The organism is Pseudomonas sp. 34 E 7 (assembly GCF_900005715.1).
Taxonomy (GTDB): Bacteria; Pseudomonadota; Gammaproteobacteria; order Pseudomonadales; family Pseudomonadaceae; genus Aquipseudomonas; species Aquipseudomonas orientalis_A.
In genome coordinates this window covers 134316-184938 of the sequence record NZ_CVTX01000169.1, presented here as the reverse complement: position 1 = coordinate 184938, position 50623 = coordinate 134316, and the positions used below count along the sequence as shown (strand labels likewise).

Genomic DNA, 50623 nt, shown 5'->3' with positions numbered 1-50623 from the left:
CGGCTAACCCGGCGTCCTGCCGGGTTGCCCACGGATTCAAGCCTGCGTTCGGCCAGCGTGGTTTAACGGGGCGCCTAAGATCAAGATCAAAAGCCAGATCAAGGGCGACTCGCTTCGCATCGTGGTTAGCGTTGGGTGCTACCGCGTTGTGTCGATACCTATGGCTGTCAGGTGCCCGCGGGGGCATCCGGCACGTGCGGCAGCGGCGTACCCTTGGGCCATAGCATCCAGATCTGTCCCTGCTGCTTCATGTTCCCCGCCAACTCGCCTGCTGCTTCGCCTGTGCCCCAGAACAAATCTGCGCGTACTTCTCCGGTGATGGCGCCGCCGGTGTCTTGGGCTGCGACGGGTCTGGCGATCGGTGAGCCGTCGGGTTTGGTGGTGGACAGCCACAACAGGCTCCCCAGCGGAATCACCTTGCGGTCAACCGCTACGCTGTATCCCGCCGTCAAGGGCACGTTCAGCGAGCCGCGCGGCCCTTCATTGCTGTCGGGGCGGGCGCTGAAGAACACGTAGCTGGGGTTGCTCGCCAGCAGTTCGGGGATGCGTTGCGGGTGCGCCTTGGCCCAGGCGCTGATGGCGGCCATGCTCACGTCTTCCTTTTTCAGCTCGCCCTGCTCGACCAGCCAGCGACCGATAGGGCGATAGGGATAGCCGTTCTGGTCGGCATAACCCACGCGCAGTTGACGACCATCGGCCAGTTGAATACGCCCGGAGCCCTGGATCTGCAGGAACTGCAGGTCCATCGGGTCGGTCAGCCAGGCGATCGGCTTGGCGCTCGAGCCTTGGCCGTTGAGGGTGCCGGCATCGTCATATGGCTTGAGCACGCGGCCCTCCAGGCGACCGCGCAGGCGTTTGCCCTTGAGTTCCGGGTAGATGGCTTCCAGGTTGACGATAATCAGGTCGTCCGGCACGCCATACACCGGCACATGGGCGGTGGCGGTTTCGGTGAGGCTGCCGGGGTAGACCGGCTCGTAGTAGCCGGTGATCAGGCCGTTCGGCGTGTTGTCGGCTGAACGCAGGCCAAATACATCCAGGCGCTCCTTGAGGAACCCGCGAACCGCCACGGCATCGCCCGGCACGCCGGCTGCGGCTGCGCAAGTCGCCCCCCAGACCGGGTCGGCCTTGAGGCGCTGGCAGGCACTGCGCCAGGATTCGAAACCTGCCAGCAGATCGCTGTCGGAAACGGACGGCAGCGCCTCCCACGGTGCGCTCACGTAAGTGGCGACGGCATGGGGTTTGGCGGCTTCTTCTTTGGCGGGTTCTTTGCCCGCGTCCTTGCCCAGGTCGCAGCCGGCCAGCAGCGCGATCATCGGCAGAGCCCACGCCAGGCGGCTCCAGGGTTTCCAATTGTCATTCATGCACGTAATTCCTGAAGCGATTGCCCGGGCTTTATCGCGTTGGGCAACCCTTATTATTAATAGGGCTATTGGTCTTTGCGGACGAGGCGGGGATACTGGCCGCCGTTTTCCGTGAGCCTGAGCCACCATGACTTTTAAACATATGACGGTTGTAGTGCTGGCCTGCCTGGCCTTGTCCGCCTGCGGCGGTGTTGACCCCAATTCGCCCCTGGGCCAGCGCAAGGCGATCTTCAAGCAGATGCTCAAGACCAGCGAAGACCTGGGTGGCATGTTGCGCGGGCGTATCCCGTTCGACGGCGCCCGGTTTGCCGACGGCGCGGTCAAGTTGGACGTGTTGGCCCATGAACCCTGGCAGCATTTCCCGAGCGTACGTGAAGACGACCACACCAGTGCCAGGGACGAAGTGTGGCAAAAGCAGGCGCAATTCCAGCAACTGGCTCGTGACCTTGAAGCGGCCACCGGTGAATTGGTGACCGCAAGCCAGGTCCAGCCCTATAAGGCCGGCAGCCTTCAACCTGCGGTGCAGAAAGTCGAAGATGCCTGCAGCGCTTGCCATAAGCAGTTCCGGGACCATTGACCGGTTTTACTGGTCGAGTTCTTCCACCGCATCCTGCAACTCTTTGCGCGATTCGGCGAGCTTGTCCTTGCGCTTGTTGATCTTGTCCGCATCGCCTTTTTTCATGGCCTTGTCGAGGTCGGCTTGACGGCGGCTGACTTCGTGCTTGGCATCGAGCACCTTGTTTTCGCGCTCTTTCTTCAGCGATGCGTCAGTGCAGTTGGCGGTGACCTCGCTCAGGGCTTTTTCCAGCCCGGCCTGTTGGGCGCTGTTGCCATGGGCCTTGGCCTGTTCGATCTGGGTACTGATGGCTTGGCGCTTGGCGGCGCAGCCTGTCAGTTGGGGGGCTTCGTCGGCGGCCAGCAGCGGCGTGGTCGTGAAGCTTGCAAAGGTGAGTAACGCAAGAGGGGCAAGAAATTTCATATAAGGGCTCCAAGGTAGCAATCAGAGGGCCGGGCCGGTTTCAAAAACCGTCTATGCCGGCGCCATGTAATATTTCAGCCAATGCCTGTACCTGCGGGTCGCGGAAAAAAGCGCTCAGTTGCGCTGCGCGTCCCGGGCCGATGCCGTCAGAGGCCAGCCAGGCTTGGGTGTCTTTGGCGACCAGCGTATGCCAGTCGCCCTGCAGGTTGTTGCGCGCCGCGGGCGGCACCCCCAATGCTTTGAGCCATTGTGCAAAAGGCCGTTTGCGGGCGCTGTGAATACTGTCGAGCACCCGCGTACGGGTGCGTTCGCCGAAGCCATCAATGTTAGCAAGCTCTGCCGCATCCAGGGTCAACCAATCGAGAAAGCCTGCGATTAGACCGGCCTGGATCAATACGTTCCAGGTCTCACGCCCCATATGGGGCAAGGCCAGGCCCTGGTTGCTGCTCAGCCAGGTGAGGCGCGAGAGCAGTTGCTCCTCGCAACCAGGGTCCAGTTGCCAGCAACTCAAGGCATGAAAGTCGCGAGTATCGGGCACCGGCACTTCCACCCGGGTCTTGTTGCGCAGGACCACCTCGTCGAGCCGGGGAATGACCTGGCCGGCCAGGCTGATGGACACCTGGTCGCCGGGACGGATGTCCAGGTTCTGCCAGTTTTTCAGCGAGCCTGCGCTGACCCGCCTGATTTGCCGATCATCCAGCCACACGGGGTCCAGTTCGAGAATCGGTGTGATACGCCCGGTACGCCCGATCCTGAACTGCACCTTGCGCACCAGCGCCAACGCCTTGCTCACCGGGTACTTCCAGGCCACGGCCCAGTAGGGTGCGCTGGCTTTCCAGCGTTTGGCCGGCGCGCGCGCCGCCTGATGCAACACCACGCCATCGCTGGCGAACGGCAGCGGATGGTTGTACCAATGCAGACGCCAACGCGCGGCATCGCTGATGCTGGCGATGGACTGGCTATACCGCTGGCTGTCGGTAAACCCCCACCGCGCCAGCGTGGCCAGGCGCTCGGTGAAGCTGGCCGGGCCCTCGGGCCAGGCCCACACGAACAGCCCGATCCCGCCTGCCTCGGTGTCGCTCAATTGCCGTCGGTTCATCAAGCCAGCCACTTTACTGCGCGCGTTGAGCCCGCCCTGTGCGGACTGTACGTGGTCGTCGAGGCGCCAGTAGAGCTCGCCTTGCAGTACCGCATCGACCGGCTCCGACAGTTGCTGGACGATACCCGGGATTCTGCGGGCGCCAGCTGACCAATCGTGACCGAGCAGGCCGTCGCCGCGGCTGATGAGTTGGTGCAAGCGGCCTTTGCGATACACCAGGGTCACGGCGACGCCGTCGACCTTGGGTTGAATCCAGACGTCCTGTCGGGTGCTGAGCCAATCACCCACTTCGGATGCGTCCAACAACTTCTCCAGACCGGTATGGGCGACCGGGTGGCGGACTGTGCCACGAGCGCTTGCCAGCGGATTGTCAGCCCTGGGTGTGGGTTGCAGCGCGCATTTGCGCCAATGGGCCAGGCGACGCCGGGCCTGGTCGTACAGTTCATCGCTGATGGGGGATTGACCCTGTCGGTGGTAGGCGTCATCCCATTGGCTGACCTGCCTGGCCAACGTGTCGATTTGCGCTCGGACATCATCGGGGCAGTCTTCGGCCCAGGCCCGGCACGCTAGAAAGCTGATCAGGAAAATCATCAACAGACGCATCGTGAGCATCCTTGCTCGGAAAGGGTGCTCAGCCTAAGTGATCGGCACGGCCACAAAAAAGCCCCGACCGAGCGGGGCTTTTTACCGGGTGTTTCTGCTTGGGTGAACAGGCCGCCCCACGCGTGCGGCGCGTCGTTGTTATCCGTCTCGGCGCCGCGCTTTTGCTGGCCCGCGTCGACTTCGGCCGTGGTTTCAACGATTTTGTTGCAACCTTTGAGAAACAAAAAAGCCCCGCCGGTCGAACCCGGCGGGGCTTTGGCGGCCGCGAGCGATTACAGGCCGGCAGCGGTCCGCAGGTCGTTGGCGCGGTCGGTTTTTTCCCAGGTGAAGGTGGTGAAGGTGTCGTCGCCGACCGTCTTCTGCGCAGGGGTACGGCCGAAGTGGCCGTAGGCTGCGGTTTCCTTGTACATCGGGTGCAGCAGGTCGAGCATGGTGGTGATCGCGTAAGGGCGCAGGTCGAAAATCTCACGCACCAACTTGACGATCTTGTCATCGCTGATCTTGCCGGTACCGAAGGTATTCAGCGAGATAGACGTCGGCTGGGCTACGCCAATGGCGTAGGACACCTGGATCTCGCAACGCTCGGCCAGGCCTGCGGCGACGATGTTCTTGGCCACGTAGCGACCGGCGTAGGCGGCGGAACGGTCAACCTTGGACGGGTCTTTGCCCGAAAACGCGCCACCGCCGTGGCGGGCCATGCCGCCGTAGCTGTCGACGATGATCTTGCGACCGGTCAGGCCGCAGTCGCCCACCGGGCCACCAATGATGAACTGGCCGGTCGGGTTGATATGGAACTGGGTGTCCTTGGTGAGCAGTTCGGCCGGCAGCACGTGCTTGACGATCAGCTCCATCACGCCTTCGCGCAGGTCTTTGTAGGAAACGTCCGGGTTGTGCTGGGTGGACAGTACGACGGCGTCGATACCGACCACTTTGCCGCCGTCGTAGCGGCAGGTGACCTGGGACTTGGCGTCCGGGCGCAGCCATGGCAACAGCCCGGATTTGCGCGCTTCGGCCTGGCGCTGCACCAACTGGTGGGAGAAGGTGATAGGCGCAGGCATCAGCACGTCGGTTTCATTGCTGGCGTAGCCGAACATCAGGCCCTGGTCGCCGGCGCCCTGATCTTCAGGCTTGGCGCGGTCGACGCCCTGGTTGATGTCGGGGGACTGCTTGCCGATGATGTTCATCACGCCGCAGGTCGCGCCGTCAAAGCCCACATCGGAGCTGGTGTAGCCGATGTCGGTGATCACGTCTCGCACGATCTGTTCCAGGTCGACCCAGGCCGTAGTGGTGACTTCGCCGGCGATGATCGCCACGCCCGTTTTCACCAGAGTCTCGCACGCCACACGGGCGAACTTGTCTTCAGCAATGATGGCGTCCAGCACCGCGTCAGAAATCTGGTCGGCGATTTTGTCCGGATGCCCTTCAGACACGGACTCGGAGGTGAAAAGGGAGTATTCGCTCATCTCGATGTTTTCCTGATATTTACCGATGGTGAGTGTCGCCAGCCGGTCGCTGAAAATGGCGGACCTGAATCTGGAAACCATTACGTAAACCTACATAGAGGCTTTCCCCGGGAACGAGTCCCGCAGCGGTGGCCCAACGGGCCAGATCGTCCTGTTCAAAACCCAGCCAGAGATCACCGCAGGCCTCCTTGGCCCAATTCTGGTTGTGGCTGCATAAATCCGTCACCAGCAGGCTACCGCCGGGGTGCAACAGCCCGGCCATTTGCCTGAGCGCATCGGCCGGGGCGGCGAAATGGTGCAAGACCATGTTCAGCACCACGCAATCGGCCTGCAGGCGGGTGTCACTCAGGGCATCGGCCAGTTGCAGGCTGACATTGGCCAACGCTTCGCGCTCACACAACTGGCGGGCCAGTTCGAGCATCGCCGGGCTGTTGTCCAGTGCCGTCACCTGCCCGAAGCGTCGCGCCAGGTCCGGCAGAAAACCGCCGTCGCCAGGGCCCACTTCCAAGGCCGTGGCCTTATCACTGAAGCTCAGCTTGTCCAACAGCGCCAGTACGCTTTCGCGGTACTGGGGCAAGCCGGCGATCAGGTCCTGCTGGGCGCGAAACTTGTCGGCGACCCGGGAGAAAAAGTCCTGGCTGGCGGCAGCACGTTGCCCATGCACCTGGGCGATCCGCGCTTGCACAGCGCCGGGCAGGCCCAGGTTGTCGACTTCTTCGAGCAGCGCCGCGTGCAATTTGCCGCCGAGCAACTCGGTGTGGGGCAGGGCGCGGCGGTAAAAAATCGCATTGCCTTCGCGGCGAGTGGCCACCAGGTCGGCCTGGGCCAGTACCTTCAAATGATGGCTCATGCCGGACTGGCCGATGGCGAAGATCTGCGCCAGTTCCAGTACCCCGAATGAATCATTGGCCAGTGCGCGCAATACGTTCAAGCGCAACGGATCACCCGCAGCCTTGCAAAGAGCTGCCAGTTCATCGCTGTCGGCGGGAAGCAGGGAGGGCACGGGTAGGTTCATAAGGCCAGCAGTCTAGAGACGGGTGGTACTCGCCGCAAGGCCAATATCAAAAAGTTTTGATATTGATCGATAAGTGGCGGTTATAAGCAGCCGCTATTGCCTTTAGACGAACCCGCAGCGCAATTGTGCAAGGGATCGGCGCGCAAACCGCGGGAAAAACCTGCTCAAGTGACTATCTGTCATTGCCCGCAGGCGGTGGCTGAGGGAAAATGCCGGTCCTTTTTTCCGTTTCCTTATTCAAGCCCCCAGGAGATCAGCGATGCCCAGCCGTCGTGAGCGTGCCAACGCCATTCGTGCCCTCAGCATGGATGCCGTGCAAAAAGCCAACAGCGGCCATCCCGGTGCCCCGATGGGCATGGCGGATATCGCCGAGGTACTTTGGCGTGACTACCTGAAACACAACCCGAGCAACCCGTCGTTCGCCGACCGTGACCGCTTCGTGCTGTCCAACGGCCACGGCTCGATGTTGATCTATTCGCTGCTGCACCTGACCGGCTATGACGTCACCATCGACGACTTGAAAAGCTTCCGTCAACTGCACAGCCGCACCCCCGGCCACCCGGAATTCGGCTACACCCCAGGCGTCGAGACCACCACCGGTCCCCTGGGCCAGGGCCTGGCCAACGCTGTCGGCTTCGCGCTGGCGGAAAAAGTCCTGGGCGCGCAGTTCAACCGCCCCGGCCATGACATCGTCGACCACCACACCTATGTGTTCCTGGGTGATGGCTGCATGATGGAAGGCATTTCCCACGAAGTCGCCTCCCTGGCCGGCACGCTGGGCCTGGGCAAGCTGATTGCCTTCTACGATGACAACGGCATCTCCATCGACGGCGAAGTCGAAGGCTGGTTCACCGATGACACCCCCAAGCGTTTCGAAGCCTACAACTGGCAGGTAATCCGCAACGTCGACGGCCACGATCCGGAAGAAATCAAGATCGCCATCGACACCGCCCGCAAGAGCGCGCAGCCGACCCTGATCTGCTGCAAGACCACCATCGGTTTCGGTTCGCCGAACAAGCAAGGCAAGGAAGACTGCCACGGCGCCCCACTGGGTGACGCGGAAATCGCCCTGACCCGTGAAGCGCTGAAGTGGACCCACGGCCCGTTTGAAATCCCGGCTGATATCTACGCCGAATGGGATGCCAAAGAAAAAGGCCTGGCCGCCGAAGCCGAGTGGGACCAGCGTTTCGCTGCCTACTCCGCCGAATTCCCGGAGCTGGCCAATGAACTGGTACGCCGCCTGGCCGGTGACCTGCCTGCCGACTTCTCGGAAAAAGCCTCGGCCTACATCGCCGAAGTCGCGGCCAAGGGCGAGACCATCGCCAGCCGTAAAGCCAGCCAGAACACCCTGAACGCCTTCGGTCCGTTGCTGCCGGAGTTCCTTGGCGGTTCGGCCGACCTGGCCGGCTCTAACCTGACCCTGTGGAAAGGCTGCAAAGGCGTGTCGGCTGAAGACGCCAGCGGTAACTACATGTACTACGGCGTGCGTGAGTTCGGCATGAGCGCCATCATGAACGGCGTGTCCCTGCACGGTGGCCTGGTGCCTTACGGCGCGACCTTCCTGATGTTCATGGAATACGCGCGTAACGCCGTACGCATGGCCGCGCTGATGAAGAAGCGTGTGATCCATGTGTACACCCACGACTCCATCGGCCTGGGTGAAGACGGCCCGACGCACCAGCCGGTCGAGCAACTGACCAGCCTGCGCACCACGCCGAACCTGGATTGCTGGCGCCCCGCCGACGCGGTGGAATCCGCCGTGGCCTGGAAGCACGCCATCGAGCGCAAGGACGGCCCTTCGGCGCTGATCTTCTCGCGTCAGAACCTGCAGCACCAGGTGCGGACCGACGCGCAGATCGCCGACATCAGCCGTGGTGGTTATGTGCTCAAGGACTGCATCGGCGAGCCGGAACTGATCCTGATCTCCACCGGTTCCGAAGTGGGCCTGACCGTCCAGGCCTACGACAAGCTGACCGCGCAAGGTCGCAACGTTCGCGTTGTGTCCATGCCGTGCACCAGCGTGTTCGAAGCCCAGGACGCCGGCTACAAGCAATCGGTACTGCCGTTGCAGGTCAGCGCGCGTATCGCTGTCGAAGCGGCCCACGCTGACTACTGGTACAAGTACGTGGGCCTGGAAGGCCGCGTGATCGGCATGACCACCTACGGTGAGTCGGCGCCGGCGCCAGCCTTGTTCGAAGAGTTCGGTTTCACCCTGGAAAACATTCTGGGTCAGGCTGAAGAACTGCTGGAAGACTAAGGCGCTAACGCGGTGGCCCACTGGCCACCGCCTCTACTGTAGGAGCGAGCTTGCTCGCGAAGATCGTCAACGATAACGCAGCGTTTCTGGTTTAACGCGGCGCTCTCAAGTTCTTCGCGAGCAAGCTCGCTCCTACAGTTTGTGTCGCCCACAATGCGAGAACCCCATGCCCCAACCGCGTCCCTACAAAGTTGCACTCAACGGCTACGGCCGCATTGGTCGTTGCGTCTTGCGTGCGCTGTTCGAACGAGGGGCGGCGGCCGGGTTTGAAATTGTCGCGATCAACGATCTGGCCGACATGGCCAGCATCGAATACTTGACACGCTTTGACTCCACCCACGGCCGTTTCCCCGGCGAAGTGCGGATCGAAGGTGATTGTCTGCATATTAATGGCAGCTGCGTGCAGGTCTTGCGCAGCGCCACCCCTGAAGGCATCGACTGGAAAGCACTGGGCGTCGACCTGGTGCTGGAATGTTCCGGTGTCTATAACACCCGTGCCGACGGCCAGCGTTTTCTCGACGCCGGCGCACCGCGCGTGCTGTTTTCCCAGCCGATGGCCAGCGAGGCCGACGTGGACGCCACCATCGTCTACGGCATCAACCAGGATTGCCTGACCGGCGCTGAGCTGCTGGTGTCCAATGCCTCGTGCACCACCAACTGCAGCGTGCCGTTGTTGCGCCTGCTGGATCAGGCGATCGGCATCGATTACGTGTCGATCACCACGATTCACTCGGCGATGAACGACCAGCCGGTGATCGACGCCTATCATCATGAAGACCTGCGCCGCACGCGCTCGGCATTCCAGTCGGTGATTCCGGTGTCCACCGGCCTGGCCCGCGGCATCGAGCGACTGTTGCCGGAACTTGCCGGACGAATCCAGGCCAAAGCCGTACGGGTGCCGACGGTGAATGTGTCTTGCCTGGACATCACCCTGCAAACCGTCAGCGACACCGATGCGACGGAGGTCAACCGGATCCTGCGCGACGCCGCCACCCGCGGCCCGCTCAAAGGCCTGCTGGCCTACACCGAGTTGCCGCACGCCAGTTGTGATTTCAACCATGACCCGCATTCGGCCATTGTCGATGCCAGCCAGACCCGCGTTTCCGGCCCGAGGCTGGTGAACATCCTGGCCTGGTTCGACAACGAATGGGGCTTTGCCAACCGCATGCTTGATGTGGCAGAACACTATCTGCACATCGCCGCTAAACAACCTCAACAGTAACTCAGGAACTGCGACCCATGACCGTGTTGAAGATGACCGACCTCGATCTGCAAGGTAAGCGCGTACTGATTCGCGAAGACCTCAACGTCCCAGTCAAGGACGGTGTTGTCACCAGCGATGCGCGAATCCTGGCCTCGCTGCCGACCATCAAGCTGGCCCTGGAAAAAGGCGCGGCCGTGATGGTCTGCTCCCACCTGGGCCGTCCGACCGAAGGCGAGTTTTCCGCCGAAAACAGCCTCAAGCCGGTCGCCGAGTACCTGAGCAAGGCCCTGGGCCGTGACGTGCCGTTGGTCGCAGATTACCTGGGTGGCGTGGACGTGAAAGCCGGCGACATCGTGCTGTTCGAAAACGTGCGCTTCAACAAGGGCGAGAAAAAGAACAGCGACGAACTGGCCCAGCAGTACGCAGCATTGTGCGACGTGTTCGTGATGGACGCCTTTGGCACCGCCCACCGCGCCGAAGGTTCGACCCACGGCGTGGCCAAGTTCGCCAAGGTCGCCGCGGCCGGCCCGCTGCTGGCGGCTGAGCTGGATGCGTTGGGCAAGGCCCTGGGCGCTCCGGCACAACCGATGGCCGCCATCGTCGCGGGTTCCAAGGTCTCCACCAAGCTGGACGTGCTCAACAGCCTCAGCCAGATCTGCAACCAGTTGATCGTCGGCGGCGGCATCGCCAACACCTTCCTGGCTGCAGCGGGTCACCCGGTGGGCAAGTCCCTGTACGAGCCGGACCTGCTGGACACCGCCCGCGCCATCGCCGCCAAAGTCAGCGTGCCGCTGCCGGTGGACGTGGTGGTCGCCAAGGAATTCGCTGAAAGCGCCGAAGCGACCGTCAAGCTGATCGCTGACGTGGCCGACGACGACATGATCCTGGACATCGGCCCGCAAACCGCAGCCAACTTCGCTGAACTGTTGAAAGCTTCCCAGACCATCCTGTGGAATGGCCCGGTCGGCGTCTTCGAATTCGACCAATTCGGCAATGGCACCAAAGTATTGGCCAAAGCCATTGCTGAAAGCTCCGCATTTTCCATCGCCGGCGGCGGTGACACCCTGGCGGCCATCGATAAATATGGCGTTGCTGATCAGATCTCCTACATTTCTACTGGTGGCGGTGCGTTCCTTGAATTCGTCGAGGGCAAGGTACTGCCGGCCGTGGAAGTGCTGGAAACCCGGGCCAAGGGTTAAGGCGCGCGTGATCAGGAAAAGGAGCGTTCCCATGATCAAGTCGTTGGCACTGGTGATCGCAGCGGGCCTGTTGGCCGGCTGCGGCAGCACGCCGAGTGCGGCGCCCGAGGCGGAAAAGGCCTCGGCACCGCTTAAAAAAAGCTGCTACCAGGCTGACTGGCAAGCCGAGACCATGCCGGTGATCAACAAGCGCATCGGCAACGAACGGCTGGAGAAATACGACTCCGCGCCCAACGGTCAGGAACAGGGTTGCCCATGACGGGTCTGATCCACTAACCCACAGCAACGGCGGCCTCTGGTCGCCCTGCGAGGATTGGCAATGAAAGGCGTTTTCGCCCTGGCAACCCTGGCCTTGTTGGCCGGTTGCAGCAGCATGAGCATGTTCGACAAGGCAGAGCCTGTAGACAAGTGGACCACCTGGACTTGCGACAGCAAGGCTGAGGTCAACTGGCGCTTTGTCAATCAGGACCGCAGCGAGGTGGATGTACGTCTCGGTGGTTCGGATCAGGTTTACCGCCTCAAGCAGGACGTGGCGGCATCGGGCGCGCTGTACAGCGACGGCCAGCTGGCCTTTCACACCAAGGGTGAGGAAGGCCTGGTGTATTGGGTGGCCACGGATGATTTGATTGGGCGCGGCTGCAAGGCCAACTGAGATCTGTCATGAGATGAGATCCAAATGTGGGAGGGGGCTTGCCCCCGATTGCGGTGTGTCAGTCAGCACTTGGGTGTCAGACTGACCGCTATCGGGAGCAAGCCCCCTCCCACATTGATTCGGTTTCAACTTGGAATTTGAGTCGGCTACACCAGCAATAACGATTCAGCAGCTCAAGCTCAACCCCTTGATCTGCAATAACTTGAATAGCAGCCGCCGCTACGGCAGGCTTGCACGATTAACGACCCTCGATCGGGAGAGACAACACAATGGCACTTATCAGCATGCGTCAAATGCTGGACCACGCAGCCGAGTTCGGCTACGGCGTTCCAGCCTTTAACGTCAACAACCTTGAGCAGATGCGCGCCATCATGGAAGCCGCTGACAAGACCGACTCCCCCGTGATCGTCCAGGCTTCGGCCGGTGCCCGCAAATACGCCGGCGCGCCGTTCCTGCGCCACCTGATCCTTGCCGCCATTGAAGAATTCCCGCACATCCCGGTGTGCATGCACCAGGACCACGGCACCAGCCCTGACGTGTGCCAGCGCTCCATCCAACTGGGCTTCAGCTCGGTGATGATGGACGGCTCCCTGGGCGAGGACGGCAAGACCCCGACCGATTACGAGTACAACGTACGCGTGACCCAGCAAACCGTGGCCATGGCTCATGCCTGCGGCGTGTCGGTAGAAGGCGAACTGGGCTGCCTGGGCTCCCTGGAAACCGGCATGGCCGGTGAAGAAGACGGCATCGGCGCCGAAGGCGTGCTCGATCACAGCCAGATGCTGACCGACCCGGAAGAGGCTGCGGACTTCGTCAAGAAGACCCAGGTCGACGCCCTGGCCATCGCCATCGGCACCAGCCACGGCGCCTACAAGTTCACCAAGCCACCGACCGGCGACGTACTGGCCATCGACCGCATCAAGGAAATCCACAAACGCATCCCCAACACCCACCTTGTGATGCACGGCTCTTCCTCGGTACCGCAAGAGTGGCTGGCGATCATCAACCAGTACGGCGGCGACATCAAGGAAACCTACGGCGTACCGGTTGAAGAAATCGTCGAAGGCATCAAGTACGGCGTGCGCAAGGTCAACATCGACACCGACCTGCGCCTGGCCTCCACCGGTGCGATGCGTCGCCTGATGGCCACCAACCCGAGCGAATTCGACCCGCGTAAATTCTTCGGTGCGACCGTGACCGCGATGCGTGATGTGTGTATCGCGCGTTATGAAGCATTTGGTACCGCCGGTAATGCTTCGAAGATCAAGCCGATTTCTTTGGAGGCTATGTATCAGCGGTATTTGAAGGGTGAGTTGAACGCTAAGGTGAACTGAGTCTTAAGCGTTTAACTAAGGAAGCCCGCAGCGATGCGGGCTTTTTTTTGCCTTGGGTTTGATCAGGCGGCGTGGGGCGTATCGAAGCCACGCTGTTCAATCACGCGGAACACATCACTGACATCCTGCAACAGAATGCGCGCCGTATTGGCCACATGGTTCAGGTCGCGCTCGGCGAAGTCCGGCAGGCTGGAGCAAGCCATGAGGTTGAGGTGTTCGAGGGCGGCGTTGAGGCGTTCGCGCAGGCAGGCGTGGAGGTCCAGCAGTGGGGCGTTGCTGTCTATCAAGAGAACGGGCGAATCGGTCGCGGACTCAGTGCAGGGATAAAAACGGCGGGGCGGAAGTTGGTTGTTCATGGCAAATCCTTAACTCGAAAGAAGAATAGCCACCGTTTGCTGCGAAACAAATTGGGTGGCAGCTGTACGCGGGTTCGCAGACCGAGGAGTTAAGACCCGGCAGACCCGAAGGTCTCCCACGCACAGCCGCCATAACAAAGACGACCTTCGGCTGGGAGCCTGGGCTGTTTTGACGGATGCGGAATTAACTCTGTAGGGCTGCGAAACCCTGTCGCCGATCAATGCCAGCGACGGAGCGAACTATAAGCGGCCATCTGTCTGGCCGCAACGGTACTGTAGGACGAACACCGGCCTCTCAGGCCAGGCAGGACAACTGTGGGAGGGGGCTTGCCCCCGATTGCGGAGTGTCAGCATGCACAGTCGGCGGCTGGCCCACCGCTATCGGGGGCAAGCCCCCTCCCACAGGGTATTCAAGCGTCTGGACTTATCCTCGCGCTCATCGGACATGGCCTACTCGCATTGAGGCCAATCCGTTACTCGTGAGCAGACGCTCGTCGGCAATTGCATCAGACGTATGGTGATTGAAATGTCCGTTATAACGGACATAATCAGATTAATTTCATTAAAAGTTCTGTATAGGTGACATTTTGCTCATCACTACTCCCCCGGCTTTTGGCGAGCGGATCAGGCAATTGCGCCGGGCGAAGCACTACAGTCAGCAGCAACTCGCGGAAAAAGCGCGGTGCAGCCGTAAAACCATCATCGACCTGGAAGCAGGGGAAAACGTTGCCATGTACACCGCCTTCAGGGTGATTATGGCGTTGGGAATGGCATTGGAAGTGGTTGACCGGCGAATCGATCTCAAATCCCTTGCCGAGCTGGTAGAGCACGATGAGTAAAATCAAGCGGCTTAACATTGCCACACCTCAAGGCAATGCGGGTGAACTGTCCAAGGGGTCGCAGTTTTCCTTCGCCTATGCGTCGGCCGAGGCGTCTCGTGAGGTGTCATTGGTCATGCCTTACGACCCGACGCCTACGGTCAGTAATGTTCTGCATCCAATTTTCGATATGAATGTGCCCGAAGGTTTTCTGGCTGATCAAATCAAGCGCCGCATGGCCAAGCATATGCAGGTGGACGAAATGCGCCTGCTGTCGATCATTGGAGGTAACCAGATTGGTCGGCTGAGTTATGAGAATCCTGTAGAAGCATCGGTCCCTGTTAAAGCTCAGGTGGGATTGCAGGAGATATTGTCAGCACAGGGCTCGCAGGGTGTGTTCGATTTCCTGGTAGACACCTATTTTGAATCAGGTATTTCGGGAGTGCAGCCCAAGGTGCTGGTGCCTGATCTGGACAAGCTCAAAAGCAACCGCAAAACCATGCTCAGCTCTGACCTGATTGTAAAATCCGGCGCAGATGAATATGCCCACCTGGCGCAAAACGAATTCCTCTGTTTAGAAGCAGCTCGCCTTTGCGGCTTGGAAACGCCGCGTTTCTGGCTCTCCGACAGTGGTGATCTTTTTGTCATGGAGCGCTTTGATCTGACACCGTCCGGCAGGTTGGGCTTTGAGGACATGGCTGTATTGCTGGGATTGAACAAGGATCCTCACGACAACTACAAATATTCCCAAAGTTACGAAACGCTCGCCGCGGTGATCCGCGAGGTTTGCGGCCAGGGCGATGTGTTGCGTGAGCTCGAACGTTTTTTCTCTATGATTTGCCTGTCGGTCATGGTGCGCAACGGCGATGCCCATCTGAAAAATTTCGGCGTGCTCTATACCCATCCGGGCTCCCCCGAAACCGCGCAGTTGGCGCCTGTGTTCGATGTCACAACCACCACGGCCTATGAACACTACAATCCGAAATCCGGCCAGGCATTGGTTGATCGCACGTTGGCAATCAAGATGAACAAAACCAAGGCGTACCCTGACCGTCAGCAACTGATTGAGTTTGGTCGCAAGCACTGCGGTGTAGCAGCCCCAGGCGTGATCATCGAGCGTATTGCAGACGCGATGTCCGAGGCGCTTGGCGCCCATCAGACGCGAGTTGATGTTGAGCTTTTTTCCACAATGCGCAAGGAGTGGGACGCGGGCCGTGCGATGGCGTTACACGACTCGGTGGCATCGGGTATGCGACGCAAGCCGGTGGTAAAGCCTTTGCATTAAGGCTTGTGGAAAACCCGCACGATTGCGGTGTGTCAGCAAACGGAGTGGGTGACTGGCCCACCGCCATCGGGGGCAAGCCCCCTCCCACAGGTGGACTGCAGTGGCTTCAAGGCCTGGGAACGGTCCCTGGGTTTATCGGACCTTGCCTGCATACGCTGGGCCGATCCGTTTTACTCGTGATCAATATCCAACTTGGCAAACGTCACCCGTGCGCCTTCCTTGCTGTCCCCACTGTTGTCCTGCACATACACCCCCGCCTTGAAGTACAGCGGCTTGTCGCCCCAGGCCGCGCCGATGCGATCATTCCACTCGCTGTCGGCCGCGTTCACGCTGAGCAATCCGGCCTTGTTGAGGTTGATCACATAGGTAAAGCTCTTCTCCAGGGGCACGTTGGAGGCGACCGTGATGACCCTGCTTTCGGATTCATCCGGGCGCATGCGCACTTTGGCGACGATGTTGCCGGTCTGGGTTTTTTCCTTGAATTGGTACTCCAGCTTGATCAGGGGTTTCTGGCTGTCATAGGCATGGATCTGGCCGATCACGACCTTGCCGCTGGACGGCACCTGGTTGACGGTGAGCGTGGCGCGCAGGAAGTTGTCGGCCTCGGGGTAGGTCCAGTTGCGCAGGCGCCCGTCGGCGTAGGTTTCGCGCAGTTCGCTGCGCGGGTAGATGGCGTTTTCGGTGCGGGTGCCGGTGACGGGCGTCCAGAACTGCACATCGCTGCCTTCGGCCTGGAAGTACTGGTCATTGAAGCCGCTGAGCAGCTTCGGGGTTTCGATGGTCGTGGGCGGGGAGCCGACCGGAATGCTCAGGTTCCAGGTGGAAAGGTCGATCATGGTGTTGGCCTTTTGACGAGGGGTGAACGCTTTAGCCCGAGGGCTGCACAGGTTCTTTATAGGTGGTGTTAACCCACTTGTTAAACGCTGGCTGGCAATTTATTGGCGTCAGAGGAATGCCAAAAAGCCATGTTGCCCATGGTACGCGGGCTGCAGCGCCTTACCGTTAGTCGGCTTCCCGGGGTTTGGCGCGATGATGGCACCGACGTTACTTCTGCTTTTATATTCCCGGGGCTAGAGTGAGGCCTCATTATTTGTCCGGTTTTGAATACCCGAAGTGACCGGTGCAGTTCCTTAAGGAAGAGACGTAGCATGGATTGCGCTTCAAACCTCGGCGACGGTAGTTCAGTTCTCCTGGTGGTCGATGACTACCCGGAAAATCTCGTCAGCATGCGTGCCGTGTTACAGCGTGAAGACTGGCAAGTGATTACCGCGACTTCCGGTTTGCAGGCCCTGGAATTGCTGCTGGTGCATGACGTCGACCTGGTGTTGCTGGACGTGCGGATGCCCGGTATGGATGGCTTCGAGGTGGCCCGTCTGATGCGCGGCAGCCAGCGCACGAGCATGACGCCGATCATCTTTCTCTCGGCCAATGCCCAGTCCCCCGACGCGGTGCTCCAGGGCTACGCCAGCGGTGCGATCGACTACCTGTTCAAACCCTTCGACCCACATATTCTCAAGCCCAAGGTACAGGCACTGCTGGAACATCAGCGTAATCGCCGTGAGCTGCAGCGGTTGAGCCATGACCTGGAGGCCGCCCGCGCCTTCAATGCCTCGGTATTGGACAACGCCGCCGAAGGGATTCTGGTGGTGGGCGAGGGCAGCGTGATCCAGTACGCCAACCCGGCTATCTCCAGGCTGCTCAATGCCACGATGGCCGAGTTGCAGGGCGAGAGTTTCCTGAGTTTCCTGCAAAAGCCCCATGTGCCGGCCTGGCTGGGGTTCCCGATGTACGAGGCGTATTGCAAAGGCGAAACGTGGCGCTTGCACGACGCTATTTTGCGCACCAGTCGCGGTCAACAGGTGCCGGTGGCGTTGTCCTGCGCACCCTTGCCCGCAGAGCAGAAGGCAATGGTGGTGACGGTGCTGGACATGTCCGAGGTGCGCCACCTGCACCAGCAGTTGGAGTTCCAGGCGGTGACCGACCCGTTGACCGGGCTGCTCAATCGTCGGGGCTTCCACCAGACGGTGGAGAGCATGTTGTCGCGCAGCGAGCGCAATGAGCAGTCGCTGGTGCTGCTGTACCTGGACCTGGATGGCTTCAAGCGCGTCAACGACACCCTGGGCCACGACGCCGGCGATCGCGTGCTGCGCTGGGTGTCCGAGCAGATGCAGGCGTGCCTGCGCTCCTACGACATTCTTGGGCGCATGGGCGGGGATGAGTTCACGGCATTGCTGGAGCTGGAATTCCCGGAGCAGGCGGCGAAGATTGCGGAAAAACTGATCGAGCGGGTGTCGGTGTGCCAGCAGGTCGACGGTTTGGAGGTGATGCTCGGCGTCAGCATCGGTATCGCGACCTTCCCGGACTGCGGCTCGGACCTGAGCGGCCTGCTGCGCGCGGCGGACATCGCCATGTACGAAGCCAAGCGCGCCGGCCGTCAGCAATATCGCTATTACGACCATGAAATGAACGGTCGAGCCCGCTCGCGCCTGATGCTTGAAGACAGTGTGCGCACCGCGATTCAAAACAAGGATTTCGTCCTGGTGTACCAGCCCCAGGTGTCGCTGGTGGATGGGCGCTTGCGGGGTGTCGAGGCGTTGCTGCGCTGGCAGCACCCGAGTGTCGGTGACGTGCCGCCGGGGTTGTTCCTGCCGCTGCTGGAAGAGGCGCGGCTGATCAGCCAGTTGAGCAGCTGGATTTACCAGCAGGTCGCTGCCCAGCGCCAGGTCTGGCAAGCGTCTTTCGATGATGAGCTGGTGTTGAGCGTGAGCCTGAGCAGCAGTCAGTTCAATACGCCCAACCTGGTCGGCCAACTGCGGCAGGTCCTCGAACGGCACGGTTTGCAGGGGCGGCAACTGGAGGTGGAAATCAGTGAAGACTGCCTGATGAGCAACCTTGAGGAATCGACCAAGCAGCTCACCTTGTTGCGTGAGCTGGGGGTGCGTATCGCCCTGGATGACTTTGGCGCGGGTCGCTGTTCCCTGGCCCACCTGCGCGACCTGGCGTTCGACACCCTCAAGCTTGACCCGCAATTGGTGGCCCGATTGCCAGGCTCCGCGCGGGATGCCGCAATGGCGCGCAGCATCATCGAGCTGTGCGGGCATTTTGAGGTGCTGGTGATCGCTGAAGGCGTGCAGACCCTCGAACAGGCGCAGTGGCTCAAGGCCAACGGGTGTTCATTGATCCAGGGCACCTGGGCGGCGGCACCGCTGATGGCCGAGGACGTCGTCGGTTGGTCGCACCCTCACGCGCTGTGAATTCGCTACACTGGCGGCCGTCCGAATCACATTGCAGCCCCCATGACCGCGTTGAAATACCTTCAGGCCTATCCCGCCGCCCTTCAGGAACAAGTGCGCCAATTGATCGCCAAGGACCAGTTGGGCGCCTACCTGGAGCAGCGTTACCCCGAGCGCCACGCCGTGCAGAGCGACAAGGCCCTGTACAGCTACGCCCTGGCCTTGAAGCAGGAACACCTGCGCAATGCACCGTCGATCGACAAGGTGCTGTTCGATAACCGCCTGGACCTGACCCACCGCGCCCTGGGTTTGCACACCACGATTTCCCGGGTGCAGGGCGGCAATCTCAAGTCCAAGAAAGAGATCCGCATCGCCTCGCTGTTCAAGGAGGCGGCCCCCGAGTTTCTGCGCATGATCGTGGTGCACGAACTGGCGCACTTCAAGGAGTCGGACCACAACAAGGCGTTCTATAAACTCTGTGAACACATGATGCCGGGCTACCATCAGGTGGAATTCGACCTGCGGGTGTACCTCACCTGGCGCGATTTGCAGGGCAAGCCCTAATTACAAGGCGATTGACCATGGATGTGAGCAAGACCAAGAGCAGCTTTTACCGTCGCCTGTATGTGGCGTACCTGATCGACAGCGGGCTGGCCAGCAGCGTCCCGGCGCTGACTGAAGTGACCGGTATGCCGCGGCGCACGGCGCAGGACACGATTGCGGCGTTGGCCGACCTGGATATCGTGTGTGAGTTCGAGCAGGAAGAGGGTGCGCGCAATCACGCCGGGGGTTATCGGATTCGTGAGTGGGGGGCGATTGATCGGGGGTGGATCGAGGCCAATCTTGCGGCGGTCAAGCGGGTGTTGGGTTATCCCTGAGTGATGCGGTGTCTGGGCTGGCGCTATCGGGGGCAAGCCCCCTCCCACATTTGAATGTATTCACACATCAAGTGTGGGAGGGGGCTTGCCCCCGATGAGGCCCTCAAGCCCGGCGCATACCAATATGTGGAATATCGTCCTCCAGATATTCCTCACCCTCCACCACAAACCCATACCGCCCGTAATACCCCTGCAAATGCGCCTGGGCGGACAGGAAGATCGGTGTCTCGGGCCAGATCTCCTCGATCTGCTTGAGGGTCTCTTCCATCATCAAATGCCCCAGCCCGGTGCCCCGCGCCGACGGCGCGACGATCACCCGGCCAATCACCACATCGCCGCCCTGTGACTCCGGGTCGAGCAGCCGCAGGTAGGCCACCAGCTCATCCGCTTTCCAGGCCATCAGGTGGTGGGTATCGCCGGACAGGTCCTGCCCGTCGATGTCCTGGTAAACACACTGTTGCTCAACCACGAACACTTCGCCGCGCAGGCGCAGGATGGCGTACAGCTGTTCCTTGCCCAGATCGTCGTGATGTCTGCAGATCCAATCGACCGTCATGAGGTGCGCTCTTGTCAAAGGCTTGGCAGGGATAGTAAGTGCGACTGGCGCTGCTGTCCAAAGCCGGTCATTTTTGTGAATGGCGTCAATTTGCCATCATTCAGTGCATGCGTGCCTGACTTCTTTGTGCAATAACCAATGCAGGCTCATTGATGAGCTACTGTTATCAGGCCATCGCCTGCCCGCCAAGGATTTTAAGCATGCCGCGATTGTCTCGTGCCGTTGCTTTGATTGCAGTGTTGTTGCTGGCTCAACCGGTATTGGCGCAGCGTTTGCGCCTGGTGGCGGACGGTTGGCCGCCGTTTACCGATGTCACCCTGATCAACGGCGGGCTGGCTACGGATATTGTCAGCACCGCGCTGGCTCGGGCCGGGTACGCGAGTGATTTTGAGCAGGTGCCTTGGGCGCGCGCGCTCAAGGGCATAGGCGATGGGCGCTACGATGTGCTGATCAACGCCTGGTACAACGATGAGCGCACGCAGTTGGGTGAGTTTTCCGCGCAATATCTGGTCAACCGCGTGCGCTTTATCAAGCGCCGCGACGACCCTGTCGATTATCAGGACCTGCAACAGTTGCACGGCGAAAGCATCGCCGTGGTGCGTGGTTATGCCTATTCGGCGGCGTTCGACCAGGATGCGCTGCTACAGAAAGTGCCGGTGCATAACTTTGCCATGGCCGTGCGGATGCTGGCGGCAAAACGTGTGCGCCTGACCCTGGAGGATGAGTTCGTGGCGCGTTACTACCTGGCGCGCGAGTCGCCCAGGGTGCGCAGCGCCGTGGAGTTCGTGGGCGAGCCGCTGAGCGAGAACAGCCTGCATATCCTGGTCAGCCTGAAGAACCCCGAGCATGCGCAGATCGTTGCCGGCTTTGATCGGGAGATCGCCAGGATGAAGGCGGATGGCAGTTATGCGAAGTTGATGAAGGCCCATGGGATGTAGCGTCTGTGCAGGCCTCATCGGGGGCAAGCCCCCTCCCACACTTTTGATTTGTGAACACCGTCAAATGTGGGAGGGGGCTTGCCCCCGATAGCGGCCTAAGCCGCGCTGGTATCCTTGATCAAGTGCGCCGCCAACGTACGCAACGGCCCCAACTGCCGACAAATCAACGCCAACTGCGTCTGCACCAGCCGCTGGCCCTCATCGATCTCATCCGGCATCTGCTCAAGCTGCGCGGCCAGTGCTTCCTCATCATCGCTCTGGATCGCAATCGGCTGTTTGTTCGCCAGCCCCGTGGCGATCTCATCAATGCTCGCTGCCAGGCTGTTGCCCGCGCCTGCGATCAACTGTTCGCGCACGTCGGCCGGCAGTTGGGTATCGCGGTGCGCGCCAAGGCCCGACAAATAGCTGAGCAGCGTGTGCGAGAGCACCAGGAAGCGGAAGCCGACGTCGGCCTCCTTACGAAAGTGCCCAGGCTCCATCAGCATATTCGCCAGGGTGGTGGACAGCGCCGCATCGGCGTTGTGCGCGTTGCGACGGGCCAGGCGGTAAGCCAGGTCGTCGCTCTTGCCGGCGGCGTACTGCTGCATGATCTGGCGCAGGTAAATGCTGTTGCAGGTCAGGGTGTTGGCCAGCACTTTGTTCAGGCGCCTGCCTTGCCAGTCCGGCAGGAACAGGAACACCGCCAGGCCCGCGATCAGGCTGCCGAGCAAGGTATCGAACAGGCGTGGCAGGAACAGTCCGTAGCCATCGCCCACCTGGTTGAAACAGAACAGCACCATCAGGGTGATCGCCGCCGTGGCCAGGGTGTAGCGCGTGGTGCGGTTGATAAAGAACACCAGGCCGGCGGCGATGGCGAACATCGATTGCACCACCGGGTTTGGGAACAGGTCGAACAGCGCCCAGGCCACGGTCAGGCCGATGGCGGTGCCGATGATCCGCTGGCCGAGCTTGCGGCGCGTCGCCCCGTAGTTCGGTTGGCAAACAAACAGCGTGGTGAGGATGATCCAGTAACCCTGGGAGGCATGGATGGCATGCAGGGTGGCGTAGCCGACGGTCAATGCCAGGGACAGGCGCAAGGCGTGGCGAAACAGCAGCGAGGTGGGCGTGAGCTGGGTGCGCAGGCGCGTCCACATTTCCTTGAGGTTGCGTGGGGCACGGTCCAGCAGGTTGCTGTCGGTGGCGTCGGCCAGGGCGTCGGGGTTGCTTGCGTCGCCGAGCAGGCGGTCGAGGGTCGACAGGTTGGCGGCCAGGGCGCGCAACGAGCGCAGCAAACCGCGCCAGGCCGGGTTGCTCTGGATGCGCAGGTGTTCCAGGGAGGCATTCAAATCGCCCAGGGCTTCGGCAAAGCTGTCGTCATAAATGAACGGCTGGCGCAGTTGGATCGACTCGGCCAGGGCCTGGCAGGCCTTGCCCTGCTGGCGCAGCAGGCGTTGGCAGCGGAACAACACGTCACTGTGGAAGAACGCGTCGGCCAGTGCGTTATACGGGTAGTGGGACGAACTGGCACGCTCGTGGATGTCCTGGGCCAGAAAGTACAGCTTCAGGTAGCGGCTGACCTTCGAGCCCGGCCGGCCATTGCCGACGCGGTGCAGGATGATTTCCTTGGCCGCGTTCAACGCCGCGACCACGCGGCCATTCTGCTGGGCCAGTTCCAGGCGGCGTGCTTCCACATCCAGTTGGCGGATCGGCTCGAACAACGCAGATTTGAGCTTCAGGTAACGTCCCAGCTCGCGGAACAACCGCGCCAGGCTCTGCTGCACCGGCTGGTTGGAAAACAGCGCCTGCCACAGCACCGACAGCACGCCGTACCAGGCCGCGCCCGCCACCAGCAGCAGCGGCTCGTGCCAGAAATCACTGACGGCACCGCCGCGCTGGTCCACGCCGATCATGGTGTAGACCGACAGGATCAACGTGGCCGAGGCAATCGCGCCATAGCGTTCGCCGAGCGCGCCGAGCATGGTCAGGCCGAACGTGGCCAGGGCCAGGGAGGCCGCGAAAATCCAGGGGTAGGGAAACAGCAGCTCCACCGACAGCGCGGCGATGCTGAAACACACCAGCGTCACCGCCAGGGCGTTGAGACGGCCTTGCCAACTGTCATCGGTCTCGGCCAGGGCGCTGGCGATAATCCCCAGGAACAGCGGGATCAGCAGCGTCATTTCATCCTGATACCAGCACAGCGCCATGCTGCCGGTCAGGGCGATGAATACCCGAATGCTGTAGCTGAATTTATCCAGTGCCCACAGGCGTCGCAGGGACTGCTTGAACGAGGTCGATGACATGAAGTCTGGAGTCTTCCGGGACGTTGTCGCTAAATTGAGCTATCAAGGACGCCACGGCAAGGGTGGTGATCACATCCAACAGAAAATTATTCCCGCACACCCATTCTCAATGTGGAATGCAGTCAATGTGGGAGGGGGCTTGCCCCCGATAGCAGTGTGTCAGCCACTGCATGTGCAAACTCATACACCGCCATCGGGGGCAAGCCCCCTCCCACATTTGACCGAGTACACCCTTCAGGCATATTGCGCGGCTGCGTAGCCCGAAGCCCAGGCCCACTGGAAATTGAACCCGCCCAGGTGACCGGTCACATCCAGCACTTCACCGATGAAGTACAACCCGGGGCTTTTCAGGGATTCCATGGTCTTGGACGACACTTCCCGCGTATCCACCCCGCCCAGCGTCACCTCGGCCGTGCGATAGCCCTCGGTGCCCGCCGGTACCAGTTGCCAGTTGCCGAGCTTCTCGGCGATGTCGGCGATTTCGGCATGGGTGTACTGCTTCATCGGCTTGGACGCGAACCAGGTGTCCGCCAGCAGGTTGGCCATCTTCTTGGTGAAAATCTCGCCCAGCAGTGTCTTCAACTCGCTGTTGGGACGCTCGGCCTGTTGCTGTTGCAGCCACGCGTGGGCGTCGTGGTCGGGCAGCAGATTGATCTCCACGGTGTCACCGGGTTCCCAGTAGGAGGAAATCTGCAAAATCGCCGGCCCGCTCAGGCCGCGATGGGTAAACAGCAGGTTCTCGCGAAAGCTCTGGCCGTTGCAACTGACCAGGCAATCCACCGAAGTGCCGGACAGCTCGCCGCACAGGTCCTTGAGCTGGTCGGTGATGGTGAACGGCACCAATCCCGCGCGGGTCGGCAGCAGTTCATGGCCGAACTGTCTGGCCACTTGATAGCCGAAACCGGTGGCGCCCAGGGTCGGTATCGACAAGCCGCCGGTGGCAATCACCAGGGACTCGCAGTGCAGCTCGCCCAAGGTGGTGTGCAACTGATAGCCGCTGTCGAGCCTGGCGATTTGCTGGACGGAGGTGTCCAGGTGCAGGCTCACGCCGGTCTGGATGCATTCATCGAGCAGCATGCCGAGGATATCGCTGGACTTGTTGTCGCAGAACAGCTGGCCGAGTTTCTTTTCGTGGTACGGCACGCCGTGCTTGGCCACCAAGCCGATGAAATCCCACTGGGTGTAGCGCGCCAGCGCCGACTTGCAGAAGTGCGCGTTGTGCGAGAGGAAGTTGGCCGGCTCGGTGTACAGATTGGTGAAGTTGCAGCGGCCACCACCGGACATCAGGATCTTTTTGCCGGCCTTGTTCGCATGGTCGATCAGCATCACCTTGCGCCCGCGCCCGGCGGCGGTCAGTGCGCACATCAAGCCTGCGGCGCCGGCGCCAATGATCACAACTTCGGTCGAGCGCACAGCCATGTCCTCATACAAATATTCATCTGAAATGTAATCAAAACTGTGGGAGGGGGCTTGCCCCCGATAGCGGTGTATCAGTAACAGATGGACTGACTGACACACCGCCATCGGGGGCAAGCCCCCTCCCACATTGGATCTTCATTGGATCAACGGTCGTGTTACAGGATCCGCACGCGCAACGAACGGCCTTTGATCTTGCCGTCGTTCAAGCGCTGCAGCGCCTGCTTGGCGATGCCGCGTTCCACGGCCACGAAGGCCTGGAAGTCAAAGATTGCGATTTTGCCGACCTGGGCACCCGGGATGCCGGCGTCACCCGTCAGGGCGCCCAGAATGTCGCCTGGGCGCACCTTGTCCTTGCGACCGGCGGCGATGCACAGCGTGCTCATCACCGGCAGCAGCGGGCCACCGCTCTGCGGCTTGAGGTTGTCCAGTTGATCCCAGTTCAGCGGCGACTTCTGCAGTTGCTCGATGGCCTGGGCGCGGTGCGCTTCGGACGGCGCCACCAGGCTGATGGCGAGGCCGGTCTCGCCCGCGCGACCGGTACGGCCAACACGGTGAATGTGGATTTCCGAGTCGCGGGCCAGTTCGACGTTGATCACCATGTCCAGCGAGTCGATGTCCAGGCCACGGGCGGCGACGTCGGTGGCCACCAGCACCGAGGTGCTGCGGTTGGCGAACATGGCCAGTACCTGGTCACGGTCGCGTTGCTCCAGGTCACCGTGCAGGCCGACGGCGGAAATGCCCTTGGACGTCAGGTGATCCACGGTTTCCTGCACTTGCTGCTTGGTAAAGCAGAACGCCACGCACGACGCCGGGCGGAAATGCGCCAGCACCTTGGTCACGGCGTCCATGCGTTCTTCCGGCGAGATCTCGTAGAACCGCTGTTCGATCTGATCGTCGGAGTGGAACGCTTCGGCCTTCACTTGCTGCGGCGCGCGCATGAACTTGGAGGCCAGTTGCTTGATGCTCACCGGGTAGGTGGCCGAGAACAGCAGGGTCTGGCGGCGTGCCGGGGTCTTGCTGATGATGTCTTCGATGGCGTCGTAGAAACCCATGTCGAGCATGCGGTCGGCTTCGTCGAGGATCAGCGTGTTCAAGCCGTCCAGTACCAGCGAACCTTTGCGCAGGTGCTGCTGGATGCGGCCCGGGGTGCCGACGATCACGTGGGCACCGTGCTCAAGGGAGGCGATCTGCGGGCCGAGGGACACGCCGCCGCACAGGGTCAGCACCTTGATGTTGTCTTCGGCGCGGGCCAGGCGACGGATTTCCTTGGCCACCTGGTCGGCCAGCTCGCGGGTCGGGCACATCACCAGGGCCTGGCACCCGAAATAGCGCGGGTTGATCGGGTTCAGCAGGCCGATACCGAAGGCGGCGGTCTTGCCGCTGCCGGTCTTGGCCTGGGCAATCAGGTCCAGCCCCTTGAGGATCACCGGCAAGCTCTGCGCCTGGATCTGCGTCATCTCGACATAACCCAGCGAGTCGAGGTTAGCCAGCATGGCGGCGGACAGGGGCAAAGTATTAAAAGCGGTGGCGATGGTGGTCACGGGACTGGCTCTGCAAAACAAAATGTCGCGCAGTGTACCAGTCTCGTGGGAATTTCCCCGCAAGTTCTAGACGAGACGCCGGTCAGTGCTCGATATCATGCTCGCGGCTGACCACGCGTTTGCCGTCTTTTGGCGACAATTGCAGGAAGATCGCCGCCGCCAGCATCGCCATGATGCCCACGGTGAGGAAGGTCAGCTGGAACGCGCCGAGCACCGTGTTCACCCCATCGTTGCCGGTCTCCAGGGTGAACCCGCCGAGCAGGGCACCGGCGCAGGCCACGCCCAGGCTCAGGGACAGTTGTGCCACCACCGAGAGCAAACTGTTGCCGCTGCTGGCCTGGGCGTCGTCGAGGTCGATCAGGGTCACGGTGTTCATCGCCGTGAATTGCAGCGAGTTGATGGCGCCGAGCACCGCCAGCATCGCCAGCAGCAGCGGGTAAGGGGTTTGTTCGCTGACCAGGCCCATGCTTGCGAGCATGGCGCCCAGGGCCAGGGTGTTGCCGGTGAGCACCACGCGATAACCCAGGCGCTCGATCAACGGCCGGGCGATGGACTTGGCGAACATTGCCGCCGCCGCCAGCGGCAGCATGCTCATGCCGGCCTGTGACGGCGAGTAACCCAGCGCCACCTGCAACAGCAACGGCACTAGGAACGGCAGCGCACCGCTGCCCAGGCGTGCGAACAGGTTACCGAGGATGCCCACGGCAAAGGTGCGAGTCTTGAACAGCACCGGCGAGAACAGGGCGTTGTCGATATGCCCGGCGCGCAGCCAATACGCCGCCAGGCACGCCAGCCCGCCGAACAGCAGCAACATCACCCGCAGGTGCGGCAGGTGCAGTTCGCCCAGGCCCTCCATGGCGATGGTGATCAGCACCATGGCCGCGCCGAACAGCAGGAAGCCGAGGCTATCGAAACGCGTGCGCTCGCTGCCGCGCAGGTCGGGGATGAACTTCCACACCGCGTAGCAGCCGATCATGCCCACCGGCAAGTTGATCAGGAAGATCCAGTGCCAGGTCAGGTATTGCACCATCCAGCCGCCCAGGGTCGGGCCGAGCAATGGGCCGAGCAGGCCGGGGATGGTAATGAAGCCCATGATCCGCACCAGTTCGGAACGGGGATAGGCGCGCAGGACCACCAGGCGCCCGACCGGCAGCATCAGCGCGCCGCCCAGGCCCTGGATCACCCGCGCCCCCACCAGCATGCTCAAGCTGCTGGACAAGGCGCACAACAGTGACCCGATGCTGAACAGCAGGATGGCGCCAAAGAAGATTTTCTTGGTGCCGAAGCGGTCGGCGATCCAGCCCGACGCGGGGATCAGCAAGGCGACGGTGAGCATGTAGGCAATGACCACGCCCTGCATGCGCAGCGGGTTTTCCGCCAGGTCCCGGGCCATGGCCGGCAGCGCCGTGTTGAGGATCGTCCCGTCCAGCGACTGCATGAAGAAGGCAATCGCGACCACCCAGGGGAGCCAGCGGGCGGTCTTGGCGTCGAGAGGGGCACGATTCGGCATGGGAACCCTTTTGTTAGCAGGCTATGTGTCGGCGATTATGCGCCATTCGTCGCTGTTTTTCCCACTAGCGGTTCGTCTATAGCCGACAACGCGGCGTGCTCGCCCAGCAGAAAATCCAGCAAGGCACGATGCACCGCCAGCGCCGCCTCGCGTGATTCCAGGTCGAGCAAATGGCCGGTGTGTTCGGCCACGGCGAAACTGCTGCGCCCTACGTAATCGCCGAACAACCGGGCTTCGGCGGCAGGGGTGTATTCGTCCAGCGTACCGTTGAGGAAGTGCACCGGTGTTGCAATGTGCCGCAGCGCCGGCAAGTAGTTGCCATCGCCCAGCGCCAACACCTGGTGGATATGAAAACGCGCCTGGCGATATTCGGTGGTGGCCATGTTCGACAGGTGGCGGTGGTTGTTGCGCTTGAGGCGCGGCGACAGGTATTTGCCGACTGTCTCGTTGAGCAGGTGGCCCACGGCGGATTTGTCATCGGCCTCGATCAGCACACGCACGCGCTCCACGTACGCAAGCATGGCCGGGTTGAGGTTGGGGGCGAGGGCCATCACCACCGAGCTTTCGATGGACGGCGGGTTGTGCGCCAGGGTCAGCAGCGTGGAGATACCGCCCCAGGAGGCCGATACCAGGTGGTTGACCTCGAAGCGCTCCACCAGGGCGCGGAGCATCTGCACTTCGTCGTCCTTGGTCACCAGGTCCAGTTCGGTGTTGTATTCACGCGAGTAGCCGGAGAAGGGCAGGTCGAACAGCACCACATTGAAATGCCCGGCCAGGCACTTGCTGGTGCGCGCAAAGGCACGCGTGGTGGACAGTGCACCGTTGACCAGCAACACGGTTTTTCTGCGCGGGTCGTTGCCCAGTTGCTCCACGTGGACGTTGTAGTGCTTGTACAGCTTCTCTATGACAAAACTTCCCTGGGTCATCGCAACACTCCCTGTTGTGTGGCGGTATGCCACTAGCTCTTATAACGAGGTTTTTTGCAGGCGACAACAGGCCTGCCCGCGAAGAGCACGAAGAAGGGAATTGGCGGTAGGAAGGGTTGAAACCGAGCTGTCTGAAATCAACTCAGGACAATGTGGGAGGGGGCTTGCTCCCGATAGCAGTGTGTCAGTCAGTACATGTGTCACTGATACACCGTCATCGGGAGCAAGCCCCCTCCCACAGGGGGTTTGTATTTACAACGTCAGGGTCAGGCGTTTGACCAGGGCGCCCGGCAGCAGATTGGACGCGGTGTTGCGCTGGCTGTAGGTACTGGCCGACAGCAGCAGTTCCCGTTCAATCGTCAACGCTTCCAGCTGTGAGCCAAGCAGGCTGTACACACTGTCATCAAAGCGCATGGTGCTGACCGGGGCCTTGATCTCGCCGTCTTCCACCCAGAACGTGGCGAAGCGGGTCATGCCGGTCAGGCGCGCCGCCGGCAGGTCGGAGTAGTTCAGGTACCACAGGTTGCTGATGTACAGCCCGGTGCCCAATTGCTTGAGGATATCGGCCTGGGCCAGGTTGCCGGCGGCCATCTGCAGGGCGCTGGGGGACTCGTCGCCGCCGGCGCCGTTGGCACTTAGGCCATATTCGGCGGCGCTGCGCGAGTTGACCAGTTGCCCGTCGGCGCGGCCTGCATCGATCAACCTGACATCGCTGCGCGGGTAGCCTTCCGGGGAAAAGGCCTGGCTCAGTGAACCGCTGATCTGCTCGCTGACGGTCACCAGCGGGCTCAGGTGCTGTTCGCCGGCATACAGGCGTTGCAACGAGCTGCCTTTGCTGGCGATGGCCTGGGCGGAAAAGCCGCCCCAGGTCACGATGCTGATGATCTCTTCGAGTGCCGCCGGAGCGAGGTAGGCGCGGTACTGTCCGGGCGCCAGCGGGTGCAGCGGTCGGCCCAGGAAGTGGAGCTGGTCGCGCGCCTGTTGGACGCGCCGGGCGAACTCGGCACTGTCCCAGGTGTGCCCGGCGTAGCTGGCCTTGACCGCTTCGCCATTGGCGTGGAACAGGCTGAAGTCGAAGTTGAAGCTATTGGCCTGGTGCCAGCCGAACGCGCCGTCGGAGCTGGCAAAGCCACGGCTGATGGGACCGGCGGCATAGAAGCCGACCAGGTCCACGTCTTCTGCAGCCTGGCTGATGTCTTGCAGCACCTGGGCCAGCTTCGGCAGGGGGCGTAGCTGTTCGTTGTGGCTGTGCCAGGCGTCGTGGTTCAGCAACAGGTACGGGTCCGCCGGCAGTAACGGCAAGGTTTCGCGCAGTTGTTGCAGGCCATCGGCCAGACGCTGGCGATCCAGCGCCGGCTCGCCGGACAGGGTGATGCCCAGGTCGGCGTGGCGGCCGTCGTTGATCAGCTTGAGGTTCAGGCTCGATTGTTGCACCTGGCCGGCCTGGCGTACCTGCGCGTGGTTGAACCGCACGAACTCCGACGATTCATCCGCGTAGCCGAGGTGAAATTGCTCTTTATCGGTGATGGCCTGCTTGAGCCAGTCCACCAGTGCCTTGAAGTTATTCATCAGGCGTCTCCCCCGAATACATCGACGTTGCTGAACACACAGGCCGGCGACGCATGGCCGACGCGGATCACCTGGTTGGGTTCACCCTTGCCGCAGTTCGGCGTGCCCAACACCTTGAAGGTGCTGGCATCGCCGACCGCGCTGAGGTTGCGCCAGAACTGCGCGGAAATGGCGCGGTAGTTGGGGTTCTTCACCACACCCTTGAGTTCGCCGTTTTCGATCAACTGGCCCCACTCACACCCGAACTGGAACTTGTTGCGCGCATCGTCGATGGACCACGAACGATTGGTCGACATCAGGATGCCGTGTTCAATACCGCCCACCAGTTGCGCGAGGTTTTTATCGCCGGGCTCGATATTCAAGTTGGCCATGCGATCGATGGGCGGGCGATTCCAGCCGCAGGCGCGGCTGTTGGCGACGCCTGGCAGGTTGGCGCGAAATTGCGACAACGCGCCGCCCAACGGCTTGAGCAGCAGCCCTTCGCGGATCAGGAACTGCTTGCTGGCGCGGGTGCCGTCATCGTCATGGCTGTAGCTGGCAAGCTGCTCGGGGATGTCCGGGTCGAAGGTCACGTTGAGCAGCGCTGAACCGTATTGCAGGTGGCCGAAGTCGCTGGCCTTCACAAAGCTGGTGCCGGCGTAGTTGCGCTCGTCGCCGAGGATGCGGTCCAGCTCCAGCGGATGGCCGATGGACTCGTGGATCTGCAGGATCATCTGGTCGGGCATCAGCAGCAGGTCACGCGGACCCTGGGGCGTGTTCGGTGCCAGCAACAGTTGCAGGGCCTCGTCGGCCACGCGCGGCGCGGCGCCGATCAGGCCGAAGCGGCTGATCACGTCAAACCCGCCTTGCTGGCCGAAGTTGCTGCCGCCGAGGGTGCGGGTCTGGCTGTCGTTACCGTCGAAGGCCGTGACATTGACGCCGGGGAACACAAAGCGCTGGGCCTGGCGCAATTGGGCGCCGGCGGTGTTGAGGTAGATCTGTTCGACGGTGGTCTGGCCCAGACTCACGTCCCAGCTGACCAGGCGCTCATCCCTGGGCACGGCAGCCGACTCATCGCCGAGCAGTTGGTAGCAGTCGCTCAGGGTGGGGAAGGGCTGGTCGAAGTCGGGCGACAGGTAGTCGGCAACGTCACTGGACACCGCTTGCTCGCGCAGGTCGAGCAGGGCGTGGGGCAGGATCTGCCGGGCCTGCTGCTCGGCGCGCTCGAGGGCGGCTTGCAGGCCGGCCAGGGAAATATCGTTGGTCGCGGAGTAGGCTTCCACGCCGTTGAGGCGCACGGTGAGCATGGCGCCTTCGTCGTGGCTCAGGTGGGGCGGTTCGGCGACGTTCTTGCGTACCGACAGGTATCGGCCGGATTCGCGGACATAGCGCAGGGAGAAGAATTGGGCGTTGGTGCGCAGGGCACTGAAGTGTTTCTTGAGCGTGGCGTGGTGTTCGAACATGGGGCCTTCCTTGTGGGCGGCTCAGCGCGGGCAGGCCAACAGAGTAGGCCGGGGTTGGGAGCTGATCAAGGAAAGTGTAGGTGGGAGGTTTTGCAGTGTCTGGCAGGGCCTCATCGGGGGCAAGCCCCCTCCCACATTCGACCGTGTTCACAAATCAAAGTGTGGGAGGGGGCTTGCCCCCGATGGGAGCGCCGCAGTGTTTCAGTTACTGCGCAATTTCACGCATCGGCTTGCCACGCACCGGCGCATCGCCGGCCACGTAGTAGTCGGCGGTGCTGCGCGGCAGTGGCTTGCGGCCACGGATCTTGTCGGCGATTTTCTCGGCGATCATGATCGTCGGCGCGTTCAGGTTACCGGTGGTGATGATCGGCATGATCGACGCATCCACCACACGCAAACCCTGCATGCCGTGCACGCGGCCTTCGCCGTCGACCACCGCCATCTCGTCGGTGCCCATCTTGCACGAGCAGGACGGGTGGAACGCGGTCTCGGCGTGCTCGCGGATGAACTTGTCCAGCTGCTCATCGGATTGCACGTCGATACCCGGGCTGATTTCGCGGCCACGGTAAGGGTCGAGCGCCGGCTGCTGCATGATTTCGCGGGTCAGGCGGATGCCGTCACGAAATTCCTGCCAGTCCTGTTCGGTGGCCATGTAGTTGAAAAGGATGCTCGGGTAGTCCCGTGGGTTCTTCGACTTCAGGTGCACGCGGCCACGGCTTGGCGAACGCATGGAACCCATGTGCGCCTGGAAGCCGTGCTCTTTCACGCCGTTGCTGCCGTTGTAGTTAATGGCGACCGGCAGGAAGTGGTACTGGATGTTCGGCCATTCGAATTCCGGGCGCGAACGGATAAAACCGCCGGCCTCGAACTGGTTGCTGGCGCCGATACCGGTGCCGTTGAACAGCCATTCGGCACCGATGGCCGGCTGGTTGTACCAGAGCAGCGAGGGGTACAGCGACACCGGCTGGGTGCAGGCGTATTGCAGGTACAGCTCAAGGTGATCCTGCAGGTTTTCGCCGACGCCTGGCAGGTCATGGACCACCGGGATGTCGAGGCTTTCCAGCAATTTGGCCGGGCCGACGCCGGAGCGTTGCAGCAGTTGCGGCGAGGCGATTGCGCCGCTGCACACCAGCACTTCCTTGCGCGCACGGGCTTCGACGCGCTCTTCGGCAGCGCCGATCAGGTAACGCACGCCAACGGCACGCTTGCCTTCGAACAACACTTTGTCGGTGAGGGCGTGGGTGACGATGGTCAGGGTCGAACGCTTTTTAGCCGTGTCCAGGTAACCGCGTGCGGTGCTGGCGCGACGGCCATTGGGCGTGACGGTACGGTCCATCGGGCCGAAGCCTTCCTGCTGGTAGCCGTTCAAGTCTTCGGTACGCGGGTAACCGGCCTGTACGCCGGCTTCGACCATGGCGTGGAACAGCGGATTATTGCCTGCTTTGGGCGTGGTCACGCTGACCGGGCCTTCGCCGCCGTGGTAGTCGTTGGGGCCGATGTCGCGGGTTTCGGCCTTGCGGAAATACGGCAGGCAGTCCAGGTAGGTCCAGTCTTCCAGGCCCGGCAGCTTCGACCAGTTGTCGTAGTCCATGGCGTTGCCGCGGATGTAGCACATGCCGTTGATCAGGGAAGAGCCACCCAGGCCCTTGCCGCGACCGCATTCCATGCGGCGGCCGTCCATATGCGGCTCCGGATCGGTTTCGTAGGCCCAGTTATAGCGGCGGCCTTGCAGCGGGAAGGCCAGGGCGGCGGGCATCTGGGTACGGAAGTCGAGACGGTAGTCCGGGCCACCGGCTTCCAGCAACAGGACGGTGACGCCTTCGTCTTCGGTCAGGCGAGTCGCCAGGGTGTTACCGGCGGAGCCGGCACCCACAATGATGTAGTCGTATTCTTGGGACATTGGATGCACCCTCTTTGAAGTGTGGTCAGGTCGGGCCTCATCGGGGGCAAGCCCCCTCCCACACTGACTGTGTTCACAAGTTTAGATGTGTAAACACAGTCAAATGTGGGAGGGGGCTTGCCCCCGATGGCGGCCTTACAGGCAATACAAGGCTCGGGTGTCAGAACACCGAGGCGTAATCACCCAACTCAACCTGTACCGATTTGATGCGCGTGAAGTTGTTCAGCGAGCTGATCCCGTTCTCACGGCCCACACCCGATTGCTTGTAGCCACCCACCGGCATCTTGGCGTCGGACTCGCCCCAGGCGTTGATCCAGCAGATACCCGCTTCCAGTTGATGAATCACGCGGTGAGCGCGGTTCAGGTCCTTGGTGACCAGGCCGGCTGCCAGGCCGAAGTCAGTGTCGTTGGCGCGACGGATCACTTCTTCTTCGGTTTCATAGGTGAGGATGCTCATCACCGGGCCAAAGATTTCTTCACGCACGATGGTCATGTCGTCGGTGCAGTCGGTGAACACGGTCGGGGCCACGAACGCGCCTTTGGCCAGGTCGCCGTCGGTCAGGCGATCGCCGCCGCACAGCAGGCGTGCGCCTTGCTCTTTGCCCTTGGCGATGTAGCCCAGCACGCTTTCCATGTGGGCGAAGCTGACCAGCGGGCCGAAGTTGGTGTTGTCGTCCTGCGGGTCGCCTACACGGATGCGCGCAACACGTTCAAGAATCCTGGCTTCGAACGCCGCCTGCAGGTGCTTGGGCACGAACACGCGAGTGCCGTTGGTGCAGACCTGGCCGGAGCTGTAGAAGTTGGCCATCATCGCGATGTCGGCGGCGCGATCCAGGTCGGCGTCTTCGAACACGATCAGCGGCGACTTGCCGCCCAGTTCCATGGTCACTTCCTTGAGCGAGGAGCTCGACGCGCTGGCCATGACTTTCTTGCCGGTGTCGGTGCCGCCGGTGAAAGAGACTTTCTCGATGCGCGGGTGCTCGGTCAGCCAGGTGCCGACTTCACGGCCGCTGCCGGTCAGTACGTTGAACACACCGGCCGGAACGCCGGCTTCGGTGTAGATCTCGGCCAGTTTCAGGGTGGTCAGCGAGGTGACTTCGCTGGGCTTGAAGATCATCGCGTTACCGGCGGCCAGGGCCGGTGCGGATTTCCACAGGGCGATCTGGATCGGGTAGTTCCACGCGCCGATACCGGCGACCACGCCCAGCGGCTCGCGGCGGGTGTAGACGAATGAGGTGTCGCGCAGCGGAATCTGCTCGCCTTCGATGGCCGGCACCAGGCCCGCGTAGTATTCCAGCACGTCGGCGCCGGTGACGACGTCGACGTATTTGGTTTCGGAGAACGCCTTGCCGGTGTCCAGGGTTTCCAGGGCGGCCAGCTCATCGTTGCGCTCGCGCAGGATGTCGACGGCGCGGCGCAGGATGCGCGAACGCTCCATGGCGGTCATGGCGGCCCAGATCTTCTGGCCTTTTTCGGCGCTGACCACGGCACGTTCAACGTCTTCCTTGGTAGCGCGTTGCACTTGGGCGAGAACTTCACCGTTAGCCGGGTTGATGGCTTCGAAGGTGGCATCGCTGCCAGCGTCGCTGTAGCCGCCGTCAATGTAGAGTTTTTGCAGTTCGAAACGGGCCATAAAGTCCTCGCAAGTGCATAAGTGGTTGGCGCGGTTCGGGAGTTGAGCGGTTATGTGCTCTGACTCACCTGCTTGGCCAATTGGAAATCCATGTATTCGTGAGCAATGCGTTGCGCCTGCTCCGTGTCGAAAGCGTCTCCCGACAGGGCACCGCGCAACCACAAACCGTCGATCAGGGCCGCCAGGCCTCGGGCTGCGCTGCGTGCTTCGGGCAACGGCAGCGCACGGCGGAACTGGCAACACAGGTTGGAATACAGACGTTGATCGTTGATCCGCTGCAACCTGTGCAAAGACGGGTGGTGCATGCTGGAGGCCCAGAAGGCCAGCCAGGTTTTCATTGCCGGGCCGTTGACCTGGCTGGCGTCGAAGTTGCCGGCGACGATCACCTGGAGGTGGGCGCGCGGGCTGTCATCCTTCAACGCTTGTCGACGTGCGTGGATGTTTTCCATCAGCACGCTCATCAAGTACTGCATCGTCGCTGCGATCAGGCCGTTCTTGTCCCGAAAGTAGTGACTGATGATGCCGTTCGAGACGCCTGCCAAACGGGCGATCAGCGCAATGCTGGCATCTCCCATTCCGACTTGATCGATGGCCGTCATCGTGGCTTCGATCAACTGCTGGCGGCGTATGGGTTGCATACCGACCTTGGGCATGTAGCACCTCTCCTTTGGCCTGCCGACAGGCGATCCACGTCCGTCGGCTTGAAGGCCAGTCTATTTTGTTTTGATTGAACGTTCAATCAACAAAGAATAAGCTCTGCGACAAATGGTCGCTGCCTACAGAAGTTTCCTACCTGAGAGCCGCGACCTCTGACACCTGCTAAAACCCCTGAAACAGGCCGTATCAGGGCTTGGGCACCGCTTCGGCGGGGTCCAGGATTTTCGGGATGTCTTTATAACACCCGTCCGTCGACTGCCGAAAAATCGATGTCCCGGGATAACCGTTGCCTTGTGTTTCTCTCTCGCACTGCCCGGAGCATCTGCGCCATGAGTTCTGCCTCTCTTATAAAGACTCCGCCCGAAAAGGTGCGGGTCAACGGTTGGGTGTTCTACACCTCCACCGCGCTGATTCTGTTGTTGACTGCCATTCTGATCATCGCCCCGCAGGAGGCCGGGCGCATGCTCGGCGTCGCCCAGGCCTGGCTGTCGAAAAGCTTCGGCTGGTACTACATGGTGGTCATCGCCGCCTACCTGGTGTTCGTGGTCGGCCTGGCGTTTTCGTCCTATGGCAAATTGAAACTGGGCAGCAAGGACGACACCCCGGACTTCAGCTACGGCGCCTGGGCCGGCATGCTGTTCTCGTCGGGCATCGGCATTTCGCTGCTGTACTTCGGCGCCTCCGAGCCGCTGGATCACTACTTCAACCCGCCCGAAGGCGCGGCTGCCAGCAATGGCGCGGCACGTCAGGCCCTGCAACTGACCTTCCTGCACTGGGGCCTGCATGGCTGGGCGATCTATGCGCTGGTCGGCCTGGCCGTGGCGTACTTCGCGTATCGCCATAACCAGCCGCTGGCCTTGCGTTCGGCGCTGTACCCGCTGGTGGGCGAGCGCTGGGTAAAAGGCGCGGCCGGCCACGCGGTGGACGGTTTCGGCATGTTCGTGACCTTGCTCGGCCTGGTGACCAACCTGGGGATTGGCGCGATGCAGGTGTCGTCGGGGCTTGAAAACCTGTTCGGCATGGCGCACAGCAATACCAACCTGCTGATCGTGATCATCGTGATGAGCACCGTGGCGACCATCGCCGCGGTGTCGGGCGTGGAGAACGGCATTCGCCGCCTGTCCAACCTCAACATCGTCTTGTTCAGCGGGTTGCTGATCTTCGTGCTGCTGTTCGGCCCCACGCTGCACTTGCTCAACGGCCTGGTGCAGAACACCGGTGACTACCTCAACGGTATCGTGCTGAAAACCTTCGACCTGTATGTGTATGAAGGCGACGGCGCCAAGACCGAACGCTGGATGGGCCTGTGGACCCTGTTCTACTGGGCCTGGTGGATTTCCTGGGCACCTTTCGTGGGCATGTTCATTGCGCGTATTTCCCGTGGGCGGACCGTGCGTGAACTGGTGGCCGGCGTGCTGCTGATCCCGCTGGGCTTCACCCTGGCGTGGTTGTCGATCTTCGGCAACTCGGCGCTGGACCTGGTGCTGAACCATGGCGCCGTGGAGTTGGGCAAGACCGCGCTGGAACAACCGTCCATGGCGATCTACCAGTTGCTTGAGCATTACCCGGCGTCGAAAGTCGTCATCGGTGTGTCGATCTTCGTCGGCTTTGTGCTGTTCCTGACGCCGGCGGATTCCGGCGCGGTGATGATGGCCAACCTGTCGTGCAAGGGCGGCAACGTGGATGAAGATGCGCCGCACTGGCTGCGTATCTTCTGGTCGGCGGTGATTACCCTGGTGACCATCGGCCTGCTGTTCGCCGGCAACTTCGAAGCCATGCAGACCATGGTGGTGCTGGCGGGGCTGCCGTTCTCGGTGGTGCTGATTCTGTTCATGTTCGGTTTGCACAAGGCCATGCGCCAGGACGTGGCCATCGAACAGGAGCAGGCGCAGTTGGCTGAACGCGGGCGTCGCGGCTTCAGCGAGCGCTTGACCGCACTGGACCTGCAACCGAGCCAGGGCACCGTGCAACGCTTTATGGACAAGCACGTCACGCCGGCGCTTGAAGAAGCGGCGACGGCGTTGCGTGAGCAGGGTTTGCACGTGCAGACGCTGCTGGGCAAATCCAAGCGCTGCATCGGTGTGCGGATCGAGATGGAAGAGGGCAACCCGTTTGTCTATGAAGTCAGCCTGGATGCCTACTCGTCGGCGCCGGCTGACTTGCCTGAAGAAGAGCGCACGCGGTATTACCGTGCCGAGGTGTACCTGCACAACGGGCCTCAGGAATACGACCTGATGGGCTTCACCCAGGAGCAGATCACCCGGGATGTGCTCGATCAGTTTGAAAGCCATCGGCAACTCCTTGGCCGGGTCTATAGCTGATAGTTTGGCTTGCCATGAGCGTTCCCACGCTCCGCGTGGGAATGCATCCCGTGACGCTCCGCGTCACCAGCGCAGCGGACCGTTGACGGGACGCGGAGCGTCCCAGGCGGCATTCCCACGCGGAGCGTGGGAACGATCAGCTCCTTCAGCCCAGGTTCTTGCCCAGCAGGGCATGGTAGAGCTCGCTGTCACCCAGGATGCCCACCACCTTGTTGTTGTCATGCAGCACCAGCTTGTTGCCTGTCTGATAGCGAATCTGCAACGCATCGCGCATGCCGATGTTGGAGTCCACCAGCGTCGGCACCCGGCCCAGACCTTCCACCGCTTGCCCCGGCGCCCAGTTCTGCAGGTTCATCACCACGCCGTTCTGCCGCGCGCCCTGGATGGTGTTGCCTTCGGCCAGGTCCAGCCAGGAGTCGCCGCCCGGGTCCAGGCATACCGAACCGTTGACCCGCGTGCAGTTGTCCAGCGTCCGCATCAGGCTGCGGCCGCACAGCACGTTCAGCGGGTTGGTATGGGCGACGAAGGTGCGCACATAGTCGTCCGCCGGGTTCAGCACGATCTCTTCCGGCACGCTGTACTGGATGATCTTGCCGTCTTTCATGATTGCGATGCGGCTGCCCAGCTTGAGGGCCTCGTCGAGGTCGTGGCTGACGAACACGATGGTCTTGTTCAGCTTGCGCTGCAGTTCCAGCAGTTCATCCTGCAGGCCTTGGCGAATCAGCGGGTCGAGGGCGGAGAAGGGTTCGTCCATCAGCAGGATATCGGCGTCCATCGCCAGCGCACGGGCCAGGCCGACGCGCTGTTGCATGCCGCCGGACAGCTCGTCCGGCTTCTTGTTGCGCCATTGGGTCAGGCCCACCAGTTCGAGTTTTTCATCGACCAGCGTGCGCCGTTCCTTTTCCGGACGGCCCTGCATTTCCAGGCCGAAGCTGATGTTCTCGCGCACCGTCAGCCAGGGCATCAGGGCGAATTTCTGGAACACCATGGCGATGCGTTTGGTGCGCATCATTTTCAGCTCGGCCGGCGTGCAGGAGGCGATGTCGATCTGGCGCCCTTCGTGCTCGACAAACAGTTGGCCACGGCTGACCGTGTTGAGGCCGTTGATGCAGCGCAGCAGACTGGATTTGCCGGAGCCCGACAGGCCCATCAGCACACAGATCTCGCCTTTCTCGATATCCAGGCTGGCGTTTTCCACGCCGACAATCTGCCCGGTTTTTTTCAGGATTTCGTTACGGCTCATGCCCTGGTCCAGCAGCTTGAGCGCTTCGCGTGGGTCTTTGGAAAAGATCACGTCGACTTTGTCGAATCGGATAATGCTCATGCATCACCCCCTACTTTGGCGTCGGGTTGTTTGCAGATACGGTCGAGCATGATGGCCAGCAATACGATTGCCAGGCCCGCTTCAAAGCCCAGGGCGATATCGGCCGTGTTCAGTGCGTTGACCACCGGCTTGCCGAGGCCGTCGGCGCCGACCAGCGCCGCGATCACCACCATCGACAACGACAGCATGATGCATTGGGTAATGCCGGCGGCGATGCTCGGCATGGCGTGGGGCAGTTCAATGCGCGAGAGCAACTGGCGGCGCGAGCAGCCGAAGGCCTTGCCGGCGTCCATCAGTTCCTGCGGAACGTCGCGGATACCCAGATAGGTCAGGCGGATGGGCGCGGCAATCGCGAACACCACGGTAGAAATCAGCCCGGGCACCACACCCAGCCCGAAGAGGGTCAGGGTTGGGATGAGGTAGACGAAGGTCGGCACGGTCTGCATCAGATCGAGTACCGGCCGCATCATGGTGTAGAACATCGGCTTGTGCGCGGCAACAATGCCCAGCGGCACGCCGATGACCACGCAGACCAGGGTGGCGAACAGCACCTGGGCGAGGGTTTCCATGGTTTCCTGCCAGTACCCCAGGTTGAGGATCAGCAGGAAGGAGGCAATGACGAACACCGTCAGGCCCCATTTGCGTTGAATAAAGTGAGCCAGCAGCGCAATCAGACCGATCAATGCCAGCGGATTGAACCAGGTCAGCGCAAACGTCACGCCGTGGATCATCGTTTCCAGTGTCGATGCGATTGCGTCGAAGTAGTTGGCACCGTGTTGGGTCAACCAGTCGACGAAGGCAGCGATGTACTGGCCTAGTGGGATTTTCTGTTCAGTCAGCATGGTAGTGAATGTCCACATGCGAAGGGGAATACATCCCGGGGCAGCGCACCGCCCCGGGGTCAGCGGGGGTTACTTGGCGAGGTAAGCCTTGACGGCGTCGAGTCCTGGTTTGCCATCGACGGTGGTGACACCGGCGAGCCAGGTGTCGAGCACTTGCGGGTTCTTCTGCAGCCAGGCCTTGGCGGCGGCGTCGGCCTTCATCTTGTCGTCCAGGACGTTACCCATCAGGGTGCTTTCCATGTCCAGCGTGAACACCAGGTTTTTCAGCAACTGGCCAACGTTGCTGCATTCCTGGGTGTAGCCCTTGCGGGTGTTGGTGTAGATGGTGGCCTGGCCGTAGTTGGGGCCGAACGAATCGTCACCCCCGGTCAGGTACTTCATCTTGAAGCGGGTGTTCATCGGGTGCGGTTCCCAGCCCAGGAACACGATGGCCTGGTTGCGCTTTGAGGCGCGTTCAACCTGGGAGAGCATCCCGGCTTCACTGGATTCGACCACCTTGAAACCGGCGGTCTTGAGGCCGAAGGCATCTTTGTCGATCAACGTCTGGATGGTGCGGTTGCCGTCGTTGCCCGGCTCGATGCCGTAGATCTTGCCGCCCAGCTCATCCTTGAATTTGGCAATGTCGGCGAAGTCTTTCAGGCCCTTGTCATACAGCGCCTCGGGCACCGCCAGGGTGTATTTGGCGTTCTCCAGGTTGGCACGTACGGTTTCCACCGTGCCGGCTTCGCGGTACTGCTTGATGTCGTTTTCCATGGTCGGCATCCAGTTGCCGAGGAAGATGTCCATGTTCTTGCCGTCGGCCAGGGACTTGTAGGTCACTGGGACCGAAATCATCGTGGTGCGTGGCTTGTAGCCCAGGCCCTTGAGGATTTCGCTGGTGGTCGCGGTGGTGACGGTGATGTCGGTCCAGCCGACATCGGAGAAGTTGACGGTCTTGCACTGTTCCGGTTCTGCGGCGTGCGCCATGACCGGCAGACTCAGCATGGCGGCCAACAACAACGAGGGTGAACCTTTCATCGGGGTAGACTCCTGTGTTTTTTCTGGCGGCATTCGCCGCGCTTTATAGTGCTGCTATTGGAGTGTGCGTTGGACAGCTCTGGCACGGTGCCTTGCAAACGAGTCGTGACTGATCATGTACCAGTGAAAATCTGACGCCTACAGGGGGCGTCGTATCCAGTACAGGGAGGGTCGCATCCAGTACCGATGACGTCGCTTACAGATTTTTCCAAAGGTAAAACCGCTGTTTTTACCCTTCTGCACCGCAAAAAACGCCCAAAACAGGCCATTACACGCGAGCGACGCTGGTGAGCATGGATGCGTCGGTGTGAGACGCCGTGAGCGGCCACAAAAGCTTGATGATGCGGCCATCTGGGCGATCTGAGCGTAGCACCTCGTTCAAGCCTGGCCGTGCTTATCGAGGAGTTCTACCGCAATGGCTATCAGTGTTTTCGACCTGTTCAAGATCGGCATCGGGCCTTCGAGTTCTCACACCGTCGGCCCCATGCGCGCCGCCGCGCTGTTCGTTCAAGGCTTGCGCGAGCGTGATCTGTTGGACCAGGTTCGGCGCGTCGAGGTGCAACTCTACGGCTCCTTGTCGGCCACCGGTATCGGCCATGGCAGTGACACCGCCACCATCATGGGCCTGATGGGCGAATGGCCGGACGCAATCGACCCGTCGCAGATCGGCGTGCGCATTCACACGCTGCGCGAAACCGACACCTTGTTGCTCGACGGCCGTCTGCCGGTGCCGTTCGTATGGTCACGGGACATGCGCCTGCTCGACGAAAACCTGCCGTTCCATCCCAACGCCATGACCCTGGTGGTGTGGGGGGATGACGGCGAGTTGCACCGCGACACCTACTACTCGGTGGGCGGCGGCTTTGTGGTGGATGAAGCTCAGGCGCAAAGTGGCGTGGCCGATATGGACGGCACCGTACTGCCTTACGATTTCTCCAGCGCGGCCGAGTTGCTGCAGCTGTGCAAGACCCACAACCTGCGGGTCGCCGAACTGATGCTGGCCAACGAGAAAACCTGGCGCTCCGAAGAAGAAATCCGCAGCGGCCTGATGAAACTCTGGCGTGCCATGCAGGATTGCGTGGAGCAGGGCCTCAAGCACGAAGGCATCCTGCCCGGCGGTCTCAACGTGCGCCGTCGCGCTGCCAAGCTGCACCGCAGCCTGCAGGAACTGGGCAAGCCGAATGTGATCGGTTCGACCTTGAGCGCCATGGAGTGGGTCAACCTGTTCGCCCTGGCGGTCAACGAAGAAAACGCCGCCGGTGGGCGCATGGTCACCGCACCCACCAATGGCGCGGCGGGGATTATTCCGGCCGTGCTGCACTATTTCATGAAGTTCAGTGAAGAAGTGACTGAGGCCAACGTGGTCGACTACCTGCTCGGCGCGGCGGCAGTGGGTATTCTGTGCAAGAAGAACGCCTCGATCTCCGGTGCCGAAGTCGGTTGCCAGGGCGAAGTGGGTTCCGCCTGCGCCATGGCCGCAGCGGGCCTGGCCGAAATTCTCGGCGCCACGCCGGAGCAACTGTGCAACGCTGCGGAAATCGGCCTGGAACATAACCTGGGCCTGACCTGCGACCCGGTGGGCGGCCTGGTGCAAGTGCCGTGTATCGAGCGTAATGCGATTGCGGCGGTCAAGGCGATCAATGCGGCGCAGATGGCCTTGCGCGGCGACGGCCAGCACTTTATTTCCCTGGACCGGGTGATCCGCACCATGCGCGATACCGGGGCGGATATGCACGACAAGTACAAAGAAACGTCGCGCGGTGGGTTGGCGGTCAGCGCTGTTGAGTGCTGAGACCGCGTCGCCTGCATCGGGAGCAAGCCCCCTCCCACACTTGACCGCATTCCTACAGGATGTACTCGGTCAAATGTGGGAGGGGGCTTGCTCCCGATAGCGGTGGTCCAGGCGACACTGCTCACAAAGTGAACACCCCAACCAAAACCGCCACCTTTTAGCGCGTCGCAAATAGATAAGTAGCCTGCGAACGATTTACCCCTCCGTTACCCGTCCCCCGTGCTTTGGGTGACAGACTTTTCCTACGCCCGCAAAGCGCCTTCCCACAAGTGCTACCGTTCTGCTCACGGCCCTTGAACGCCCATCCTGTGCGTTATATCCCACGTTTAATGCGCGGGCTTATATAGACGCGTCAACAGGTCGTTTTCAGGATTTGTTGAATGGCCATTCAAATTTAGGCATGGCATTTGCTCTATCAATTCAAAGCCTCTGTCCTTGCAAGGGATGAGCGCAATAACAAGAGCCTCGCCTGAGGCCATCACCTGCTTTGTGTGAGGAGATACTGTGATGACGTCGTCCAACTCCGGGGGCCAACCCCAGAACCGTGCGCCTCAATCCATCGGCTTTTTGCTGCTGGACAATTTCACGCTGATTTCCCTGGCGTCGGCCGTGGAACCGCTGCGCATGGCCAACCAGCTGTCCGGTCGCGAGCTGTATCGCTGGACAACCCTGAGTGTCGACGGCAACCAGGTGTGGGCCAGCGACGGCCTGCAGATCACGCCCGATGCCGCGATGCACAAGGCCCCGGTGCTGGACACGGTGATTGTCTGCGGTGGCGTCGGCATTCAGCGCACCGTCACCCGCGAACACGTGTCGTGGCTGCAAAGCCAGGCGCGTCAGTCCCGGCGTCTGGGGGCGGTGTGCACCGGCAGTTGGGCCCTGGCCTGCGCAGGTCTGCTCGATGGTTTTGATTGCAGCGTGCACTGGGAATGCCTGGCGTCGATGCAGGAAGCGTTCCCCCGCGTAGCCATGAGCACCCGCCTGTTCACCCTCGACCGCAACCGCTTCACCAGCTCCGGCGGCACTGCGCCGTTGGACATGATGCTGCACCTGATCAGCCGCGACCACGGCCGTGAACTGTCGGCAGCCATCTCCGAGATGTTTGTGTACGAACGCATCCGTAACGAACAGGATCACCAGCGCGTGCCGCTCAAGCACATGCTCGGCACCAACCAGCCCAAGCTGCAGGAAATCGTTGCGCTGATGGAAGCCAACCTGGAAGAGCCCATCGACCTGGACGAACTGGCGGTGTACGTCGCCGTGTCGCGTCGCCAACTGGAGCGGCTGTTCCAGAAATACCTGCACTGTTCGCCGTCGCGCTACTACCTCAAGTTGCGCTTGATCCGTGCGCGGCAGTTGCTCAAGCAGACGCCGATGTCGATCATCGAAGTGGCGTCGGTGTGCGGGTTTGTGTCCACGCCGCACTTCTCCAAGTGCTACCGCGAATACTTCGGCATTCCGCCGCGGGATGAGCGCGTAGGTTCCAACACCACCCAGCAAGTGGCGATGATGCCGATTCCCCAGGCACTGGTGTTGTCACCGCTGTCGGGGCCGATGTCGGCGTTGAGTCAGGCGCGCAATGAGTCGACGTTCGCCAGCGTAAGGCTCTGACACTGGCCGCTTTAAATTGTAGGAGCGAGCTTGCTCGCGAAAAACTCAAGATCGCTGCGGGGTGTCTGATTACCCGCGTTATCGTTGACGATTTTCGCGAGCAAGCTCGCTCCTACAGGGAGAGTGTGTCTCAGGCGCCAGAGTTCTGCTTGAACTGCATCAAAGCCGGCAACAACTGCTTATCGATCGCCTGCCGCACCGCCGGCAGGATCGTCGCCTTGCCGGTGTACATCTGTTCCACCATGCCCTTGAGCGCTCTGGCCCGCGCTTCGCTCAAACCGCGTACCGCACACTCGCATGCCTGCTCGGCCGTGGCACCGCTGGACACTTCAAAACCCAGCGAGCGCAGTTGGCTCAGCAGGTCATCCTGGTCAATCAAATCCGCGTGCATCATGACGTTTATCCTGGTGTAGGGAACGGTGATTGAGCTCGATTCTGGTAGGCCCCCGGCCGGTGGGCAAGCGCAGAATCGAGCAATGCCTCGGATGGCTATGAACAGGTCGTTTTCGGGTTACTCAGGCCTGCAGGTAATAGGCACACTGGCGCCAGGCACGCAGCTTGATGGTTTGGTCACCCTCGGGATGCACGGCTCACACAAGGCACCTCTGCCCCGATCCAGTCACGGCTGGTTCGGGGCTTTTTTTGCCGGCAAACCGATGACCCGGCCGAGCAGGGCGGGCCGTGGCAGCTCGGCCTGTGCAGCGCTGATTGCGGTGAGCTTGTGCAGCGTGGCCTCAGTGAACGGCGTTGCGTGCGGGCCGGCCAGGTCGACATGCAGCAGCATCTGTTCGTTGCCGGCCAGCTCCTTTTCATCACCCAGCAGATGCAGGCTGTGATAGAGGTGCAGGCGCTTGGCATCAAAGGCGATCAGTTGGGTGCGCACCTCGACCTCGGCCCCCAGCTTCACTTCGTGCAGGTAGTTCAAATGCAGCTCCAGGGTGAACAGCGAGTGGCCGCTGGCTTCGCGGTTGTCGCTGTCCAGGCCCAGGGTGTCCATCAACGCGTCGGTGGCGTAGCTGAAGATCAGCAGATAGAACGCATCGCGCAGGTGGCCGTTGTAGTCCACCCAGGCGGGCTGGATTCTAGTTGTGTAGGTTTTTAATGCGGACATGGGGCTGTACTCGGTAAAAAATGTGGGAGGGGGCTTGCCCCCGATGGCGGTTCGTCAGCGGCAGATGGGCTGGCTGACCCACCGCTATCGGGGGCAAGCTCCCTCCCACATTCTGTTATTCGGCGAAGGTCATGCCGTGTTTGGCTTTAGTAACCTTGACGGCCTCCAGCACCGCCAGCAAGCAATCATCACGATAGCGCTCCAGCGCCGAAATGCTGTGGTTGCCCAGTTGGTCGCTGGTGCCGGCGACTACATCGTCAATCAGCGTGTCGGTCAATTCGGGCGCGGGCAGATACGTCCACGGCAACTGCAACGCCGGACCGAACTGCGCCATGAAGTGGCGCATGCCCGCGTCGCCGCCCGCCAGCGTGTAGGTGAGGAAGGTGCCCATGAACGACCAGCGCAGGCCGGCGCCAAAACGAATCGCATCGTCGATTTCACCGGTGGTCGCCACGCCATCGTTGACCAGATGCAGCGCCTCGCGCCACAGCGCTTCCAGGAGCCGGTCGGCAATGAACCCCGGCACTTCCTTGCGCACGTGCAGGGGGCGCATGCCGAGGGATTCATACACCTTGATGGCGGCCTGGATCGCCTCCGGCGCGGTGCGTTTGCCGCCCACCACCTCCACCAGGGGTAACAGGTACACCGGGTTGAAGGGGTGGCCGACCACGCAGCGTTCGGGGTGGGTCGAGTCCTCATAGAATTCGCTCGGCAGCAGCCCAGACGTGCTCGAGCCGATCAACGCATCCGGCTTGGCTGCCGCGCTGATCTGGCGGTGTAATTGCAACTTCAGCTCCAGGCGTTCCGGGGCGCTTTCCTGGATGAAGTCGGCGTCTTTGACGCACGCTTCGATGGTACTGACAAAGCGCAGGCGATCCTGCGAAGCGCCCGGGGCCAAGCCTTGTTTCTCCAGCGCGCCCCAGGCATTGGCGACACGCTTGCGCAGCGCCGCCTCGGCACCGGGCGCCGGGTCCCAGGCCACGACATCCAGGCCGTGGGCGAGGGCGCGGGATACCCAGCCGCTGCCGATAACACCGCTGCCGAGGGCGGCGAAGGTTTTGATTTCTGTGATAAAGCGCATGGGTGCATTCCTAAAGAGTTTGGTGATCCCCTGTGGGAGGGGGCAAGCCCCCTCCCACATTTTTTATCCGCGCTTGGTCAGGCCCATCTTCACGCGGCCTTCCGCCGGGGTCATGACCCGCGCCCCCAGGCGGCTGAGGATTTCACTGGCGCGCTCCACCAGTTGGCCATTGGTGGCGAGCACGCCCTTGTCCAGCCACAGGTTGTCTTCCAGGCCGACCCTCACGTTGCCGCCCAGCAGCACCGCTTGCGCTGCCATCGGCATTTGCATGCGGCCAATGCCGAAACCGGCCCACACCGCGTCGGCGGGCAGGTTGTCGACCATGGCTTTCATGGTGGTGGTGTCGGCCGGGGCGCCCCACGGGATGCCCAGGCACAGTTGAAACAGTGGGTTGTCGAGCAGGCCTTCCTTGATCATCTGCTTGGCGAACCACAGGTGGCCGGTGTCGAAGATTTCCAGCTCGGCCTTCACGCCCAGCTCTTGGATACGCTTGGCGCCCGCCCGCAGTTGCGCCGGGGTAGACACGTAAATGGTGTCGCCATCGCCGAAGTTCAGGGTGCCGCAGTCCAGTGTGCAGATTTCCGGCAGCAGTTCTTCCACATGCGCCAGGCGGGTCAGCGGGCCGACCAGGTCGGTGTTGGGACCGAACGCCATAGGGTGCTCGCCGCCGCCGATCTCCAGGTCGCCGCCCATGCCGGCAGTGAGGTTGACGATGATGTCGATGTCGGCCTCGCGGATGCGCTCCATCACTTCGCGGTACAGCGCCACGTCGCGGCTGAACTTGCCGGTGTGCGGGTCACGCACATGGCAGTGCACCACGGTCGCGCCGGCCTTGGCCGCTTCCACCGCGGCGGCTGCGATCTGTTTGGGGGTGACCGGTACGTGCGGGCTTCTGGCGCTGGTGTCGCCAGCACCGGTGAGTGCGCAGGTGATGATGACGTCGTGGTTCATGGGACGGTTCCTTACAGGCGTGGTGGTGCCGTTCGCGGCCTCAAATGGCCGCGAAACGGTGATTCGGAGAAGGTTATTGGCTGGTCAGTTTCAGGTCGGCAGCGGCGGGTTTGCCATCGAAGGTGGTCACGCCTTGCAGCCAGCGCGCCTGGTCTTGCGGGTGATCCTTGAGCCACTGCCGGGCCGACTCAATGGGGTCCTTGTGATCCAGCAGGGGCTGCATCATCCGGCTCTCATCGGCGGCGGTGAAGGTCAGGTTGGTCAGCAGCTTGTGCACGTTGGGGCATTGCTCGGCGTAGGCCGGCGCGGTGACCGTCCACACGGTGGCCATGCCTTCGTTCGGGCCCAGGGCGTCGTCGCTGCCGGTGAGGTAGGTCATGGCGACGTTGACGTTCATCGGGTGCGGCGCCCAGCCGAAGAACACCACGGCTTCCTTGCGGCGTACCGCACGGTCGACGGCAGAGAGCATGGCCGCTTCACTGGATTCAACCAGTTGGAACTTGCCCAGGCCGAACTGGTTCTTGGCGATCATCGCCTTGATCTGGGTATTGGCGCCTGAGCCCGGCTCGATGCCATAGATCTTGCCGCCCAGCTCTTTCTCGAACTTGGCGATATCGGCAAAGGTCTTCAGGCCCTTGTCCGCCAGGTAAGTGGGGACGGCGAGAGTGGCGCGGGCGTCTTGCAGGCTCGGTTTGTCGAGCACCTTGACTTGCCCGGCGTCGACGAACGGCGTGATGGTCTGGGTCATCAGCGGGTTCCAGTAGCCCAGGAACAGGTCCAGGCGCTGGTCGCGGATGCCGGCAAAGATGATTTGCTGGGAGGCGCTGGTCTGTTTGGTTTTATAGCCGAGGCCGTCGAGCAACACCTGGGCCATGGCACTGGTGGCGATCACGTCGGTCCAGTTCACCACGCCCAGGCGTACGTTCTGGCATGAAGCGGCATCCGCTGCCATGACGTGGGTGCTCAAAATAGCGCTGACGCTGAGTGCAAGCACGCTGCGGCTGATCAGTCGGTTCATGGTGGAGCCCTCGGCAGGTCGTTATTGTGGGGTCCGGCGTCTTTGTGCACCGTGCAGCCAAGTTACGTACCTTCGCCAGCGCCGAAACGCACAGCGGCGACCGGCTCTTGCACTGCAGCGACCTGCGCGCTTGAATCCGCCCGTGAACGGGAGTATCACAGTGCCACGCTGGTCGTCCCACGAGAGCGCCATCATGTCCCAGGATTTTTATTTTTTGCTGATGCCGGGGTTCTCGGCCATCGGCTTTATCTCCGCCCTTGAGCCGCTGCGCGTGGCCAATCGCTTTCGTGGCGAGTTGTACCGCTGGCACATATTGAGCGCCGACGGCGGTGCGGTGCTGGCGAGCAACGGCATGTCGGTCAACGCCGATGCCGCGCTGGAGCCGCTGAAAAAAGGCGCGACCTTATTGGTGGTGGCCGGCTTTGAACCCTTGCAGTTCGCTACGCCTGCCCTGGCGCACTGGTTGCGTCGCCTCGACCACGACGGTGCAACCCTCGGCGCCATCGACACAGGTGCCTGCGTACTGGCCGAGGCGGGCCTGCTCGACGGCCACCGGCTGACCCTGCACTGGGAAGCGATCGACGCCTTCAAGGAGGCCTATCCGCACCTCAGCGTGACCCAGGAACTGTTCGAGATCGACCGCCGCCGCATCACCTGCGCCGGCGGCACCGCGTCCATCGACCTGATGCTCGACCTGATCGCCCAGGCCCACGGCCCGGACCTGGCAATCCAGGTCTCCGAGCAATTCGTGCTCGGCCGCATCCGCCCGCGCAAAGACCACCAGCGCATGCAAATCGCCACCCGCTACGGCATCCATAACAAGAAATTGGTGCAGGTGATCGGCGAAATGGAGCAACACACCGAGCCGCCCCTGAGCACCCTGGCCCTGGCCGAGGCGATCAAGGTCACCCGGCGCCAACTGGAGCGGCTGTTTCGCCTGCACCTGAACGACACGCCCAGCAACTTCTACCTGGGCCTGCGCCTGGAAAAAGCCCGGAAACTGCTGCGCCAGAGCGGCATGAGTGTGCTGGAGGTGAGCATTGCGTGCGGGTTTGAGTCGCCGTCGTATTTCACAAGGAGCTATCGGGCAAGGTTTGCGAAATGCCCGAGGGAGGATCGGCGACGGGAGGTGGTTTGATCGTTTTTTAGTCAATTAGGTATAAAAGCGGCCGGCACCGCGGATCAATGTGGGAGGGGGCTTGTCCCCGATGAGCATAGGTATCTACACAGTTTTGGTGCGACACCGCACCTGTGGCGAGGGAGCTAACGCGTATCTACCTGACGCTCCGAGGTCCAAATGTGGGAGGGGGCTTGCCCCCGATGGCGGCCTCTGGGCTGGCTGGGATGTTGGATTGGACCGAGTACATATCCGTTTCTGCGGTAACGGCCACTTAGGGTTCCGCCCTGACGGCGGCTCACTTTTGAAAAGCGCAAAAGTAAGCAAAACGC

The 50623-nt window shown here is 61.7% G+C and carries 43 protein-coding genes; 17 read left to right on the top strand and 26 right to left on the bottom strand.

Features of this window, described 5'->3' with window-relative positions; translation table 11 throughout:
- Positions 1-167 precede the first annotated feature (167 nt).
- Positions 168-1361 carry a murein transglycosylase A gene (locus tag BFP96_RS23290; RefSeq protein ID WP_065937094.1) on the bottom strand — a complete coding sequence of 398 codons (1194 nt, stop codon included), beginning with the start codon at positions 1359-1361 and terminating at the stop codon, positions 168-170.
- A gap of 127 nt (positions 1362-1488) precedes the next feature.
- Between BFP96_RS23290 and BFP96_RS23285 the strand changes: the two genes are divergently transcribed.
- Positions 1489-1938, top strand: a complete 450-nt coding sequence (locus tag BFP96_RS23285; RefSeq protein ID WP_065937093.1) for a c-type cytochrome — start codon at positions 1489-1491, stop codon at positions 1936-1938.
- Between the two features lie 6 nt (positions 1939-1944).
- On the opposite strand, the gene BFP96_RS23280 is transcribed toward BFP96_RS23285, so the two are convergent.
- The 4 genes from BFP96_RS23280 to BFP96_RS23265 form a co-directional block, all read right to left on the bottom strand.
- Positions 1945-2340, bottom strand: a complete 396-nt coding sequence (locus BFP96_RS23280) for a DUF1090 domain-containing protein (protein WP_065892426.1) — start codon at positions 2338-2340, stop codon at positions 1945-1947.
- 40 nt (positions 2341-2380) lie between these two features.
- A complete protein-coding gene (gene ligB / locus BFP96_RS23275; protein ID WP_065934241.1) occupies positions 2381-4042 on the bottom strand; it encodes an NAD-dependent DNA ligase LigB in 1662 nt (553 codons plus the stop codon).
- Between the two features lie 272 nt (positions 4043-4314).
- Positions 4315-5505, bottom strand: coding sequence for a methionine adenosyltransferase (gene metK, locus BFP96_RS23270; protein ID WP_065892428.1), 1191 nt, complete (start codon positions 5503-5505; stop codon positions 4315-4317).
- 19 nt (positions 5506-5524) lie between these two features.
- Positions 5525-6520: an ArsR/SmtB family transcription factor gene (locus BFP96_RS23265; protein ID WP_065896308.1), complete on the bottom strand. Its 996-nt coding sequence runs from the start codon at positions 6518-6520 to the stop codon at positions 5525-5527.
- 259 nt (positions 6521-6779) lie between these two features.
- On the opposite strand from BFP96_RS23265, the gene tkt reads away from it, so the two are divergent.
- The 6 genes from tkt (at position 6780) to fba (ending at position 13166) form a co-directional block, all read left to right on the top strand.
- Positions 6780-8777, top strand: a complete 1998-nt coding sequence (gene tkt, locus BFP96_RS23260) for a transketolase (protein ID WP_065892430.1) — start codon at positions 6780-6782, stop codon at positions 8775-8777.
- A gap of 166 nt (positions 8778-8943) precedes the next feature.
- Complete coding sequence (epd, locus tag BFP96_RS23255) at positions 8944-9999, top strand: erythrose-4-phosphate dehydrogenase (protein ID WP_065885403.1); 1056 nt, start codon at positions 8944-8946, stop codon at positions 9997-9999.
- A gap of 17 nt (positions 10000-10016) precedes the next feature.
- Positions 10017-11180 (top strand): phosphoglycerate kinase, encoded by a 1164-nt coding sequence (locus BFP96_RS23250; RefSeq protein ID WP_015886293.1) that lies wholly within the window; start codon positions 10017-10019, stop codon positions 11178-11180.
- A gap of 31 nt (positions 11181-11211) precedes the next feature.
- Positions 11212-11439 carry a hypothetical protein gene (locus BFP96_RS23245; protein ID WP_065885404.1) on the top strand — a complete coding sequence of 76 codons (228 nt, stop codon included), beginning with the start codon at positions 11212-11214 and terminating at the stop codon, positions 11437-11439.
- A gap of 60 nt (positions 11440-11499) precedes the next feature.
- Positions 11500-11832 carry an MliC family protein gene (locus BFP96_RS23240; RefSeq protein ID WP_065937092.1) on the top strand — a complete coding sequence of 111 codons (333 nt, stop codon included), beginning with the start codon at positions 11500-11502 and terminating at the stop codon, positions 11830-11832.
- 269 nt (positions 11833-12101) lie between these two features.
- Complete coding sequence (gene fba / locus BFP96_RS23235; protein WP_003177554.1) at positions 12102-13166, top strand: class II fructose-bisphosphate aldolase; 1065 nt, start codon at positions 12102-12104, stop codon at positions 13164-13166.
- Positions 13167-13228: 62 nt separating this feature from the next.
- Here fba and BFP96_RS23230 read toward each other — a convergent pair whose 3' ends face one another.
- Positions 13229-13522 (bottom strand): fructose-bisphosphate aldolase, encoded by a 294-nt coding sequence (locus BFP96_RS23230; RefSeq protein ID WP_065937091.1) that lies wholly within the window; start codon positions 13520-13522, stop codon positions 13229-13231.
- Positions 13523-14109: 587 nt separating this feature from the next.
- Between BFP96_RS23230 and BFP96_RS23225 the strand changes: the two genes are divergently transcribed.
- Both BFP96_RS23225 and BFP96_RS23220 read left to right on the top strand, forming a co-directional pair.
- On the top strand, positions 14110-14361 hold the full coding sequence (locus BFP96_RS23225; RefSeq protein ID WP_065896306.1) for a helix-turn-helix transcriptional regulator: 252 nt from the start codon (positions 14110-14112) through the stop codon (positions 14359-14361).
- Positions 14354-15625, top strand: a complete 1272-nt coding sequence (locus BFP96_RS23220; RefSeq protein ID WP_065937090.1) for a type II toxin-antitoxin system HipA family toxin — start codon at positions 14354-14356, stop codon at positions 15623-15625. The genes BFP96_RS23225 and BFP96_RS23220 overlap by 8 nt, the downstream gene beginning before the upstream one ends.
- A gap of 170 nt (positions 15626-15795) precedes the next feature.
- Here the strand turns inward: BFP96_RS23220 and BFP96_RS23215 are convergent, their stop codons facing one another.
- Positions 15796-16461 carry a polysaccharide lyase family 7 protein gene (locus tag BFP96_RS23215; RefSeq protein ID WP_065885408.1) on the bottom strand — a complete coding sequence of 222 codons (666 nt, stop codon included), beginning with the start codon at positions 16459-16461 and terminating at the stop codon, positions 15796-15798.
- A gap of 312 nt (positions 16462-16773) precedes the next feature.
- On the opposite strand from BFP96_RS23215, the gene BFP96_RS23210 reads away from it, so the two are divergent.
- The 3 genes from BFP96_RS23210 to BFP96_RS23200 are packed head-to-tail and all read left to right on the top strand — an operon-like array spanning position 16774 to position 19736.
- The gene (locus tag BFP96_RS23210) at positions 16774-18879 is read left to right on the top strand and encodes a putative bifunctional diguanylate cyclase/phosphodiesterase (RefSeq protein WP_065937089.1); all 2106 of its coding nucleotides are present in this window, start codon (positions 16774-16776) and stop codon (positions 18877-18879) included.
- A 42-nt stretch (positions 18880-18921) separates the two neighbouring features.
- Positions 18922-19422: a M48 metallopeptidase family protein gene (locus tag BFP96_RS23205; RefSeq protein WP_065937088.1), complete on the top strand. Its 501-nt coding sequence runs from the start codon at positions 18922-18924 to the stop codon at positions 19420-19422.
- A gap of 17 nt (positions 19423-19439) precedes the next feature.
- On the top strand, positions 19440-19736 hold the full coding sequence (locus BFP96_RS23200) for a winged helix-turn-helix domain-containing protein (protein ID WP_065885411.1): 297 nt from the start codon (positions 19440-19442) through the stop codon (positions 19734-19736).
- Positions 19737-19839: 103 nt separating this feature from the next.
- On the opposite strand, the gene BFP96_RS23195 is transcribed toward BFP96_RS23200, so the two are convergent.
- Positions 19840-20292, bottom strand: coding sequence for a GNAT family N-acetyltransferase (locus tag BFP96_RS23195; protein ID WP_065896302.1), 453 nt, complete (start codon positions 20290-20292; stop codon positions 19840-19842).
- Between the two features lie 200 nt (positions 20293-20492).
- On the opposite strand from BFP96_RS23195, the gene BFP96_RS23190 reads away from it, so the two are divergent.
- A complete protein-coding gene (locus BFP96_RS23190) occupies positions 20493-21230 on the top strand; it encodes a substrate-binding periplasmic protein (RefSeq protein ID WP_065937087.1) in 738 nt (245 codons plus the stop codon).
- 95 nt (positions 21231-21325) lie between these two features.
- On the opposite strand, the gene yccS is transcribed toward BFP96_RS23190, so the two are convergent.
- From yccS to betI, 10 genes are all read right to left on the bottom strand, one after another.
- Entirely contained in the window at positions 21326-23509 is a 2184-nt protein-coding gene (gene yccS, locus BFP96_RS23185) for a YccS family putative transporter (RefSeq protein WP_065896301.1), read from the bottom strand.
- A 234-nt stretch (positions 23510-23743) separates the two neighbouring features.
- Positions 23744-24922, bottom strand: coding sequence for an NAD(P)/FAD-dependent oxidoreductase (locus BFP96_RS23180; protein ID WP_065937096.1), 1179 nt, complete (start codon positions 24920-24922; stop codon positions 23744-23746).
- A 161-nt stretch (positions 24923-25083) separates the two neighbouring features.
- On the bottom strand, positions 25084-26421 hold the full coding sequence (gene dbpA, locus BFP96_RS23175) for an ATP-dependent RNA helicase DbpA (RefSeq protein ID WP_240995367.1): 1338 nt from the start codon (positions 26419-26421) through the stop codon (positions 25084-25086).
- Positions 26422-26551: 130 nt separating this feature from the next.
- Positions 26552-27979, bottom strand: coding sequence for a multidrug transporter subunit MdtD (mdtD, locus tag BFP96_RS23170; protein ID WP_065885417.1), 1428 nt, complete (start codon positions 27977-27979; stop codon positions 26552-26554).
- 35 nt (positions 27980-28014) lie between these two features.
- Complete coding sequence (locus tag BFP96_RS23165) at positions 28015-28905, bottom strand: alpha/beta fold hydrolase (protein WP_065937086.1); 891 nt, start codon at positions 28903-28905, stop codon at positions 28015-28017.
- Positions 28906-29157: 252 nt separating this feature from the next.
- Positions 29158-30474, bottom strand: coding sequence for a TldD/PmbA family protein (locus BFP96_RS23160; RefSeq protein WP_065937085.1), 1317 nt, complete (start codon positions 30472-30474; stop codon positions 29158-29160).
- Positions 30474-31916 (bottom strand): TldD/PmbA family protein, encoded by a 1443-nt coding sequence (locus tag BFP96_RS23155; RefSeq protein ID WP_065937084.1) that lies wholly within the window; start codon positions 31914-31916, stop codon positions 30474-30476. The genes BFP96_RS23160 and BFP96_RS23155 overlap by 1 nt, the downstream gene beginning before the upstream one ends.
- Positions 31917-32121: 205 nt before the next feature.
- Complete coding sequence (gene betA / locus BFP96_RS23150) at positions 32122-33816, bottom strand: choline dehydrogenase (protein WP_065892443.1); 1695 nt, start codon at positions 33814-33816, stop codon at positions 32122-32124.
- Positions 33817-33976: 160 nt separating this feature from the next.
- A complete protein-coding gene (betB, locus tag BFP96_RS23145; protein ID WP_065885422.1) occupies positions 33977-35449 on the bottom strand; it encodes a betaine-aldehyde dehydrogenase in 1473 nt (490 codons plus the stop codon).
- A 50-nt stretch (positions 35450-35499) separates the two neighbouring features.
- Positions 35500-36102: a transcriptional regulator BetI gene (betI, locus tag BFP96_RS23140; RefSeq protein ID WP_057723583.1), complete on the bottom strand. Its 603-nt coding sequence runs from the start codon at positions 36100-36102 to the stop codon at positions 35500-35502.
- Between the two features lie 390 nt (positions 36103-36492).
- On the opposite strand from betI, the gene BFP96_RS23135 reads away from it, so the two are divergent.
- Positions 36493-38427 carry a BCCT family transporter gene (locus tag BFP96_RS23135; protein ID WP_237140441.1) on the top strand — a complete coding sequence of 645 codons (1935 nt, stop codon included), beginning with the start codon at positions 36493-36495 and terminating at the stop codon, positions 38425-38427.
- Positions 38428-38572: 145 nt separating this feature from the next.
- Here the strand turns inward: BFP96_RS23135 and choV are convergent, their stop codons facing one another.
- From choV to BFP96_RS23120, 3 genes are all read right to left on the bottom strand, one after another.
- On the bottom strand, positions 38573-39751 hold the full coding sequence (choV, locus tag BFP96_RS23130; RefSeq protein ID WP_065885424.1) for a choline ABC transporter ATP-binding protein: 1179 nt from the start codon (positions 39749-39751) through the stop codon (positions 38573-38575).
- Positions 39748-40593 carry a choline ABC transporter permease subunit gene (gene choW, locus BFP96_RS23125; RefSeq protein WP_003194913.1) on the bottom strand — a complete coding sequence of 282 codons (846 nt, stop codon included), beginning with the start codon at positions 40591-40593 and terminating at the stop codon, positions 39748-39750. The genes choV and choW overlap by 4 nt, the downstream gene beginning before the upstream one ends.
- Positions 40594-40662: 69 nt before the next feature.
- Positions 40663-41610, bottom strand: a complete 948-nt coding sequence (locus tag BFP96_RS23120) for a choline ABC transporter substrate-binding protein (RefSeq protein WP_065885425.1) — start codon at positions 41608-41610, stop codon at positions 40663-40665.
- Positions 41611-42025: 415 nt separating this feature from the next.
- Between BFP96_RS23120 and BFP96_RS23115 the strand changes: the two genes are divergently transcribed.
- Both BFP96_RS23115 and BFP96_RS23110 read left to right on the top strand, forming a co-directional pair.
- Positions 42026-43402 (top strand): L-serine ammonia-lyase, encoded by a 1377-nt coding sequence (locus BFP96_RS23115; RefSeq protein WP_065937083.1) that lies wholly within the window; start codon positions 42026-42028, stop codon positions 43400-43402.
- Between the two features lie 507 nt (positions 43403-43909).
- Complete coding sequence (locus tag BFP96_RS23110) at positions 43910-45013, top strand: choline metabolism transcriptional regulator GbdR (protein ID WP_065885427.1); 1104 nt, start codon at positions 43910-43912, stop codon at positions 45011-45013.
- 130 nt (positions 45014-45143) lie between these two features.
- On the opposite strand, the gene BFP96_RS23105 is transcribed toward BFP96_RS23110, so the two are convergent.
- The 5 genes from BFP96_RS23105 to BFP96_RS23085 form a co-directional block, all read right to left on the bottom strand.
- Positions 45144-45407, bottom strand: coding sequence for a hypothetical protein (locus tag BFP96_RS23105; RefSeq protein ID WP_065885428.1), 264 nt, complete (start codon positions 45405-45407; stop codon positions 45144-45146).
- A 225-nt stretch (positions 45408-45632) separates the two neighbouring features.
- Positions 45633-46124: a thioesterase family protein gene (locus tag BFP96_RS23100; protein ID WP_065896295.1), complete on the bottom strand. Its 492-nt coding sequence runs from the start codon at positions 46122-46124 to the stop codon at positions 45633-45635.
- A gap of 115 nt (positions 46125-46239) precedes the next feature.
- The gene (locus tag BFP96_RS23095; RefSeq protein WP_065892449.1) at positions 46240-47205 is read right to left on the bottom strand and encodes an L-carnitine dehydrogenase; all 966 of its coding nucleotides are present in this window, start codon (positions 47203-47205) and stop codon (positions 46240-46242) included.
- Positions 47206-47268: 63 nt separating this feature from the next.
- Positions 47269-48156, bottom strand: a complete 888-nt coding sequence (locus BFP96_RS23090; RefSeq protein WP_065896293.1) for a 3-keto-5-aminohexanoate cleavage protein — start codon at positions 48154-48156, stop codon at positions 47269-47271.
- A 73-nt stretch (positions 48157-48229) separates the two neighbouring features.
- Complete coding sequence (locus BFP96_RS23085; protein WP_065937082.1) at positions 48230-49174, bottom strand: choline ABC transporter substrate-binding protein; 945 nt, start codon at positions 49172-49174, stop codon at positions 48230-48232.
- Positions 49175-49367: 193 nt separating this feature from the next.
- Here BFP96_RS23085 and BFP96_RS23080 point away from each other — a divergent pair, with 193 nt between their 5' ends.
- Positions 49368-50312, top strand: coding sequence for a GlxA family transcriptional regulator (locus tag BFP96_RS23080; RefSeq protein WP_065892452.1), 945 nt, complete (start codon positions 49368-49370; stop codon positions 50310-50312).
- Positions 50313-50623 lie beyond the last annotated feature (311 nt).

Excerpts from the sequence above, each read along its gene's own strand:
- BFP96_RS23110 (WP_065885427.1), top strand. The coding sequence starts at position 43,910 with ATGACGTCGTCCAACTCCGGGGGCCAACCCCAGAACCGTGCGCCTCAA.
- mdtD (WP_065885417.1), bottom strand. The coding sequence starts at position 27,979 with ATGCCGAATCGTGCCCCTCTCGACGCCAAGACCGCCCGCTGGCTCCCC.
- metK (WP_065892428.1), bottom strand. The coding sequence starts at position 5,505 with ATGAGCGAATACTCCCTTTTCACCTCCGAGTCCGTGTCTGAAGGGCAT.
- fba (WP_003177554.1), top strand. The coding sequence starts at position 12,102 with ATGGCACTTATCAGCATGCGTCAAATGCTGGACCACGCAGCCGAGTTC.
- betA (WP_065892443.1), bottom strand. The coding sequence starts at position 33,816 with ATGTCCCAAGAATACGACTACATCATTGTGGGTGCCGGCTCCGCCGGT.
- BFP96_RS23220 (WP_065937090.1), top strand. The coding sequence starts at position 14,354 with ATGAGTAAAATCAAGCGGCTTAACATTGCCACACCTCAAGGCAATGCG.
- dbpA (WP_240995367.1), bottom strand. The coding sequence starts at position 26,421 with ATGCTGGCTAACCTCGACTCGCTGGGTTATGTCGAGATGACGCAGATC.
- choW (WP_003194913.1), bottom strand. The coding sequence starts at position 40,593 with ATGCTGACTGAACAGAAAATCCCACTAGGCCAGTACATCGCTGCCTTC.
- BFP96_RS23290 (WP_065937094.1), bottom strand. The coding sequence starts at position 1,361 with ATGAATGACAATTGGAAACCCTGGAGCCGCCTGGCGTGGGCTCTGCCG.
- yccS (WP_065896301.1), bottom strand. The coding sequence starts at position 23,509 with ATGTCATCGACCTCGTTCAAGCAGTCCCTGCGACGCCTGTGGGCACTG.
- BFP96_RS23195 (WP_065896302.1), bottom strand. The coding sequence starts at position 20,292 with ATGACGGTCGATTGGATCTGCAGACATCACGACGATCTGGGCAAGGAA.
- BFP96_RS23205 (WP_065937088.1), top strand. The coding sequence starts at position 18,922 with ATGACCGCGTTGAAATACCTTCAGGCCTATCCCGCCGCCCTTCAGGAA.
- ligB (WP_065934241.1), bottom strand. The coding sequence starts at position 4,042 with ATGCGTCTGTTGATGATTTTCCTGATCAGCTTTCTAGCGTGCCGGGCC.
- choV (WP_065885424.1), bottom strand. The coding sequence starts at position 39,751 with ATGAGCATTATCCGATTCGACAAAGTCGACGTGATCTTTTCCAAAGAC.
- BFP96_RS23165 (WP_065937086.1), bottom strand. The coding sequence starts at position 28,905 with ATGACCCAGGGAAGTTTTGTCATAGAGAAGCTGTACAAGCACTACAAC.
- BFP96_RS23210 (WP_065937089.1), top strand. The coding sequence starts at position 16,774 with ATGGATTGCGCTTCAAACCTCGGCGACGGTAGTTCAGTTCTCCTGGTG.
- BFP96_RS23160 (WP_065937085.1), bottom strand. The coding sequence starts at position 30,474 with ATGAATAACTTCAAGGCACTGGTGGACTGGCTCAAGCAGGCCATCACC.
- BFP96_RS23240 (WP_065937092.1), top strand. The coding sequence starts at position 11,500 with ATGAAAGGCGTTTTCGCCCTGGCAACCCTGGCCTTGTTGGCCGGTTGC.
- BFP96_RS23090 (WP_065896293.1), bottom strand. The coding sequence starts at position 48,156 with ATGAACCACGACGTCATCATCACCTGCGCACTCACCGGTGCTGGCGAC.
- BFP96_RS23215 (WP_065885408.1), bottom strand. The coding sequence starts at position 16,461 with ATGATCGACCTTTCCACCTGGAACCTGAGCATTCCGGTCGGCTCCCCG.
- BFP96_RS23265 (WP_065896308.1), bottom strand. The coding sequence starts at position 6,520 with ATGAACCTACCCGTGCCCTCCCTGCTTCCCGCCGACAGCGATGAACTG.
- BFP96_RS23105 (WP_065885428.1), bottom strand. The coding sequence starts at position 45,407 with ATGATGCACGCGGATTTGATTGACCAGGATGACCTGCTGAGCCAACTG.
- BFP96_RS23230 (WP_065937091.1), bottom strand. The coding sequence starts at position 13,522 with ATGAACAACCAACTTCCGCCCCGCCGTTTTTATCCCTGCACTGAGTCC.
- BFP96_RS23095 (WP_065892449.1), bottom strand. The coding sequence starts at position 47,205 with ATGCGCTTTATCACAGAAATCAAAACCTTCGCCGCCCTCGGCAGCGGT.
- BFP96_RS23080 (WP_065892452.1), top strand. The coding sequence starts at position 49,368 with ATGTCCCAGGATTTTTATTTTTTGCTGATGCCGGGGTTCTCGGCCATC.
- BFP96_RS23100 (WP_065896295.1), bottom strand. The coding sequence starts at position 46,124 with ATGTCCGCATTAAAAACCTACACAACTAGAATCCAGCCCGCCTGGGTG.
- BFP96_RS23250 (WP_015886293.1), top strand. The coding sequence starts at position 10,017 with ATGACCGTGTTGAAGATGACCGACCTCGATCTGCAAGGTAAGCGCGTA.
- BFP96_RS23155 (WP_065937084.1), bottom strand. The coding sequence starts at position 31,916 with ATGTTCGAACACCACGCCACGCTCAAGAAACACTTCAGTGCCCTGCGC.
- epd (WP_065885403.1), top strand. The coding sequence starts at position 8,944 with ATGCCCCAACCGCGTCCCTACAAAGTTGCACTCAACGGCTACGGCCGC.
- BFP96_RS23245 (WP_065885404.1), top strand. The coding sequence starts at position 11,212 with ATGATCAAGTCGTTGGCACTGGTGATCGCAGCGGGCCTGTTGGCCGGC.
- betB (WP_065885422.1), bottom strand. The coding sequence starts at position 35,449 with ATGGCCCGTTTCGAACTGCAAAAACTCTACATTGACGGCGGCTACAGC.
- BFP96_RS23280 (WP_065892426.1), bottom strand. The coding sequence starts at position 2,340 with ATGAAATTTCTTGCCCCTCTTGCGTTACTCACCTTTGCAAGCTTCACG.
- BFP96_RS23200 (WP_065885411.1), top strand. The coding sequence starts at position 19,440 with ATGGATGTGAGCAAGACCAAGAGCAGCTTTTACCGTCGCCTGTATGTG.
- betI (WP_057723583.1), bottom strand. The coding sequence starts at position 36,102 with ATGCCCAAGGTCGGTATGCAACCCATACGCCGCCAGCAGTTGATCGAA.
- tkt (WP_065892430.1), top strand. The coding sequence starts at position 6,780 with ATGCCCAGCCGTCGTGAGCGTGCCAACGCCATTCGTGCCCTCAGCATG.
- BFP96_RS23190 (WP_065937087.1), top strand. The coding sequence starts at position 20,493 with ATGCCGCGATTGTCTCGTGCCGTTGCTTTGATTGCAGTGTTGTTGCTG.
- BFP96_RS23085 (WP_065937082.1), bottom strand. The coding sequence starts at position 49,174 with ATGAACCGACTGATCAGCCGCAGCGTGCTTGCACTCAGCGTCAGCGCT.
- BFP96_RS23120 (WP_065885425.1), bottom strand. The coding sequence starts at position 41,610 with ATGAAAGGTTCACCCTCGTTGTTGTTGGCCGCCATGCTGAGTCTGCCG.
- BFP96_RS23115 (WP_065937083.1), top strand. The coding sequence starts at position 42,026 with ATGGCTATCAGTGTTTTCGACCTGTTCAAGATCGGCATCGGGCCTTCG.
- BFP96_RS23285 (WP_065937093.1), top strand. The coding sequence starts at position 1,489 with ATGACTTTTAAACATATGACGGTTGTAGTGCTGGCCTGCCTGGCCTTG.